49 protein-coding genes (1 of these 49 running past the window's edge) are annotated in these 57,671 nt (G+C 73.6%); 22 read left to right on the top strand and 27 right to left on the bottom strand.

Annotated features, from left to right (window positions below):
- Positions 1-418: ABC transporter ATP-binding protein (locus FH715_RS22895; RefSeq protein WP_139648378.1), on the bottom strand; the 418-nt coding region annotated here is incomplete at its 3' end.
- Positions 419-828: 410 nt separating this feature from the next.
- Between FH715_RS22895 and FH715_RS22900 the strand changes: the two genes are divergently transcribed.
- Both FH715_RS22900 and FH715_RS22905 read left to right on the top strand, forming a co-directional pair.
- Complete coding sequence (locus FH715_RS22900) at positions 829-1,500, top strand: SurA N-terminal domain-containing protein (RefSeq protein ID WP_139648380.1); 672 nt, start codon at positions 829-831, stop codon at positions 1,498-1,500.
- 65 nt (positions 1,501-1,565) lie between these two features.
- On the top strand, positions 1,566-2,546 hold the full coding sequence (locus FH715_RS22905) for a nucleoside triphosphate pyrophosphohydrolase (RefSeq protein ID WP_139648382.1): 981 nt from the start codon (positions 1,566-1,568) through the stop codon (positions 2,544-2,546).
- 185 nt (positions 2,547-2,731) lie between these two features.
- Here FH715_RS22905 and FH715_RS28630 read toward each other — a convergent pair whose 3' ends face one another.
- Positions 2,732-3,721 carry an SUKH-3 domain-containing protein gene (locus FH715_RS28630; protein WP_211367743.1) on the bottom strand — a complete coding sequence of 330 codons (990 nt, stop codon included), beginning with the start codon at positions 3,719-3,721 and terminating at the stop codon, positions 2,732-2,734.
- A gap of 80 nt (positions 3,722-3,801) precedes the next feature.
- On the opposite strand from FH715_RS28630, the gene FH715_RS22915 reads away from it, so the two are divergent.
- The 8 genes from FH715_RS22915 (at position 3,802) to FH715_RS22950 (ending at position 13,076) form a co-directional block, all read left to right on the top strand.
- Entirely contained in the window at positions 3,802-4,776 is a 975-nt protein-coding gene (locus tag FH715_RS22915) for an HNH endonuclease (protein ID WP_139648386.1), read from the top strand.
- 5 nt (positions 4,777-4,781) lie between these two features.
- Complete coding sequence (locus tag FH715_RS22920; RefSeq protein WP_139648388.1) at positions 4,782-7,136, top strand: SUKH-4 family immunity protein; 2,355 nt, start codon at positions 4,782-4,784, stop codon at positions 7,134-7,136.
- Between the two features lie 94 nt (positions 7,137-7,230).
- Positions 7,231-8,358 carry a coiled-coil domain-containing protein gene (locus FH715_RS22925; protein WP_139648390.1) on the top strand — a complete coding sequence of 376 codons (1,128 nt, stop codon included), beginning with the start codon at positions 7,231-7,233 and terminating at the stop codon, positions 8,356-8,358.
- A gap of 142 nt (positions 8,359-8,500) precedes the next feature.
- Positions 8,501-9,967: a bifunctional UDP-N-acetylglucosamine diphosphorylase/glucosamine-1-phosphate N-acetyltransferase GlmU gene (glmU, locus tag FH715_RS22930; RefSeq protein ID WP_139648392.1), complete on the top strand. Its 1,467-nt coding sequence runs from the start codon at positions 8,501-8,503 to the stop codon at positions 9,965-9,967.
- Between the two features lie 98 nt (positions 9,968-10,065).
- Positions 10,066-11,043 carry a ribose-phosphate diphosphokinase gene (locus tag FH715_RS22935; protein WP_139648394.1) on the top strand — a complete coding sequence of 326 codons (978 nt, stop codon included), beginning with the start codon at positions 10,066-10,068 and terminating at the stop codon, positions 11,041-11,043.
- 206 nt (positions 11,044-11,249) lie between these two features.
- Positions 11,250-11,834, top strand: coding sequence for a 50S ribosomal protein L25/general stress protein Ctc (locus tag FH715_RS22940; RefSeq protein WP_139648397.1), 585 nt, complete (start codon positions 11,250-11,252; stop codon positions 11,832-11,834).
- Positions 11,835-11,908: 74 nt separating this feature from the next.
- A complete protein-coding gene (gene pth, locus FH715_RS22945) occupies positions 11,909-12,517 on the top strand; it encodes an aminoacyl-tRNA hydrolase (protein ID WP_139648399.1) in 609 nt (202 codons plus the stop codon).
- Between the two features lie 64 nt (positions 12,518-12,581).
- Entirely contained in the window at positions 12,582-13,076 is a 495-nt protein-coding gene (locus tag FH715_RS22950; protein WP_139648401.1) for a hypothetical protein, read from the top strand.
- 117 nt (positions 13,077-13,193) lie between these two features.
- Here the strand turns inward: FH715_RS22950 and ppc are convergent, their stop codons facing one another.
- Positions 13,194-15,989 (bottom strand): phosphoenolpyruvate carboxylase, encoded by a 2,796-nt coding sequence (gene ppc / locus FH715_RS22955; RefSeq protein WP_139648404.1) that lies wholly within the window; start codon positions 15,987-15,989, stop codon positions 13,194-13,196.
- A gap of 266 nt (positions 15,990-16,255) precedes the next feature.
- On the opposite strand from ppc, the gene FH715_RS22960 reads away from it, so the two are divergent.
- Positions 16,256-17,278, top strand: coding sequence for an acyl-CoA desaturase (locus tag FH715_RS22960; RefSeq protein WP_139648406.1), 1,023 nt, complete (start codon positions 16,256-16,258; stop codon positions 17,276-17,278).
- A gap of 7 nt (positions 17,279-17,285) precedes the next feature.
- Complete coding sequence (locus FH715_RS22965) at positions 17,286-17,981, top strand: TetR/AcrR family transcriptional regulator (protein ID WP_246108911.1); 696 nt, start codon at positions 17,286-17,288, stop codon at positions 17,979-17,981.
- A gap of 141 nt (positions 17,982-18,122) precedes the next feature.
- Here FH715_RS22965 and FH715_RS22970 read toward each other — a convergent pair whose 3' ends face one another.
- From FH715_RS22970 to FH715_RS22980, 3 genes are all read right to left on the bottom strand, one after another.
- Complete coding sequence (locus FH715_RS22970; protein ID WP_139648407.1) at positions 18,123-18,527, bottom strand: rodlin; 405 nt, start codon at positions 18,525-18,527, stop codon at positions 18,123-18,125.
- Positions 18,528-18,677: 150 nt separating this feature from the next.
- Positions 18,678-19,103 carry a VOC family protein gene (locus FH715_RS22975; RefSeq protein WP_139648410.1) on the bottom strand — a complete coding sequence of 142 codons (426 nt, stop codon included), beginning with the start codon at positions 19,101-19,103 and terminating at the stop codon, positions 18,678-18,680.
- Positions 19,100-19,918, bottom strand: coding sequence for a trans-aconitate 2-methyltransferase (locus FH715_RS22980; protein ID WP_139648412.1), 819 nt, complete (start codon positions 19,916-19,918; stop codon positions 19,100-19,102). Before FH715_RS22980 ends, FH715_RS22975 begins: the two co-directional genes overlap by 4 nt.
- A 101-nt stretch (positions 19,919-20,019) precedes the next feature.
- Here FH715_RS22980 and FH715_RS22985 point away from each other — a divergent pair, with 101 nt between their 5' ends.
- Positions 20,020-20,511 carry a MarR family winged helix-turn-helix transcriptional regulator gene (locus FH715_RS22985; RefSeq protein ID WP_139648414.1) on the top strand — a complete coding sequence of 164 codons (492 nt, stop codon included), beginning with the start codon at positions 20,020-20,022 and terminating at the stop codon, positions 20,509-20,511.
- 429 nt (positions 20,512-20,940) lie between these two features.
- Here the strand turns inward: FH715_RS22985 and FH715_RS22990 are convergent, their stop codons facing one another.
- The 11 genes from FH715_RS22990 to rsmI all read right to left on the bottom strand — a co-directional run bounded on the left by FH715_RS22990 (position 20,941) and on the right by rsmI (position 33,890).
- On the bottom strand, positions 20,941-21,630 hold the full coding sequence (locus FH715_RS22990) for a response regulator transcription factor (RefSeq protein ID WP_139648416.1): 690 nt from the start codon (positions 21,628-21,630) through the stop codon (positions 20,941-20,943).
- A 225-nt stretch (positions 21,631-21,855) separates the two neighbouring features.
- Positions 21,856-22,992 (bottom strand): galactokinase, encoded by a 1,137-nt coding sequence (galK, locus tag FH715_RS22995; protein ID WP_139648418.1) that lies wholly within the window; start codon positions 22,990-22,992, stop codon positions 21,856-21,858.
- On the bottom strand, positions 22,989-23,951 hold the full coding sequence (galE, locus tag FH715_RS23000) for a UDP-glucose 4-epimerase GalE (RefSeq protein ID WP_139648420.1): 963 nt from the start codon (positions 23,949-23,951) through the stop codon (positions 22,989-22,991). The genes galK and galE overlap by 4 nt, the downstream gene beginning before the upstream one ends.
- A complete protein-coding gene (gene galT / locus FH715_RS23005) occupies positions 23,948-24,991 on the bottom strand; it encodes a galactose-1-phosphate uridylyltransferase (protein ID WP_139648559.1) in 1,044 nt (347 codons plus the stop codon). The genes galE and galT overlap by 4 nt, the downstream gene beginning before the upstream one ends.
- 155 nt (positions 24,992-25,146) lie before the next feature.
- Positions 25,147-25,830, bottom strand: a complete 684-nt coding sequence (locus FH715_RS23010) for a helix-turn-helix transcriptional regulator (RefSeq protein WP_139648422.1) — start codon at positions 25,828-25,830, stop codon at positions 25,147-25,149.
- A 95-nt stretch (positions 25,831-25,925) separates the two neighbouring features.
- Positions 25,926-27,842 (bottom strand): hypothetical protein, encoded by a 1,917-nt coding sequence (locus FH715_RS23015; protein ID WP_139648424.1) that lies wholly within the window; start codon positions 27,840-27,842, stop codon positions 25,926-25,928.
- A gap of 203 nt (positions 27,843-28,045) precedes the next feature.
- Positions 28,046-29,920, bottom strand: a complete 1,875-nt coding sequence (locus tag FH715_RS23020; RefSeq protein WP_139648426.1) for an ABC-F family ATP-binding cassette domain-containing protein — start codon at positions 29,918-29,920, stop codon at positions 28,046-28,048.
- Positions 29,913-30,830, bottom strand: a complete 918-nt coding sequence (locus tag FH715_RS23025) for a 4-(cytidine 5'-diphospho)-2-C-methyl-D-erythritol kinase (RefSeq protein ID WP_139648428.1) — start codon at positions 30,828-30,830, stop codon at positions 29,913-29,915. Before FH715_RS23025 ends, FH715_RS23020 begins: the two co-directional genes overlap by 8 nt.
- Positions 30,831-30,889: 59 nt before the next feature.
- Entirely contained in the window at positions 30,890-31,777 is an 888-nt protein-coding gene (gene rsmA / locus FH715_RS23030) for a 16S rRNA (adenine(1518)-N(6)/adenine(1519)-N(6))-dimethyltransferase RsmA (RefSeq protein ID WP_425472768.1), read from the bottom strand.
- A gap of 59 nt (positions 31,778-31,836) precedes the next feature.
- Positions 31,837-32,688, bottom strand: a complete 852-nt coding sequence (locus tag FH715_RS23035) for a TatD family hydrolase (protein ID WP_139648432.1) — start codon at positions 32,686-32,688, stop codon at positions 31,837-31,839.
- A gap of 335 nt (positions 32,689-33,023) precedes the next feature.
- Positions 33,024-33,890 (bottom strand): 16S rRNA (cytidine(1402)-2'-O)-methyltransferase, encoded by an 867-nt coding sequence (rsmI, locus tag FH715_RS23040; RefSeq protein ID WP_425472769.1) that lies wholly within the window; start codon positions 33,888-33,890, stop codon positions 33,024-33,026.
- A 42-nt stretch (positions 33,891-33,932) separates the two neighbouring features.
- Here rsmI and FH715_RS23045 point away from each other — a divergent pair, with 42 nt between their 5' ends.
- From FH715_RS23045 to FH715_RS23055, 3 genes are all read left to right on the top strand, one after another.
- Positions 33,933-35,666 (top strand): dolichyl-phosphate-mannose--protein mannosyltransferase, encoded by a 1,734-nt coding sequence (locus tag FH715_RS23045; RefSeq protein WP_246108912.1) that lies wholly within the window; start codon positions 33,933-33,935, stop codon positions 35,664-35,666.
- 306 nt (positions 35,667-35,972) lie between these two features.
- Positions 35,973-36,725 (top strand): calcium-binding protein, encoded by a 753-nt coding sequence (locus FH715_RS23050; protein ID WP_139648438.1) that lies wholly within the window; start codon positions 35,973-35,975, stop codon positions 36,723-36,725.
- Between the two features lie 201 nt (positions 36,726-36,926).
- On the top strand, positions 36,927-38,567 hold the full coding sequence (locus tag FH715_RS23055; protein ID WP_139648441.1) for a penicillin-binding transpeptidase domain-containing protein: 1,641 nt from the start codon (positions 36,927-36,929) through the stop codon (positions 38,565-38,567).
- 31 nt (positions 38,568-38,598) lie between these two features.
- On the opposite strand, the gene FH715_RS23060 is transcribed toward FH715_RS23055, so the two are convergent.
- On the bottom strand, positions 38,599-39,393 hold the full coding sequence (locus tag FH715_RS23060) for a hypothetical protein (RefSeq protein WP_139648443.1): 795 nt from the start codon (positions 39,391-39,393) through the stop codon (positions 38,599-38,601).
- Between the two features lie 246 nt (positions 39,394-39,639).
- A complete protein-coding gene (locus FH715_RS23065) occupies positions 39,640-41,883 on the bottom strand; it encodes an MMPL family transporter (RefSeq protein ID WP_139648445.1) in 2,244 nt (747 codons plus the stop codon).
- 251 nt (positions 41,884-42,134) lie between these two features.
- On the opposite strand from FH715_RS23065, the gene FH715_RS23070 reads away from it, so the two are divergent.
- Positions 42,135-45,989 carry a S41 family peptidase gene (locus tag FH715_RS23070; RefSeq protein WP_246108923.1) on the top strand — a complete coding sequence of 1,285 codons (3,855 nt, stop codon included), beginning with the start codon at positions 42,135-42,137 and terminating at the stop codon, positions 45,987-45,989.
- Positions 45,990-46,069: 80 nt separating this feature from the next.
- Entirely contained in the window at positions 46,070-46,267 is a 198-nt protein-coding gene (locus FH715_RS23075) for a hypothetical protein (protein WP_139648447.1), read from the top strand.
- A gap of 130 nt (positions 46,268-46,397) precedes the next feature.
- On the opposite strand, the gene FH715_RS23080 is transcribed toward FH715_RS23075, so the two are convergent.
- Genes FH715_RS23080 through FH715_RS23090 form a run of 3 tightly spaced genes read right to left on the bottom strand, consistent with a single transcriptional unit; the run spans position 46,398 to position 49,601 of the window.
- On the bottom strand, positions 46,398-47,270 hold the full coding sequence (locus tag FH715_RS23080; RefSeq protein WP_139648449.1) for an SDR family oxidoreductase: 873 nt from the start codon (positions 47,268-47,270) through the stop codon (positions 46,398-46,400).
- Complete coding sequence (locus tag FH715_RS23085; RefSeq protein ID WP_139648451.1) at positions 47,267-48,133, bottom strand: alpha/beta fold hydrolase; 867 nt, start codon at positions 48,131-48,133, stop codon at positions 47,267-47,269. The genes FH715_RS23080 and FH715_RS23085 overlap by 4 nt, the downstream gene beginning before the upstream one ends.
- Positions 48,126-49,601 (bottom strand): flavin-containing monooxygenase, encoded by a 1,476-nt coding sequence (locus FH715_RS23090; RefSeq protein ID WP_139648453.1) that lies wholly within the window; start codon positions 49,599-49,601, stop codon positions 48,126-48,128. The genes FH715_RS23085 and FH715_RS23090 overlap by 8 nt, the downstream gene beginning before the upstream one ends.
- 109 nt (positions 49,602-49,710) lie before the next feature.
- Between FH715_RS23090 and FH715_RS23095 the strand changes: the two genes are divergently transcribed.
- Entirely contained in the window at positions 49,711-50,490 is a 780-nt protein-coding gene (locus FH715_RS23095; RefSeq protein WP_246108913.1) for a MerR family transcriptional regulator, read from the top strand.
- Positions 50,491-50,505: 15 nt separating this feature from the next.
- Here FH715_RS23095 and FH715_RS23100 read toward each other — a convergent pair whose 3' ends face one another.
- On the bottom strand, positions 50,506-51,147 hold the full coding sequence (locus tag FH715_RS23100; RefSeq protein ID WP_139648455.1) for a TetR/AcrR family transcriptional regulator: 642 nt from the start codon (positions 51,145-51,147) through the stop codon (positions 50,506-50,508).
- Positions 51,148-51,260: 113 nt separating this feature from the next.
- Here FH715_RS23100 and FH715_RS23105 point away from each other — a divergent pair, with 113 nt between their 5' ends.
- Positions 51,261-52,271, top strand: coding sequence for an ABC transporter permease family protein (locus FH715_RS23105; protein WP_246108914.1), 1,011 nt, complete (start codon positions 51,261-51,263; stop codon positions 52,269-52,271).
- A 75-nt stretch (positions 52,272-52,346) separates the two neighbouring features.
- Here FH715_RS23105 and FH715_RS23110 read toward each other — a convergent pair whose 3' ends face one another.
- The gene (locus tag FH715_RS23110) at positions 52,347-52,859 is read right to left on the bottom strand and encodes a GNAT family N-acetyltransferase (RefSeq protein WP_139648457.1); all 513 of its coding nucleotides are present in this window, start codon (positions 52,857-52,859) and stop codon (positions 52,347-52,349) included.
- 59 nt (positions 52,860-52,918) lie between these two features.
- On the opposite strand from FH715_RS23110, the gene FH715_RS23115 reads away from it, so the two are divergent.
- Positions 52,919-53,398 (top strand): GNAT family N-acetyltransferase, encoded by a 480-nt coding sequence (locus FH715_RS23115; RefSeq protein ID WP_139648459.1) that lies wholly within the window; start codon positions 52,919-52,921, stop codon positions 53,396-53,398.
- A gap of 12 nt (positions 53,399-53,410) precedes the next feature.
- On the opposite strand, the gene FH715_RS23120 is transcribed toward FH715_RS23115, so the two are convergent.
- The 3 genes from FH715_RS23120 to FH715_RS23130 form a co-directional block, all read right to left on the bottom strand.
- Entirely contained in the window at positions 53,411-54,826 is a 1,416-nt protein-coding gene (locus FH715_RS23120) for a GH1 family beta-glucosidase (protein WP_139648461.1), read from the bottom strand.
- Between the two features lie 94 nt (positions 54,827-54,920).
- Positions 54,921-55,880 carry an aldo/keto reductase gene (locus FH715_RS23125; protein ID WP_139648463.1) on the bottom strand — a complete coding sequence of 320 codons (960 nt, stop codon included), beginning with the start codon at positions 55,878-55,880 and terminating at the stop codon, positions 54,921-54,923.
- The gene (locus FH715_RS23130) at positions 55,877-56,662 is read right to left on the bottom strand and encodes a VOC family protein (protein WP_139648465.1); all 786 of its coding nucleotides are present in this window, start codon (positions 56,660-56,662) and stop codon (positions 55,877-55,879) included. Before FH715_RS23130 ends, FH715_RS23125 begins: the two co-directional genes overlap by 4 nt.
- Before the next feature lie 361 nt (positions 56,663-57,023).
- On the opposite strand from FH715_RS23130, the gene FH715_RS23135 reads away from it, so the two are divergent.
- A protein-coding gene (locus FH715_RS23135; protein ID WP_139648466.1) for an alcohol dehydrogenase catalytic domain-containing protein crosses the window boundary here: on the top strand, positions 57,024-57,671 show its 5' portion. Its footprint extends 429 nt past the window's final position; only the first 648 of its 1,077 coding nucleotides appear in the window; its start codon is at positions 57,024-57,026; its stop codon lies off the right edge, out of view.

Genomic DNA, 57,671 nt, shown 5'->3' on the forward strand with positions numbered 1-57,671 from the left:
CGAGCCATTCGGCGTCGGGCTTGCGTCCCGCGATGTCCATCGGGAGCGTGATGTTCTCGATGGCGTTGAGGGTGGGCAGCAGGTTGAAGGCCTGGAAGATGAAGCCGATCTTGTCGCGGCGCAGGCGGGTGAGGTGCTTGTCCTTCAGCCCGGTGATCTCGGTGCCGCCGACCCAGATGCGTCCCGAGGTGACGGTGTCGAGCCCGGCCAGGCAGTGCATCAGCGTCGACTTGCCCGAGCCCGAGGGGCCCATGATCGCGGTGAACACCCCCCGCTCGATGTCCACACTCACCCCGTCCAACGCCGACACCCGCGTCTCGCCCTCTCCATAGGACTTGACGACGGTCTCCGCTCGCGCGGCCACGGCCGAGTGCCCTCCGCTGCCCCCGGTCGTCGGATTGACTACAGCCGTTGTCACGTGCGTTCTCCTTGCGCGTCGGAAACGTGGGGAACCTACTCACGCCCGCGCTCGAACGCACGGCGCCATCCCCGTTGGCCGGTCCTCGCCTGTCGACGTCCGACGGACGACTTCCAGCAAGTACCCCTAAGAGAGTAGGGGCCGCCTGGCGCGTCCTCGTCAGCCCCCGGTAGGAGGTGGAGGTCAGTGAGAAGTAGCAGGTTTCCCCTAAGGGGCCCACACAGAGGTGGAGTACGAGCGTTGACGGGTCCCCCTCCCGGCGAACGACGGACGAACCCCACCCGCCGCCCCACCCGCCCCACCAGCACGGGAACGAACGGTCCGCACGGTGGTCAGAGCCGGTGCCGCCGCCTAGGATCAAGCCGCGTAAGATCGACCAACCCCACTGGCTCGTCCTCGGGAGTACCCCAGTGAAGCGCCGCACCTCAACGCTCGCGGTCACGGCCGCAGCCCTGCTCGTCGCGACCCCTCTGCTCACCGGCTGCTCCACCGACGCCCACCCGGGCGCGGCTGCCGTCGTCGGCGGCGAGAAAATCACCATCGCCAGCGTGCAGGACCGGGTGGAGACCATCCGCGAAGCCCAGCGCGAGCAGCCCGAGGGGGACCAACTACTCCAGGCCAGCGCCGGGTTGACGCGCCAGACGGTGGACTTCCTCGTCTATCTGGAGGTGCTGGAGGCCGCCGCCGAGGAGCACGGCGTCGAGGTGACCCGCGCGCAGATCCAGGAGAGCCGGGCCATCGCCGAGCAGAGTGTGGGCGGCGCCGAGGCGCTGCGGCTCAGCGCGCTGACCACGACCGGCGGGCTGCCGATGGCCGGTGACGAGCAGATCGACCAGGTGCTGCGGAGCCAACTCCTCTTCCAGGGTGTGGCGCAGCGCCTCAACGCCCCCGCCGGCCAGGAGGGCCAGCTGGTGATGCGCGAGGCGCTCGCCGAGACCGCCGAACGGATCGGCGTCGAGGTCAACCCCCGCTATGGCCAGTGGGATTCGGAACAGGTGGTGCTGGCCGAGTCCGACACCCCGTGGCTGCGTTCCGAGCAGCCGGCCGAGGGCCAGGCGGAGCTGCCGGCCCCGCCCGCCTGACGGGCCCCTCTCGCCCCTCCGGGGGCGTCGGCAACCTTCCCGGACGTGCGGTTTAGTCTCGACGGATGACCGTGCGCGAACTCAACGGTGCCCCCGGCCGGATCGTCCTGCTGACCACCAGCCACCGGGTGGCTCCCGGCCTGCTCTCGTGGCCCGCCTGGCAGGTGCTGCACGAGGCCGACCTCGTGGTCTGCCGGGAGGCCGAGCACCCGCACGGTCCCTATCTGCGCGAGGCCGGTGTCACCGTGCGCCAGGGTGTGCCGTCGGCCGCCGAGTTGGTCTCGGCGTGCGCCGGTGGCCGCACGGCGGTGGTGATCGCCGGCGCCGAGGGCGAGCCCCGACTCACGGACGAGCTCGCGAGGTTGGCCGGTTCTGGTCGGTCGGCGGTGCTGCCGGAGCTGGAGTTGCTGCCCGGCTCCTACGACCTGCCGGGCGCCCGGCTGCTCGACCTGGTGCGGGTGATGGACGAGATCCGGGCCCACTGCCCCTGGGCCTCGATCCAGACCAGCGAGGACCTCACGCCCTACGGGGTCGAGGAGGTCTACGAGCTGGTCGAGGCCGTGGAGAACGGCGACCGCACGGAGATCCGCGAGGAGTTGGGCGACGTGCTCCTCCAAGTGGTCTTCCACGCGAGGATCGCCGCCGAAGACCTCGACGAGCCCTTCGACATCGACGATGTCGCCGGCACCATCGTCACCAAGCTGATCCGCCGCCACCCGCACATCTTCGGCGACGCGAAGGCGGAGACGCCCGAGGACGTCAAGGCACTGTGGTTCCAGGTCAAGGCGGAGGAGAAGGCGCGCACCTCGGTGACCGAGGGCGTGCCGCTCGGGCAGCCGGCGCTGGCGCTGGCCGCCAAGCTGGCCGGGCGGGCCCGGCGGACCGGCCTGTCCGTCCCGCTGCCGGAGACCCCGCACGACGGGGGGTTCGGCTACCGGCTGCTGTCCCTGGCCGCCGAGGCCGAGGAAGCCGGCGTCAACCCCGAGACGGCCCTGCGCGCGGCGGCCCGCGCCTACCGCGACACGATCATCTCCTCCGGCGGTTAGCCGCCCACCGGCAGTGAAGGGGCGCGAGGAACCGCGCGAGCAACCCACCACCGGGCCGCGGACGACAACCCACCCCAGCCAGCCAGGACCATCGTCGACCAACCCCCGCCACAAACGCACCGCGCCCGACAACCCACCTGGCCGGTGCGTCGGGGTGGTCGCCCCCGAAAGACCCCAGTGGAACGTCACGGCTCCAGGCGGTGCGGCGCCGCGCCGGTCAGGAGGGTGGCGAGGCCGGTGAGGACGTCGTGGCCCAGATACCAGTCCCCGCTGTGGTCGATCCCGTAGAGCCGCCCCTCCGTGTCCAGCGCCAGCAGCGCTCCGCTGCCCAACTCCTCGCCCAGCGGCGCGAGTCGGTCTCCCAACGCGTACCCCAGGTCGCTGAGCACCCGTGCCCAGTGCAGCCCGGCCAGCGGGTCGATCACGACGGCGCTCGGCGCGAACGCCACCCCGGGGCCGTTGGGTTGCAGCGTGATCTCGCCCAGCTCGGCCCAGGTCTCGAACGCCGCGGGGAACAGCTCGTGCGGATGCCCCTGCGGGGAGCGGTGGCCGCTGAGGACGTCGGCCCACGCCTCCGCCTTGGCGGCGTGCCCGCGCCCCGGGCGCCAGCCGGCGGCGGCCAGCGCCTGGTCGACGGTCCCGACCGACCAGGGCGCGCCCTGCGTCGGCCCGCCGAGGGTGTCGCCGCCGAACGTTCCCCCCTGCGCCGCTGCGGGCGCCGGGGTGAGGCTGGTCACGCCGAGTCTGGCCAGCAGCACGGCGCAGGAACGGCAGTGCGCCGCGTGGGCGCCGTGCCGCGGGTCGCCGTCCTCGCGGATGTGGCGGCAGATGATTCCCGCGCCGCTCAGCGCGTGGCGGGCCTGCTCCAGGCTGCCGGCTCCGGTCTCGAACAGCCAGCGGGAGAGCAGGGCGGGCTCCGGGCAACGTCCCAGGTGGCGTTCCCGTTGAGCGGTGCCGAGTCCGGCGAGGATCTCGGCGACCACCGGATGCGGTTCGGGCGGCTGCGTGCTGCGGCTGGCGGTGCCGGTCAGCGGTTGTGCCCGTTCCGGGAGGGAGAGCGCGGCGGCGGTGGTCGGCAGGATGCCGTCCCTGCGGCGCAGCAGCGCGGGAGGGTCAGGACGGGCGTCCTCCGCTTGCGAGGCGCCCGGCGGCTGGCCGTGGATATCCGATATCACGAGGACGATCGTGCCATCGTCCGCGAACCCCATAGGCTGTGGCGCGACAGCGAGAGGCGACAGCAGGGGGCGTTCACGCCATGACGACAGGTCGGCTCGGCCAGCAGGCCGCGCCACCGAACCGGGCCTATGCCGGTCAGGTGGTGCAGTTCCCCGATCCGGTCCGCGCGGCACGATATCCGCACGGTGTCCGGGTCGACGCGGAGGGTTATCCCGACTTCTCGCCCTACGCCAGAGCGGCGGCCGAGATCGCGGAGCCGCCCACCGGCTTCGGCGTCGACGAGCTGCGGCTGACCGACTATGTCTCCGCCAACGCCGCCCTGCACGCCTCGGGTCACGAGCTGTGGTCCGAGCTGCCGGCCGTCGCCACCCCGCACGGCTGGACCTGGCACCATGTGGCCCGCTCGCGCCGGCTCGAACTAGTGCCGGTCGAGGTGAAGGCCCTGCTGCGGCACCACGGCGGCCTGGCCACGACCGCCGTCGACCAGAGCAAGCGCGGCACCCGGCCGCTCGCCGACCCGCACCCCGCGCACTTCAGGCTGCCGTCGTCGGAGGCCGTTCCCGAGGAACGGCTGCGGGCCGCCGAGGAGAAGCTGGGCTACCGGCTGCCGCCCGCCTACCGCGCGTTCCTGAAGGCCGCCGGCGGCTGCGCGCCGGTCGGGGTGGCGCTCGACGCGGAGCTGGGGCTCCTGGTCGACCAGCCGTTCTTCACCCTCACGGAGGAGGCGGCGGTCAACGACCTCGTCTACGTCAACAAGTGCCTGCGCGACCACCTCACCAAGGACTATCTGGCGGTCGCCTTCGTCCAGGGCGGCATCATGGCCGTGAGGGTGCGCGGCGAGGGCGCGGGTTCGGTCTGGCTCTGCCCGGTGGACGACGCGCGCGACCGGGACGGGCTGACCGTGGCCGACCGGGTCGGCGAGCTGCTGCTGCCCTGCGGCGAGGACTTCGACGGCTTTCTGCTGCGCCTCGCCGGCTCGCCGCCCGAGCTGGAGTCGGTGGCCAATCTGATGGTGGACGGCGGTTTCGCGAACGCCGTTCCGGTGGGGAGGTGAGTGCCGTGGTGACGTTCGCACAGGCACAGGAGCGCGCCGAGCGCTGGGTCAACGGTGCCGGCGCCGAGGGCCCCGAGCACGAGGTGCGGGTCCGCGAGTTCGATCTGGGCTTCGTCGCCTGGGCCGAGGACGCCTCGGGCTCCGAGGTCGGCGGCGGCCGGCTGGTCATCGCGCGGGAGAGCGGCGAGGCCACGTACTGGCCGAGGCTGCCCGTCGGCGAGGTGATCCGCCGCTACGAGGAGGAGTACGGGCCGGCCGAGCCGGCGGCCCCGGCGGCGCCCGAGCCGCCGAAGGTCATGGCGGAGGAGGCGACGTCGTTCATGTTGACGCCGCCGCAGTGGCTTCAGGAGGCGGGCGACAAGGCCGGCGTCCCGGGCGGCGCTCCCGCCGCCCCCGAGGCCGGCGCCCCGAAGACGGACGCGCCGAAGACGGACGCGCCGAAGGCCGACGCCCCGAGCGACGCGGAGCCGGAGGACCAGGGGCCGCCGAGGACGGACGCCCCCGCACCGTTCGGCTCAGGACCGTTCGCTCCCCCGAATCCGGAGCCCGCCGCTCCGCCGGCGCCGCCCCCGTTGCCCGCCCCGCCGGCGCCGCCCGCCCCGTTCACGGCCGGGCCGCCGAAGCCCGAGCAGCCCGAGCCCGTGGCCGACAGCCCCTGGGCGGCGGCCGACGTGACGCCCCGCGCGGGCGAGGGCTCGTCCGGCGGAGCCTCGCCCTGGGCCGGGACCGACACCTCGGGCAGCGCCAACGAGGCCGAGTCGGTGGCCCCGCCGCTCACGGTCTTCTCGCCCCCGGTCCTCGGGGACGACGACAAGCCGAGCCCGGGCGCCGCCGCCGAGGCCAGAACCACCGTGATGCCGCAGGGCAGTTCGCTGCCGCCGACGTCCGTCGTCCCGCCCTCGGGCGCCCCCGTCGGGCCGCCGCCCGGCATCCCCGACGCACCGGCCGGTGCGCCGGTGGGCCCGCCGCCGGCGCCGCCCGGCGCGCCCCCGCGGCCCGCCGCCGCCGGGATCGCGGACGAGGAGACCCACAAGGCGCGGGTCGGCGGCCCCGGCGCGGGAATGCCGGTGCCGCCCCCGCCGTCGCCGCCGGGCGCGCCCGGGGCCGGCCGCGGCCAGGACGACGAGCAGCCGTCCGGCGAGGAGGCCCCCTACGTCGCGACGCGGATGGTCGACCCCGACCTCGTCTCCTCGGTGCGCGGCGGCCAGGGCGGCGGCACGCCCCCGCCCCCCGGCGCCCCCGCCGGCCCGCCGCCCCCGCCGGGCGCCGGTCCCGGCCCGGTGCCGACGCCGCCCGGCGCGCCGCCGCAGGGCACCCCGCCGCCGCCCGTTCCCGGCGCCGGGACCCCGCCGCCGCAGTCCTACGGCTACCCGCAGGAACCCCAACCCGCCGTGGGCTCGGGCTACATGGCCGTGCTGCGCTACCGCGCGCCCGACGGCTCGGAGCAGCAGCTGATCCGCCGCTCCTCCCCGGGGATGCCGCACCCGGAGTGGCAGATCCTGCACGAGCTGATGGCGATGCAGGTGCCGGCGCAGCAGGTGGTGGAGCTGCACACCGAGTTGCAGTCCTGCGAGCTTCCGGGCGGCTACTGCGCGCGGATGATCCGGGAGACCTGGCCGCAGGTGCGGATCACGCACACCGCCGCCTACGGCACCGACTTCGCCTCGCGCCAGGCGGGGGTGCGTCATCTGGTGGAGCACCAGGACGAGTTGCAGCAGTTCGCGGACGGCCCGCAGCGCTCGGCTCCGGTGCGCGCGCCGCTGTCGCAGCAGCCACCGGCGCCGGCGGTGGGGCTCGACATGATCGGCCAGGAGCTGGCCGAGGCGTTCGGCCCGCAGCTGGTCTTCCGCTACGAGCCGCACTTCGCCTCCCGGCAGGGAGTGCCGGAGATCGTCGCCAACACGCTGACGTGGAGCGGCCTTCCCGTCGAGCTGCCCCCGTTCTTCTGGGCCCGCGCCCAGCCGGGGGCGCCGATCCCGACGTTGGCCGAGGTGGCGATGGAACGCGGCGTGCAGCCGGCTCCGGACGCCGGCTCGTACCTGGTGGTCGGCAGTGACTTCGGCAAGCAGCTGTGCGTGCAGTACGGGACGGCGCACATCGTCGCCGTCCCGCTGGAGGCCGGCCCCGGCGGACAGCCGGTGGCGCCGCAGTTCGTCAACGCCTCGCTGCCGCAGTTCGCGCGCTCCATGGCGCTGCTGGGGCGGATGTGGCGGCTGCGGTACGGCCTGACGTCGGAGCAGGCGGGCCGCTGGACCAAGGACTTCCAGGCCCAGCTGGCCTCCCTCGACCCGATGACGGTGGCCGACCCGGAGAGCTGGTGGTCGGTCCTGCTCGAACAGATGTGGGACGGCCTGCTCTGACCCCGCCCCCCAGAAAGCGCGTGCGCACGCCGCTCGGGTGAGACCGTGCCCCGCGTTCCGGATGTCCCCGAGGTGTTTGGGGGATCATCTGCCTATGACAGGTTTCCGGACGGTACGCGGGCGGGGGTACTCGCCGGAGCAGGTCGACCGCGCGCTGGCCGAGTTGGGGCGGGAGCGGGAACGGGCGTCGCGGCGGCTCGTGGAGCTGGGCGAGCTTGTCGAGCGGCTCTCCGAGCAGGCGACGCGGCTGCGTGAGGAGGCCGCCGCGCTGCCCGAGCCGGACTTCGCGGAGCTGGGCGAGCGCGCCGAGCTGCTGCTCGCCGAGGTGGCGGCCGAGGCGGGCGAGGTCAGGGAGTTGGCGGAGGCCGACCGGGCGGCCCTGGTCGGCGAGGCGGAGGAACGCGGCAGGGCATTACGCGAACGGGCGGCGAAGGAGGCCGCCCGGGTCCGGGTGGCCGCCGAGGCGGCGGCCGAGCGGACCGTCGCCGAGGCCACGGAGGCGGCCGAGGCTCGGCTGGCGAAGGAGCGGCAGGCGGCGGAGCGGACGCGTTCCGAGGCGGAGGCCACCTTCGCCGACGTGGTCCGGCACGCCGAGGCGCTGGTCGCCGAGCAGCGCGCCCGGCAGCGGGCCAGCGGCCGGCTCGCCGAGGAACGCGTCGCGGCCCGCACGGAGTCCGTCGACAGCCAGGTCGCGGAGCTGACCCAGCGGGCCGACGCGCTCTGGGAGCGCGCCAGGCGCGACCTGGCCGATGCGGAGGCCGCCGCCAGGGCGCGCAACGAGGCGGCGGAGGCGCGTCGCGCCGAGCTGCTGGCCGAGGCGGCCACGCGCCGGCGGCGGATCGAGCAGGACGCCGAGCGGCTGGCCCGCCTCCAGGAGGAACGGGCGGAGCAGGTCCGCGCCTATCTGGCGCATCTGCGGACGACGCTGGCCACACTGACCGGACGCGCCCCGCGCCGCCTGGACGACGCCGACAACGCCGACGACACCGACAACGCCGCGCACGAGGGCGCGCACGGCGACGCACGAGACGACGCACAAGGCCACGCACACGGCGACGCACAAGGCCACGCACGGGAAGCCGCGCGCACCGCGCGGGAAGCCGCGCACGAGGACGGTCGCGCGCACGACGCCGAGAGCGGGGCGCCTGGCGGGGGGACCACCGGCGGCTTCGGGACGCTGCGCTCCGGCCGTGCCGACGAGAGCGCGGCCGACCGGGGCTGAAGCGGCGGGACGTGCGTGGCGCGTGGGTATCCTGCGGAACATTCCCCGTCGCTCCGGGTTCCCATGTGCACACCCCGGTTTCCCGGCCGGGCCCGGGGCGTGGACGAGCGCACGACCACACCGACCGAAGGACGCGATTTCCGTGAGCCCCAACCGTCCGGCAGCCATCATCGTTCTCGCAGCGGGTGAGGGGACCCGCATGAAGTCGACGACGCCCAAGGTCCTGCACGAGCTGTGCGGCCGTTCCATGGTCGGGCACGTGGTGCTGGCCGCCGGGGAGCTGGAGCCGGAGCGGCTGGTGGTCGTGGTGGGGCACGGCCGGGAGCGGGTCGTCGCGCACCTGGCGGAGCTCGACGCCGGGGTGCGCACCGCCGAGCAGACCGAGCGGCGCGGCACGGCGCACGCGGTGCGGACCGCTCTGGCCGCGCTGGCGAAGGAGGACGGCGCGACGCCGACCGGCACCGTCCTGGTGACCTGCGGCGACACCCCGCTCCAGACCACCGCCACGCTGCGGTCCCTGGCCGAGCGGCACACGAGCGAGGGCAACGCCGTGACGGTGCTGACGATGGAGCTGCCGGACGCCACCGGCTACGGCCGGGTGGTGCGGGAGCCGGACGGCTCGGTCGCGGAGATCGTCGAGCACAAGGACGCCTCGCCGGCGACGCGGGCGATCCGCGAGGTGAACTCGGGCGTCTTCGCCTTCGACGGGGCGCTGCTGGCCGAGGCGTTGGAGAAGGTCGGCACGGACAACAGCCAGGGCGAGGAGTACCTGCCCGACGTGCTGCGCATCCTGCGGGCCGCGGGCCACCGGGTCGGCGCCGAGCTGGCGACCGACCCGACCGAGCTGGTCGGCATCAACAACCGCGTGCAACTCGCGCACGCCAGGCGCCTGTTGAACGACCGGCTGCTGGAGGCCGCGATGCTGGCCGGGGTGACGGTCGTGGACCCGGCGAGCACCTGGGTCGACGCGGGGGTCACCTTCGAGCCGGACTCCGTGGTCGAGCCGAACACCCAGCTGCTGGGCGCCACCCACGTGGGGGCGTTCGCCGAGGTCGGCCCCGGCAGCCGGCTGCGGGACTGCACGGTCGGCGAGGGCGCCTCCGTGGTGCACACGGTGGCGGACACGGCGGTGGTCGGCCCCGGCGCCAAGGTCGGGCCGTACGCCTACCTCCGCCCGGGAACGCTGCTGGGCGAGGCCACCAAGGTCGGCGGCTTTGTCGAGGTGAAGAACTCCACGCTCGGCACGGGCACCAAAGTCCCGCATCTCTCCTATGTCGGCGACGCCACCATCGGTGAGCACACGAACATCGGCGCCTCCAGCGTGGTGGTGAACTACGACGGCGAGGCAAAGCACCGCACCACGATCGGTTCGCACTGTCGAACGGGCGCCGACAATACCTTTGTGGCGCCTGTCACGGTCGCGGACGGAAGTTACACGGCGGCCGGCTCGGTCATCACCGCCGACGTTCCCCCGGGATCACTCGGTGTAGCCCGTGGTCGGCAGCGGAACGTGGAGGGTTGGGTGGGCCGCCGCCGCCCGGGATCGGCGGCGGCGGAGGCGGCCCAGGCGGCTCTAGCTGCGGCGGAGCCCGATCACGATCAGGACTGACGGGTTCGCTCGGGGCCTTCCACGGCGTACCGTAAGGAGGGCCCCTCTGTTCCGGAGTAGGCCGAACGAGCGCATCCTCGGAGCCAAGGAGACTGACTGTGACCGGGATCAAGACGACCGGTGAGAAGAAATTGATGCTCTTCTCCGGCCGCGCCCACCCCGAGCTGGCGAAGGAGGTCGCGGCCGAATTGGGCGTGGGACTGGTCCCGACCAAGGCTCAGGACTTTGCCAACGGCGAGATCTATGTGCGTTTCCAGGAGTCCGTTCGCGGCGCCGACTGTTTTCTGATGCAGAGTCACACGGCGCCGATCAACAAATGGATCATGGAACAGCTGATCATGATCGACGCGTTGAAGCGGGCGTCGGCGCGGAGCATCTCCGTCATCATTCCGTTCTACGGCTACGCCCGCCAGGACAAGAAGCACCGGGGCCGCGAGCCCATCTCGGCGCGGCTGATGGCCGACCTGCTCGGGACGGCCGGCGCGCACCGGATCATCGCGATGGACCTCCACGCCGACCAGGTCCAGGGGTACTTCGACGGTCCCGTCGACCACCTCTTCGCGCTGCCGGTCCTGACCGACTACATCGGCAGCCGCGTCGACCGGGAGCAGCTGACCGTGGTCTCCCCCGACGCCGGCCGGGTGCGGGTCGCCGACCGCTGGGCGGACCGGCTGGGCGCCCCCCTGGCGATCGTCCACAAGCGCCGCGACCCGGACGTGGCCAACCAGGTCACCGTCCACGAGGTGGTGGGCAACGTCCGCGGCCGGGTCTGCGTCCTGGTCGACGACATGATCGACACCGGCGGCACCATCTGCGCCGCCGCGGACGCGCTCTTCAGCAACGGAGCCTCCGACGTGATCGTGGCCGCCACCCACGGCGTGCTCTCCGGGCCGGCCGCCGACCGGCTGAAGAACTCGCGGGTGAGCGAGTTCATCTTCACCAATTCGCTGCCGACGCCCAGCGAGGTCCACCTGGACAAGATCACCGTGCTGTCCATGGCGCCGACCATCGCCCGGGCGGTCCGCGAGGTCTTCGAGGACGGCTCGGTGACCAGCCTCTTCGAGGGCGACGCCTAACGGCCCAGGTGATCCCGTGAAGAGCCCCCGCCGGGGCCCCTTTCGGACCGTGTTCGGGAGAGGCTTCGGCGGCGGGTAGAATCGGGCCCGTTGCTCGGCGAGGGAGGCCCGGAGGGGCTTATCCGTTATCGACGCGCTCTTTGTGCAGGCCCGCCCTGGGCCGGGTGACCGAATTCTTTTCCGGTCACACCACGAGGAGTTCCGCCATGTCGGACGTGAAGATCAGCGCCGAGCCCAGGAACGAGTTCGGCAAGGGCGCCGCCCGCCGCATCCGCCGCGAGGAGCGCGTGCCGGCCGTCGTCTACGGCCACGGCACCGACCCGGTCCACGTGACCCTGCCGGGCCACGACCTGATGATGGCGCTCAAGACCTCGAACGTCCTGATCACCCTGGACATCGAGGGCCGCCAGGAGCTGGTGATCCCGAAGGCCGTGCAGCGCGAGGCCATCCGCGGCTTCCTCGTCCACATCGACCTGCTGGTCGTCAAGCGCGGCGAGAAGGTCACCGTCGAGATCCCCGTCGTCGTGGAGGGCGAGCTGGCCCCCGGCGGCGGTCTGCTGGAGCACGTGCTCAACACCCTGCCCGTCGAGGCCGAGGCCACCAACATCCCCGAGTCGGTGACCGTCTCCGTGGCCGGTCTGACCATCGGCGACTCGGTCCTGGCCAAGGACGTCAAGCTGCCGGCCGGCTCCAGCCTGGCCGTCGAGCCGGAGGACGTCGTGGTGCAGGTCCTCCAGCCGCAGGCCGAGGAGCCCGCCGCCGACGCCGGCACCGAAGAGGAAGCCGGCTGAGCCGACTTTCCGCGAGGGTGGGCCCGACCCGGGCCCACCCGGCCGGCCTGCCTGTCTGAGGGGACGAGAGACACATGAACGACGCCGCGCACGCGCCGGCGCCCGACGGGCCGTGGCTGATCGCCGGCCTCGGCAACCCGGGACCGGGCTACGCCGCCAACCGGCACAACGTCGGCTTCATGGTCGTCGACCTGCTGGCCGAGCGGCTGGGCGGCGGGTTCAAGGCGCACCGGTCCCGGGCCGCCGTGCTGGAGGGCCGCCTCGGCCCGCCCGGCTCGGGCGGGCCCCGGGTGGTGCTGGCCAAGCCGATGACGTTCATGAACGTCTCCGGCGGGCCGACCGGCGCGCTCTGCTCGTTCTACGGCGTCCCCCCGTCCCGACTCGTCGTCGTCCACGACGAGTTGGACATCGACTACGGGGCGCTCCGGCTGAAGCGCGGCGGCGGCGACAACGGCCACAACGGGCTGAAGTCGATCACCTCGGCGCTCGGCAAGGACTACTTCCGCGTCCGGTTCGGCGTGGGCCGCCCGCCCGGCCGGATGGACGTCGCGGCCTTCGTGCTGAAGGACTTCTCGACGACCGAGCGCAAGGACCTCGACTACCACGTGGACCGCGCGGCCGACGCCACCGAGGCGCTGGTCAACGAGGGTCTGGAACGGGCGCAGAGCCGCTACAACAGCTGAACGGCGGGCGCCCCAGCCGCCCCGGACTTGACCAGCACCCTGGCTTTGGCCAAAGATCTGCGCCATGTCAGCGTCCCGGCCCCGCCGCAGCGCGGCGCGCCGCGCCGGCGAGAGCGCCTTCGGCGCGCTGCTGCTCGCCCGCCTGGTGGTCTCCTGGCTGCTGGCCGTCGCGCTGGTGGCCGGCGGCGCGTGGGCGTCCTGGGAGGACGCGCGCTACACCTTCGGTGTCCGCGACATCGAGGAGAGCGAGATCACGCTGCTCCGCTGCGAGCCCGAGGGCTGCGCCGGGGTCTCCACCGTCAGCGGCGACATGGTCGTCCTCGAACAGCGCTTCGGCCGCGCGGAGGGCGAACGCCTCACGGTCGTCCGGCCCCCCGAAGGAGACGTGGTGCTGCGCTCCGACGGCGCCGGCCGCCTCTACTCCCTGGCGCCGCTCGCCGGCGGCCTGCTGCTCGCCTCCGTCGTCATCGCGGGCGGCCTGCGCCGCTACCGCGTCGCCTGGACGGTCGCCGGCGTCGCCCTGGCCCAGCTGCTGCTGACCTACCTCCTCTGGATCTGACCCGCACGCCGGCCGGCTGCGGAGAAGAGGGGGCGCGGGGAACGGCGCGAGCGGCCCGCCGCCGGGGCGAGGACGACACCCCACCCCGGCCGGCATCGCCCCCGCGCCCTCGCGGGATCAGCCCGTGTTGCGCAGACCGGCCGCCACCCCGTTGACCGTCAGCAGCAGCGCGCGCGACAGCAGCTGGTCCGGCTCCTCGCCGCGCTTGGCCGCCGCGCGCTGGCGGTGCAGCAGGGTCACCTGGAGGTAGGAGATCGGGTCCAGATAGGCGTCCCTGATGCGCAGCGTCCGCTGGAGCGCCGGGTTGGCCTCCAGCAGCTCGCTCTCCCCCGTCACCCGCAGCACCTCGGCGACGGTCCGCTCGTGCTCCTCGGTGATCGTGTCGAAGACGTGCCGCAACTCGTCGGGGACCAGCGTCTCCACATAGTGCCTGGCGATCCGCAGATCCGTCTTGGCCAGCGTCATCTCGACGTTGGAGAGGAAGTTGCGGAAGAAGTGCCAGTGCTCGTACGACTCGGCCAGCACCTCGTCGAGGCCGGCCTCGCGCGCCGCGCGCAGCCCGGAGCCCACGCCGAACCAGCCGGGCACGATCTGCCGGGACTGCGTCCAGCCGAAGACCCACGGGATGGCCCGCAGCCCGTCCAGGCCGGCGCCGGTGTCGGGGCGGCGGGAGGGGCGGGAGCCGAGGTGCAGCTCGGCAAGCTGGTCGACGGGGGTCGCGGCGAAGAAGTACGCCGGCAGGTCCGGGTCCTCGACCAGGTCGCGGTAGGCGGCGTGCGCGGCCTCGGAGACCGTGTCCATCGCCGCGTCCCAGCGGGCCAGCGCCTGGCTCGACTGCCGGGGCGAGGTGTGCAGCGCGGAGGCCTGGAGGGTGGCGGAAACCGTCAGCTCCAGGTTCTCCCTGGCCAGGGACGGCACCAGGTACTTGTCGGAGATCACCTCGCCCTGCTCGGTGACCTTGATCTCGCCCTCCAACGTGCCCCAGGGCTGGGCCAGGATCGCGTCGTGGGTGGGCCCGCCGCCCCGGCCGACGGTGCCGCCGCGGCCGTGGAAGAGCCGCAGCCGCACGCCGTGCCGGTGCGCCACGTCGCGCAGCCGGCGCTGGGCGCGGTGGATCTCCCACTGGGAGGTGGTGATGCCCCCGAACTTGGAGGAGTCGCTGTAGCCGAGCATGACCTCCTGCACGTCGTCCCGGAGCGACACCAGCCGCCGGTAGGAGGGGTCGGCCAGCATCGCGTCCAACAGCTCGTCGGCGATGCGGAGTTCGTCCGTGGTCTCCAGCAGCGGCACGATGCCGACGCGGGCCCAGCCGGCGTGCAGGTCGATCAGGCCGGCCTCCCTCGCCAGCACGGTCGCGGCGAACACGTCGTCCGCGCCCTGGCACATGGAGATGATGTACGACTCGATCACCTCGGGCCCGAAGCTGTCCAGCGCCCGGCGGATCGTGCCGAAGACGCCGAGCGTCCTGGCGCCGGCGGCGTCCAGCGGCGCGGGCGTCGGGGCCAGCGGGCGGCGCGAACGCAGCTCGCGCGCCAGCAGCTTGGCCCGGTACTCGCGCGGCATGTCCGCGTACCGCCAGGACTCCTCGCCGAGCCGGTCGAAGAGCTGGCCCAGCGCGTAGTGGTGCGCGTCGGCGTGCTCGCGCACGTCCATGGTGGCCAGCTGGAGCCCGAACGCGGCGATGGTCCGCATCAGCCGCTCCACCCGGCCGTCGGCGATCAGCTCGCCTCGGTGCGCGCGCAGCGAGTCCCGCACGACGGCGAGGTCGGCGAGCAGCCCGCCGGTGCCCAGGTAGTCGCGGCCCGCGGAGTGCGGGGCGTCGGCGGCGAGCCGCTGGCGGGTGTTGAGGAGCTTCTGCCGGATGCAGGTGACCTTCAGCCGGTAGGGCTCCTCGGCGTTGAGCCGCTTGTAGCGCGGGGTGATCTCCGGCAGCAGCTCCAGGTCGCGGGCGAGGGAGTCCAGCAGCTCCTGGCTGGCGCCCGAGTTGCGGATCGAGTTGGAGAGCGCGCTGCGCAGCTCGTCGATGTGGGTCAGCGCGGACTCGATGCCGTGCTCGTGCTGGAGCAGCAGCACGTCCCAGGTGACGGACGGCGTGACGTTCGGGTTGCCGTCGCGGTCGCCGCCGATCCAGGTGCCGAAGGTCAGCGGGCGGGCGTCCGTGGGCAGTTCGGCGCCGGCGCGGTCCAGCTCGGCGGAGAGGTCCTCCAGCACGTCGCCGACGGCGCCGGCGTGCAGCTCGTCCAGGTAGTAGACCGCGTTGCGCGCCTCGTCGGTCGGCTCGGGGCGGGTGACGCGCAGCTCGTCGGTCTGCCAGATCAGGTCGATGGACTCGGCCAGCCGCAGGTCCGTGCGGCGCCGGTCGCCGCCGTCCTCGGTGGAAGCGCGGTCCAACAGCTCGGCGATCTTGCGGAGCTTGGTGAGCACCGAGCGGCGCGCGGCCTCCGTCGGGTGCGCGGTGAAGACGGGGCGCACGCCGAGCGCGGCGACGGTGGCCCGCAGATGCTCCGGGTCGGCGTCCTTCAGCATGTCGGCCGTGCGGGTCAGCAACCCGCCCTCGGCCGCCCGGCGCTCGCGCAGCTCCCGCCCGCGGTGCACCTGCTCGGTGACGTTGGCCAGATGGAAGTAGATGGAGAACGCGCGCACCAGCTTCGCCGCGGTCGCCAGGTCGGTGGAGCCCAGCAGCTCGGCGGCGGCCTCGCCGTCGCTCCTGGTCAGCGCCCGGACGCGCTCGACGAGTTCGAGGAGCTCCGGGCCGTCCTGCCGCACCAGGGTCTCGCCCAGCAGATCGCCCAGTCGGCGGATGTCGGCGCGCAGCGCGCTACTACTTTCCGGGGCCACGTCGGGGTCCCGGATGTCGATGGGGCCAGCGGTCGTGGACTTCGGCTGGCGGCTTGGGCTGTCGGGACTGCTCACGGGTGCGGCTCCTCGCAGCTGACTCGTCTGGCAGGTCTTGGCACATACGGACCGCGCTGTCCGACCGTCCCATGGTAGTGAGCCCCTCTGACGGGTCCCTCACCTCCGGGTGACTTCCCCAACGCGGCCCTTGTCGCACGGGGCGAACTGCGATACTTACGTAGGCGTAGGTTACGGCTCCGTAGGTAGCCGGGGCCCGTACCGCCACGGCGACCGGCCCTCCGCTCACTCCCCATCCCCTCCCCCTCCCCACGAGGTAGCCATCCATGACCACTTCTCCCGATCTGGCGCGCCCCACGCCGGCCGAGGAGGCCGGGCCCCCGCGGCCCTCGGCCACTCTCGGCGGTGAGGAGCGCCGCACCGTCGAGCAGTTGGCGCTGCTCCTCTTCATCGTGGTGCCGTTCCTCGCCCTGCTGGCAGCCGTGCCGCTGGCCTGGGGCTGGGGGGTGAGCTGGCTGGACCTGGCGCTGCTGGTGTTCTTCTACTTCCTCGGCTGCCACGGGATCACCGTCGGCTTCCACCGGCACTTCACGCACGGCGCGTTCAAGGCGCGACGGCCGGTGCGGATCGCGTGGGCGATCGCCGGCTCGATGGCCGTCGAGGGTCCGCTGGTGCGCTGGGTCGCCGACCACCGCAAGCACCACCGGCACTCGGACGCCGAGGGCGACCCGCACTCGCCCTGGCGGTACGGCGAGTCGGTGCCCGCGCTGCTGAAGGGCCTGTGGTGGGCACACATCGGCTGGATGTTCGACACCGAGCAGACCAACCAGCACCGCTACGCGCCCGATCTGATCAACGACCCGACGATGCGCCGGATCTCGCGGCAGTTCGTGCTGTGGACCGTCGTCTCGCTGGCGACGCCGCCGCTGGTCGGCGGGCTGGTGACCTGGTCGTGGCAGGGCGCGTTGACCGCGTTCTTCTGGGGTTCTCTGGTGCGGGTGGCGCTGCTGCACCACGTCACCTGGTCGATCAACTCGATCTGCCACGCGACCGGCAAGCGCCCGTTCCGCTCCCGCGACCGCTCGGGGAACGTCTGGTGGCTCGCGGTGCTCTCCTGCGGTGAGTCGTGGCACAACCTGCACCACGCCGATCCGACCTCCGCCCGGCACGGCGTGGACCGTTGGCAGGTGGACTCCAGCGCGCGGCTGATCCGCTGGATGGAGCGCGCGGGCTGGGTGTACGACGTGCGCTGGCCGAAGGCGTCCCGGCTGGACGCGCGGCGGGTGACCGGCCCCGGCGCGGGCCGGGACGAAGACCGGCGGGAGGGCGCGGCCACCGAGACGGCATGATGGGGGCGTGGCGAGCGAAGACAGCAGCAGCGACAGCGTCGGCAAGGCCAAGACCAAGGAGCAGCGCCCCGCGCGGGCGACCCGGCGGGCCCGCAGACGCATGACCGGCACCGAGCGCCGCGAGCAGCTGCTGGACATCGGTCGCACGCTCTTCGCCGCGCGAGGCTTCGAGGGCACGTCGGTCGAGGAGATCGCCGCCAAGGCGGGGGTCTCCAAGCCGGTGGTCTACGAGCACTTCGGCGGGAAGGAAGGGCTCTACGCCGTCGTGGTGGACCGGGAGATGAGCCGGCTGCTGTCGATGGTGACGGGCGCGCTGACGGCCGGACACCCGAGGGAGCTGCTGGAGCAGGCGGCGTTCGCGCTGCTCGACTACATCGAGCGCTACACGGACGGCTTCCACATCCTGGTCCGGGACTCGCCGGTGGCGCAGTCGACGGGCACCTTCGCCTCGCTGATCGGGGACATCGCGACGCAGGTCGAGGACATCCTGGGCCACGAGTTCAAGAGCCGCGGGTACGACGCCAAGCTGGCGCCGATGTACGCGCAGGCGCTGGTCGGGATGGTGGCGTTGACCGGCCAGTGGTGGCTGAACGTCCGCAAGCCCAAGAAGGCCGAGGTCGCCGCGCACCTGGTGAACCTGGCCTGGCACGGCCTCCAGGGCCTCGAACACAGCCCGAAGCTGGTGGGCCGGCGCCGGGACTGAGCGCCCCTCCCCCGGCCGACCCCGTCCTGGCAAAGGACCGCGGCCCCCCGCCCCGGACTGTCTGGGGTCCGGAACGGAGGGCCGTGGGGGGGAGTGGCGCCGGGAGAACGTGCCCCGGCCGACGCCGCGTGAGGGGCTGCCTCAGTCGTTGATGCCGTTCCGGGAGAGGATCGGGATGTCCGACAGCAGGTTCGCCAGCGGGTCGTCGCCGTCGACCTGGGTGGAGTTCTCCGCACAGGTCTGCGAGTTCTTGCTGCTGAGCAGGTCCTGCACGGTGATCGGGACGAGGCCGACCAGGGAGCCCACGTTGGTGCCGTTCAGGTCGGCGACCGGGAGGCACACGTCGTTCAGCGAGCTGTTCACCAGCGACATGTTGGGGCTCATGTAGCCACCGGTGGTGGTGTTGCCGATCTTGTCCGAGGCGCCGTTGCCGTTGATCGTGGTCAGCTCGGACTCTTCGGCGGCCATCGCGGGGGTGGCGGCGATGCCGGCCATACCGACGGCGGAGGCCGCCACCGCGACCGTGGCAAGCGACTTCTTGATCACTAGCTTGTCCTTCCGAGTTCTGGGATGCCCTGTTTCCGGAGCGCCCTGAACAACGCCGCAGGGGGGATTCCGTTGCCTCCGTTCACCCGAATCGCGCAATTTGATGCCCGGTGGGGGCTCGTTGGCGCACTCAAAGGGGCGCGCGGAGGGTTACCCGCCCCCCTCGTTCGCGCCCTCGGCGGGGGGCGGTCGCTCGGGCGGGAGAGGCCGCTCGGGCGGAACAGGCTGGAGAAACTCCAGGCGGTTCCCCACCGGGTCGTGGGTGTGGAACCTGCGGTACCCCGGCAGCGCCTCGTCCCAGCGCGACGCGACGCCGGCGGCGGCCAGCCGCGCGGCCAGCGCGTCCAGGTCGCTCACCAGCACCCCCGGGTGGGCCTTGGCCGCCGGCCGGAAGCCCTCCTCGACGCCCAGATGCAGCTCGAAGGCGCCGCTCCCGAACCAGCAGCCGCCCCTGGCGGCCAGCTCCGGCGGCTTCGGCAGCTCGGTCATGCCCAGCACCCCGCCGTAGAAGGCGCGCAGCTCCGGCTCGCTTCCGGCCGGGACGGCCAGCTGCACATGGTGGAGACGGACGATCACGGCCGCCGCCGGCCGACGGCGAAGATCCGGCGGAACGGCAGCACCGTGCCGTGCGGGCCCGGCGGATAGGCGGCGCGCAGCGCGTCCCGGTAGGCGTCGACGAACGCGGCCAGCTCCTCCGGCTCGTCGTCGAGCGCGGTGATCACCGGGCGCAGCGCGCTGCCGCGCACCCAGTCCAGCACGGGGTCCTCGCCGCGCAGCCGGTGCAGATAGGTCGTCTCCCAGACGTCCACCTCGGCGCAGAGCGGGGCCAGCTCCTCCAGGTAGCGCGCCGGTTCGAGCACCGGAGAGCCGGTGCGCAGCACCCCCGCCAGCCGGTCGCGCCAGCGGGGGCGCTCGGCGATCTCGTGGAGCAGCGCGTGGCTGGGCGCCGCGAAGTTCCCCGGGACCTGGAAGGCGATGACACCGCCCGGAGCCAGCGCCCCGACCCAGCCGGCGAGGTGGCTCCAGTGCTCTGGCAGCCACTGGAGCGCGGCGTTGGAGACGATCAGGTCGGGCGGCTCGGCGGGGAGCCAGCCGGCGAGGTCGGCCTCGACGAAGTCGAGGGAGCCGCCGGCGGGGGCGGCGACCCGCCGGGCGGCGGCGAGCATCTCCGGCGAGTTGTCGTAGCCGGTGACGCGCGCGTCGGGCCAGCGCGCGAAGAGCGTCAGGGTGGGCGCGCCGGGGCCGCATCCCAGGTCGACGATGCGGGGCGCGGCCGGCAACTCCGGAACGCGGGCGACGAGTTCGGTCAGGGCGCGGGTGCGGTCCGTGCTGTGCCGCTGGTACTGCGCCGGGTCCCAGCGGGGGCCGGGCGCGTCGGCCTTGGTGGTCATGGGGCGATCCTGACCCCGAAGTATCTCGATGTCAAGAAACTTCAAGCCGTGAAACTTGAACCCGTGAGACTTCATGTCGACACAACACCTAGAATGTCCCCATGGAGGACGAGGTAGACCGGCTGGTCGCCGCCTGGCGGCGCGAACGGCCCGACCTGGACGTCGAGCCGCTCGAAGTGCTCAGCCGGGTGAGCAGGCTCGCCCGCCACCTGGACCGGGCCAGGCGGCAGGCGTTCGCCGAGCACCAGCTGGAGCCGTGGGAGTTCGACGTCCTCACCGCGCTGCGCCGCGCCGGCGAGCCCTACCAGCTCTCGCCCGGACAGCTGCTCACCCAGACCCTGGTCACCTCGGGCACCATGACGAACCGCATCGACAGGCTCGCGAAGAAGAAGCTGGTGGAGCGGCAGCCGGACCCGCTGGACCGGCGCGGGGTCCTCGTCCGGCTGACGGAGACGGGCCGCGACCGCGCCGACAGCGCGCTGGCCGGGCTGCTCGCGCAGGAACGCGCGATCCTGGCCGACCTCACGGGCGATCAACGACGCGAGCTGGCGGGGCTGTTGCGGGCCCTGACGGCGCCGTTCGACAACTTCTGACTCCGACGGTGCCGGGGCCGCTCCCGCGCCTGACCGGCGGCGAAGGGGCGCGGGGAACCACTCACCGGGCTCACGCCGGGCCGAGGACGACAACCCACCCAGCCACCAAGCTCCGTAGTCGACCAACCCCCGCCACCCAGCATTCGCGCAGTTCCCCGCGCCCCCAAGACCGCCACCGGCGTGACAGGGGCGCGGGGAACTGCGCGAGCAACCACACACCGGGCTCACGCCGACAACCCACCGCGCCGGTACGGCACCGTGGTCGACTGACCCCCGCCACCCATGCACCGCGCAGTTCCCCGCGCCCCCAAGACCGCCACCGGCGTGACAGGGGCGCGAGGAACTGCGCGAGCAACCACACACCGGGGTGCAGACGACAACCCACCCAGCCACAAAGCTCCGTAGTCGACTAATCCGCGACCGACGGAGTCACTCCGCCGGGGGGATACCCGCCCGGCGGGCCAACGCGACGGCGGCCAGCGTCGAGTGGACGCCGAGCTTGCCGAGGACGTTCTGCATGTGGGTCCTGACCGTGTGCGGCGAGAGATAGAGCCGTTCGGCCACCGCCTTGCGGCCGAGGCCGGCCAACATGCAGCGCAGCACCTCCAGCTCGCGCGGCGTCAGCGACTCGACCAGCCGCGCGCGTTCGCCCCGGTGCCTGCGGTCCGCCTGGAGTTCGCGGAGCACCCCCGTGAGCAGCGCGGGCGGCAGATGGGTCTCGCCGTGCAGCACGCCCCTGATGACCCGCAGCAGCCGGGCCAGCGAGCTGTCCTTGGCGACCCATCCCCTGGCGTCGAGCGTGAGCGCGCTGGCCGCCGCCGCCGGGTCGTCGGATGCCGCGAGCATGACAGTCCGTAGGGCCGGCAGCGCCTCCGCCACCCAGGTCAACAGCGCCGGCCCCTCGGCCGTCGCCTCCAGGGCGCCCTCCAGCCCCGCGTCCAACAGCAGCACGCCGAACGGCCGCCCGCCGCCGGCCCGGGTCCGTTCCAGCAGCGCCCTGGCCGCCGGCACACCGCCGAGCGCCACCGCCTCCACGTCCGCCTCGGCCGCGAGCGCGGTGGCCAGTGACTCGGCGAAGATCCGGTGTTCGTCCACCACCAGCACGCGAATTCGGTCCACCGAAAGCCCCTGGGGTCGAGTCGAAGGGGCGGCTCGGCGGGCACGACGCCACGGTCCACCGGGCGTGGAACCACACGGCCGCCGCCGCGGGGTCCCTCCTCGGACTCGGCGCCGCGCCCACCGTCTCGCCCCCTGAACGCACCGGCCCCCACCGGTGCTGGACTCAGCCTACGGCCGGCGCCTCGCGGTGGAAGGCGTTTCGCCGAACCGTTGCTGTCGGTGCCGTCACACCGGCAGCCGGCGTGCGCCCGGCGCGGGGATCGCCTCGAAGATCCGGGGCGCGGCGAGGCCGGCGCCGGCGAAGGCGTCGGTGACCGCCTTGCCGACCGCCGCGACGGACTCCTCGGGCACCAGGGCGATGGCGGAGCCGCCGAAGCCGCCGCCGGTCATCCGGGAACCGAGCGCGCCGGCCGCGTTGGCCGTGTCCACGGCCAGGTCCAACTCGGGGCAGGAGACCTCGAAGTCGTCCCGCAGCGAGACGTGCCCCTCGGTCAGCAGCGGCCCGATCTCCCGGGCACGGCCGGCGTCCAGCAGCGCGACGACCCGCGCGACCCGGCGGTCCTCGGTGACCACGTGCCGCACCCGGCGGCGCACCGCCTCGTCGTCGATCCGCGCCAGCGCCGCCTCCAGGCCGTCGAACGGCACGTCGCGCAGGAACGGCACGCCGAGCGCCGCCGCGCCCGCCTCGCACTCCGCGCGCCGCCTGCCGTAGGCGCCGTCGGCGTGCGCGTGCTTGACGCGGGTGTCCACGACCAGCAGCCGCAGCCCCTCGGCCGCCATGTCGAACGGCACCTGCCGGCCGCCCAGGTCGCGGGTGTCCAGGTGGAACACGTGGCCCTCGACGCAGCTCGCCGACGCCATCTGGTCGAGGATGCCGCAGGGCATCCCGACGAAGTCGTTCTCCGCGAGCTGACCGATCCGCGCCAGCTCGGGGGCGGTCAGCCCCAGCTCGTTCAGGTCGCTGAACGCGAGGGCGGTGACCACCTCCAGCGCGGCGGACGAGGAGAGCCCGGCGCCGGTCGGCACGTCGGAGGCGAAGTGGATGTCGGCGCCCCGCAGCCGGTGGCCCGCGCCCTCCAACGCCCAGGCGACGCCCGCCGGATAGGCGGCCCAGCCCGGCACCTCGCCGGGGACCAGCCGGTCCAGGCTCAGCTCCACGACGCGGTCGCCCACGTCCCTGGAGCGCAGCCGCAGCGTCCGGTCGGCGCGCGCGGTGACCGTGGCGACCGCCGAGTGCGGCAGCGCCAGCGGCAGCACGAAGCCCTCGTTGTAGTCGGTGTGCTCGCCGATCAGGTTGACCCGGCCGGGGGCGCTCCACGCGCCGTCGGGGGCGACGCCGAACTCCCGCTGGTGATCCGTCATGCGCCCGTCTCCTCTCGCTGGGCGAACGCCCAGGCGTCGGCGATGATTCCGGCGAGGTCGGAGCGGCTGGGACGCCAGCCGAGGCGTTCCCTGGCGCGGTCGGCCGAGGCGACCAGCACGGCCGGGTCGCCGGCCCTGCGGCCGGCCTCGGCCTCGGGGATCGGGTGGCCGGTGACCGCGCGGGCGGCCTCGACGACCTCGCGGACGGAGAAGCCGTTGCCGTTGCCGAGGTTGCAGACCAGGTGCTCGCCGGGGATCGCGGCGCCGAGCGCCAGCAGATGGGCCTCGGCCAGGTCGTCGACGTGGATGTAGTCGCGGACGCAGGTGCCGTCGACCGTCGGGTAGTCGGTGCCGTAGACGGAGATGGCCTCGCGGCGGCCCTGGGCGACCTGGAGCACGATGGGGATCAGATGGCTCTCCGGGTCGTGCCGCTCGCCCTGGGCGCCGTGCGCGCCGGCCACGTTGAAGTAGCGCAGCGAGACGGCGGCCAGCCCGTGGGCGGCGCACTCGCCGGCGAGCATCTGGTCGACGGCGAGTTTGGTGGCGCCGTAGGGGTTGGTGGGCGCGGTGGGCGCGTCCTCGGTGATGGGGGTGGTCGTGGGCTCGCCGTAGACGGCGGCGGTCGAGGAGAAGACGAGGGTGCGCACCCCGGCGGCGCGCATCGCCGACAGCAGCTCGATGGTGCCGCCGACGTTGTTGCGCCAGTACTTCTCCGGGTCCACGACGGACTCGCCGACCTGCGAGCAGGCGGCGAAGTGCAGCACGCCGTCGAAGGAGCCGTCCAACCACTTCGCGGCGTCCTGCACACGGCCCTCGACGAACTCGGCGCCGTCGGGCACGCCCGCGCGGAAGCCCGTCGACAGGTCGTCCAGCACCGTCACCCGGTGGCCGGCGGCCAGCAGGTGCGCGGCCACCACCCCGCCGACATAGCCGGCTCCGCCCGTGACCAGATACCTCACTCGCTTGCCACCTCTCGCAGCCGGGCGGCAGCCGCCTCCGGCAGGACATCGCTGACGAACGCTCCCATGCCGGACTCGGAGCCGGCCAGGAACTTCAACTTGTCGGCGCTCCGCCTGATCGTGAAGATCTCCAGGTGGAGCGCGAAGTCCGACCGGTCGGGCGCCTCGAACGGCGCCTGGTGCCAGCCGGAGATGTACGGGGTCGGCCCGGCGTCGGGGCCGAAGAGCCGGTCGAAGCGGCGCAGCAGCTCCAGATAGGCCCCGGGGAACTCGGCGCGCTCGGCGTCGTCCAGCTCCCGCAGGTCGGCCACCCGGCGGGCCGGGTAGAGGTGGACCTCGTAGGGCCAGCGGGCGGCGTGCGGGACGAACGCGATCCAGTGCGGGGTCTGGAGCACCACGCGGCTGCCGTCGGCGCGTTCGGCGGCGACCTGCTCGTCGAAGAGGTTCCCGCCGGTGCGCCGCTTGTGCTCGGCGACGGCGGCCGTCATCCGCTCGGTGAAGGGGGTGACGAACGGGTAGCCGTAGATCTGGCCGTGCGGGTGGGCGAGGGTGACGCCGATCTCGGCGCCCCGGTTCTCGAAGCAGTAGATCTGCTTGACGCCGGGCAGCCGGGACAGCTCGTCGGTCCTGTCGGTCCAGGCGCTGAGCACCAGCGCGGCCTGCTCCTCGGTGAGGTCGGCGAACGAGGCTCCGTGGTCGGAGGTGAAGCAGACCACCTCGCAACGGCCCTGGTCGCCGCCGAAGGAGGGGAAGCGGTTCTCGAAGACCGCCACCTCGTAGGAGTCGGACGGTATCTCGCTGAGCCGCTCGCCGGCCGAGGGGCAGAGCGGGCACTGGTCGGCCGGCGGGTGGTAGGTGCGGGACTGGCGGTGCGCGGCGTAGCCGACGCGCTCGCCGAGCAGCGCGTTGTAGCGGATCTCCGAGCTGGAGGTGGTCTTGGGCAACGGTCTGCGGTCGACGGCCGAACGGTCGGCGTCCCCGGCGGCGTCGTAGTAGATCAGCTCACGGCCGTCGGCCAGAAGAGTCGACGTCTTCCGCACCTCGGCGTTCGCCCCGGTCCATCGCAGCATCCGCTCTTGCCTCGCCATCCCACGCAGTCAGCGCACTCCCCAACAGAATCCAACATAAGAATGCAGGGGAGCACAGCTTCGCGTCAATGCCGTGACGGCGGACGGAACGGGTCCGCGGACGGGCCTCAGGGCCGCTCGGGGGCGCGGGTCGCGAGCTGGTCGAGCAGACCGGTGCGGACGGCCAGCGCCGCGGCCTCCAGCCGGGAGGCCGTGCCCAACTTGGTGAGCAGACGCTGGACATGGGTGCGCGCCGTGCTGGGGGCGACGCCCAGGCCGGCAGCTATCCGGCGGGTGTCCTCGCCCTCGACGATCCTGGCCAGCACGTCGGCCTCCCGCTCGGTGAGCAGCCCGGCCAGCCGGGCGCCCTCGGCGTGCGTGCCGTCCCGCGGGTCGAGCAGCTCGGCGAACGCGTCCCGCAGCAGCTGCGGCGCCACCGCCGTCTCCCCGGACCGCGCGCGGGCGAGCGCCCGCTCCACGCCCTCGATCCGCTCGTCCTGCCGGACATAGCCCCGCGCCCCCGCCGCGAAGGCGGCGGCCACACCCAGCGGGCTCGGCACCGGGCCGAGCACGACCACGGCACAGCGCGGGAACTCCCGGCCCAACCGCCCCACCGGCGCCAGCGCGTCGGGCGCCTCCGGGTCGGCGCAGCCGAAGAGACAGACCTCGGGCTGCTTGGCGGACACCAGCTCCACCGCCCGCGCCGCCGGGGAAGCGGCCCCCAGCACGCGGTGGCCACGCACCCGCAGCGCCGAGGCCAGCACCTCGGCGACCAGCCTGCGGTCGTCGACCACCACCACCCTGAGCGTCATCCTCGCCCCTCCCCTGGCCGGCTCCGGGTCCCCGGTGTCCGCCCGCGCCGGCGCCTCACGCGCCCGCACGGCCGGACACCGTCACGCGACGCTGCTCACCGATAGGCGAGCACCGAGGGGGGCGAATCCTCATCCTCGTACACCACACGGTCGTTGAGGACCAGGGTGTTCTCGTGCCACATCGGGAGACTGTCGGCGGCGAAGAGACCGCTTCCCATCATCCCGTACTCCTTCGGGAGCGCCGTCCGGTCCAGGGCCATCACCGGCGACAGCTCCTCCGCCGCCGGATCGAGGGCGACCACCATGCCCTCCAGCTCCGAGGTGGCCGGCTGGTAGGCGAGGATCTTGCCGTCCTGCTCGGCGAAGGGACGGACCTGCCCGCCGTTGATCGCCGGCGCCTCGTACTCGGCCTGCCCCGTGGTCAGGTTGAAGGCGACCACCGCGTTGTCCCCGCCGATGTTGCCGGTGGCGAGATAGAGGTAGTCCTCGTGGACGACACCCAGCGGGCAGGACGGGAACGCCTGGCCCTCGCAGGGCTGGAGGTAGCGGTCGATGTCGTAGTCGAGGACGTGCTCTATCTCCGTGCGGTCCTCGTTGATCACGACGATCTTCTCCGAGGAGTCGCTCAGGCTCTCACCGACGTCGACCACCAGGGTCAGCGGCTCGACCGAGAGGACGGAACGCACGTCCATCGGCTCGCCCTCGAAGTCGGTGAACTCCCACTCCCAGCTGGGGTCGCCCTCCTCGTTGGTGGCGCGGACCCTGCCGCCCCCGTCGCCGAACAGGCCGCACTCCACCCGCGAGATGAACTGCTGGTCCACCACCATGTACGCGTTCTCCACGCACTCGTTCCCGCCCTCGGACGAGGAGACGAACAGCTGCTCGCCGGTCGAGATCTGGTAGAGCCCGCCGCCGATGCCCCAGCCCACGGCGACCGTGTCGCCGAGGATCGCCGGGCGCTCGTGACGGCCGGGGGTGATCGAGTTGTTCAACGGGATGCTGGCGATCTCCTCGCCGGCCGCGATGTCCACCACGGAGATGACCTCGCAGTCGCGGCCCTGGAGGATCGCGATGCGGTTCTCGTCGACGTTGGCCGAGGCGTTGCAGTCGCCGCCGGACAGCTCGAAGGGAAGCGTCCAGTTCTCCTGGCCGGTGGCGAGGTCGTAGGAGACCAGGTCGTTCCCCAGGACGCGCACCAGGGCGTCGTCGGTGAACCAGGCGCCGCCGGAGCGGACGAGGTTGTCGCCCTCGCCGACCTCCAGCGGCGGGACCTCCCAGGCCAGGGACGACTCGATGGGCTCGCTCGGAAGCGACCCCCCGCCGCCGTCCCCGTCCTCGCCCTCGCCCTCGCCGTCCTCACCGCCGTCCGCGTCGCGGTTGGCCGTCGTCTCCTTGTCGTCGCCGGCGAAGACGAAGAAGTACGTGCCGCCGCCGGCCAGCAGCACCACCAGCACCACGCCGAGCACCATCATCCAGAGCGGCGGGCGCTTGCCGCCGCCGGCCCCCGGGCCGGCGGACGGCGGCGGGGTGCCGCCGGGGCCGGCGGGGCCGCCGTAGGTCGCGCCCGGCCCGCCGTAGGTGCCGCCGAACCCGGCCTGGCCGCCGGCGGTCGGCGGCGAGCCGTAGGGCCCCTGCGGCGGGGTCGCGGCGCCGAAGCCGCCGCCCAGCGTGGGCTGCTGGCTCGCCGGACCGCCGGGCGGAAAGCCGTACCCCGCGGGCGGGGGCGGCGTCGCCGCTCCGCCCTGCGGGAAGCCGTAGCCGCCGGCGGGGGGCGTCTGCGGGTAGCCGTAACCGGGCTGCCCCGGCTGGCCCTGCGGCGGAACGGCGGGCGAGGACGGCGGGGTACCCGGGTCGCCCCCGGCGCCGGACGGCGTGCCGTAGGAAGGGGTGGCGCCCGGCGGGCCTGGCGGCGGCGCCGGAGGGCCGAAGCCGCCCGGCCCGGCCGGCGGCTGCTCGGGCCGCTCGCCGGGCGGGCCCGGCGGCTGGTTCGGTGGTGGTGGCGGTTGAGACATCGATCCCCCCGGGCCGGACAGTTACGTACGACTTCGGGCGATCCTGCCCGACTTGCGCTGAGAAGACCGCGAACGGAGCGGTCGCGCACGGTTCCTCTTTCTATCACCGGACACCGACAGTCCCCGATGCGGTTGCGGTTCCGCGATACCCGTGACCGGCCCGCAATCAAAAGGAGGCGTCGACGCGACGCGAACGAACCGCTTCAGCCTTCTTCGGCCAACTCCAGCCAACGGGTTTCCAGGCGGTCCCGCTCCTGGGAGATTTCCCTCAGCTTCGCGTCCAGCTCGGCCACCCGGGAGAAGTCGGTCGCGTGCTCCGCCATCTCGCCGTGCAGCGCCGATTCCTGGCCCGACAGCTTGTCGAGTTGGCGCTCGATCCGCTGGATCTCCTTCTGGGTCGCCCGGGACAGCTGGGCCGGCTTCGCCGGCGGGGCGGCCGAGGCGGCGGCGCGGGCCGGCTCAGCCGCCGACTCCCGCTGCCGCGCCCGTCGTTCGAGGTACTCGTCGATCCCACGCGGCAGCATCCGCAGACTGGCGTCCCCGAGCAGCGCCCAGACGCGGTCGGTGGTGCGCTCCACGAAGAAGCGGTCGTGGCTGATCACCACCAGCGTGCCGGGCCAGCCGTCCAGCAGGTCCTCCAGCTGGGTCAGCGTCTCGATGTCCAGGTCGTTGGTCGGCTCGTCGAGGAAGAGCACGTTCGGCTCGTCCATCAGCAGCCGCAGCAGCTGGAGCCGGCGCCGCTCGCCGCCGGAGAGGTCGCCCACGGGCGTCCACTGCTTCTCCTTGCCGAAGCCGAACCGCTCGCACAGCTGGGAGGCGGTCATCTCCCGCCCCTTGCCCAGGTCCACGCGGGAGCGCACGCTCTCCACGGCCTGCAACACCCGCAGCGCCGGGTCGAGTTCGGCGACCTCCTGGGAAAGGTAGGCCAGCCGCACCGTCTTGCCCACCGTGACCCGGCCCCCGGTCAGCAGCGGGGACTCGGCGTCCCGCGCGGTCTCGGCCAGCGCGCGCAGCAGCGAGGTCTTGCCCGCGCCGTTCACGCCCACCAGGCCGACCCGGTCGCCCGGCCCCAGCTGCCAGGTGAGCCGGGACAGCAGGGTGCGCCCGCCGTCGCCCTCGGCGCCCACCCGGACGGTGACGTCCTCCAGGTCGAAGACCGTCTTGCCGAGCCGCGCGCTGGCGAAGCCCATCAGCTCAGCGCTGTCCCTCGGCGGCGGCACGTCGGCGATCAGGTCGTTGGCCGCCTCCACCCGGAACCTCGGCTTGCTGGTGCGCGCCGGGGCGCCGCGCCGCAGCCAGGCCAGCTCCTTGCGGACCAGGTTCTGCCGCTTGGTCTCCTCGCTCGCCGCGATCCGCTCGCGCTCGGCGCGGGCGAAGACGTAGTCGCTGTAGCCGCCCTCGTAGCCGTGGACCGAGCCGCCCTGCACGTCCCACATCCGGGTGCAGACCCGGTCCAGGAACCAGCGGTCGTGGGTGACCGTCACCAGCGCCGAACGCCGGCGCGAGAGATGGTCGGCGAGCCAGGAGATGCCCTCCACGTCGAGGTGGTTGGTCGGCTCGTCCAGCACGATCAGGTCCTGCTCGGCGATCAGCAGCCTGGCCAGCGCGATCCGCCGCCGTTCCCCGCCGGAGAGCGGACCGATCACCGTCTCCAGCCCCTGCGGGAAGCCCGGCAGGTCCAGCCCCCCGAAGAGCCCGGTGAGCACGTCGCGGACCCGGGCGTCGCCCGCCCACTCGTGGTCGGCCAGCTCGCCGAGCACCTCCTGGCGCACGGTGGCCTTCGGGTCGAGCGAGTCGTGCTGGGTGAGCACCCCGAGCCGCAGCCCGCCGGAGTGCGTGACGCGGCCGTCGTCCGGCGGCTCCTGTCTGGCCAGCAGCCGGATCAGGGTCGTCTTGCCGTCGCCGTTGCGGCCCACGACGCCGACGCGGTCGCCCTCGTTGACCCCGAGGGAGACGCCGTCGAGCAGCGCGCGGGTGCCGTAGACCTTGCTGATGGCTTCGAGGTTGACCAGGTTCCTGGTGCCCCGGGGGGTGCTGCTTGAGGACGCCGAGCGGGCGGTCCTGGACGGTTCAGGCATGGGAGTCGATGGTAGTCGCCCCGGCGGCGGGGCCCGTCGTCGCGCGGGCAGCGCGGCAGTGCCCCGAGGCGGCCAGCGCCTCGGCGACGGCCGCGGCGCCCTCCGCGCTCCCGGTCAGGAACGCGCAGCTGGGGCCCGACCCCGAGACCAGCCCCGCGAGCGCGCCCGCCGCCCTGCCGGTGGCCAGGGTCCCGGCGAGCGCGGGCCGCAGCGAGAGCGCGGCGGGCTGGAGGTCGTTGGCCAGCGCCGGCGCCAAGGCGGCGGCGTCACCGGCGGCCAACGCGGCGAGCAGCGCCGGGTCCGGCTCGGGCGGCGGCACGTGCGCGTCGCCGCGCAGCCGGTCGCACTCGCGGTAGACGGCCGGCGTGGAGAGGCCGCCTTCGGCCAGCGCGAAGACCCAGTGGAAGACGCCGCCCACCGGCAGCTCGGTCAGCTTCTCGCCCCTGCCCCGACCCAACGCGGCGCCCCCGACCAGGCTGAACGGCACGTCGGAACCCAACTCGGCGCAGATCGCCAACAGTTCGTCGCGCGGCGTGGCGGTGCCCCAGAGCCGGTCGCAGGCCAGCAGCGCGCCGGCCGCGTCGGCGCTTCCGCCGGCCATGCCGCCGGCCACCGGGATGTCCTTGACGATGTCCAGCCGGACGCGCGGCGCGAGGCCGTGGTGCTCGGCCAGCAGCCTGGCCGCGCGCACCGCCAGGTTGCGGTCGTCCGTCGGCACCTGGTCGCTGCCGGGGCCGACACAGCCGACCGAGAGCTCCTCGGCCTCGGTCGCGGTGACCAGGTCGTGCAGGGCGACGGCGAGAAAGACGTTGGCCAGGTCGTGGAAGCCGTCCGCGCGCGGCGGGCCCACGGTCAACTGCACGTTGACCTTGGCTGGCACGCGGACGGTGACGGAGGGCGCGGCGGTCATGAGGGTTTCCCTGGGCGTCGGCGGGCGGTACGGGCGACGGCTGCGGTGCCGGCTGCGGGTCAGCCGGCCGGTGGCGGCGGGCGGTGCTCGGCCAGCCTGGCGTAGTCGGCGACGGTCAACGACTCGCCCCGTGCCGCGGGGTCCACGCCGGCGGCGCGGCAGGCGGCCTCGGCGGCGGCCGGCGAGCCGGCCCAGCCGGCGAGCGCGGCGCGCAGCGTCTTGCGGCGCTGCGCGAAGGCCGCGTCCACCACGGCGAAGACCTCCTCGCGGCCGGCGGTGGACGACGGCGGCTCGCGGCGGGCCAGTGCCACAAGCCCCGAGTCCACCCGGGGCGCCGGCCAGAAGACGGTGCGGCCGATCGCGCCGGCCCTGCGGGCCTCCGCGTACCAGGCGGTCTTCACCGACGGCACCCCGTAGACCTTCGACCCCGGCGGCGCGCACAGCCGGTCGGCGACCTCGGACTGCACCATCACCAGCCCGCGCTCCAGGCTCGGGAACGTGGCCAGCAGATGCAGCAGCACGGGAACGGCCACGTTGTACGGCAGGTTGGCCACCAGCGCGGCGGGCGGCGTGCCCGGCAGCTCGGTCACGTCCAACGCGTCGGCGTGGACCAGCTGGAAGCGGTCCACGCGCTCGGGCAGCCGGGCGGCGACCGTGGCGGGCAGGGCGGCGGCCAGGGTGTCGTCGATCTCGACGGCGACCACCCGGTCGGCGACCGACAGCAGCGCCAACGTCAACGAGCCGAGCCCGGGACCGATCTCCAGCACCGTGTCACCCGCGTCCACGGCGGCGGCACGGACGATCCGGCGCACCGTGTTGGCGTCGATCACGAAGTTCTGCCCGCGCTGCTTGCTGGGGCGCACGCCGAGCGCGCCGGCCAGCTCGCGCACCTCCGCCGGGCCGAGCAGCGCCGTCGGCTCGCCGCTCACGCCGCTCGTGCCGCTCACGCCGCTTCGGCCGCTCACGCCGCTCGTGCCGCTCGTGCCGCTCGTGCCGCTTCGGCCGCTCATCCGAAGACCCGCTCGGTGTTGGCGGCGACGTGCCGGCCGAGCTCGGCCTCGTCCATCCCCTTCACCTCGGCCATCGCGCGCAGCGTCACCGGGATCAGATAGGGCGCGTTGGGCCGGCCGCGGAACGGCGCCGGCGTGAGGAACGGGGCGTCCGTCTCGACCAGCAGCAGCTCGGGCGGCGCCACGGCGAGGGCGTCGCGCAGGGGTTGGGCGCTGCGGAAGGTGACGTTGCCGGCGAACGACAGGAAGTACCCCTCGTCGGCGCAGACCTCGGCCATCGCCGCGTCGCCGGAGTAGCAGTGGAAGACGGTGCGCCGGGGCGCGCCCTCCTCCTTCAACAGGCGCAACACGTCGGCGTGCGCCTCCCGGTCGTGGATCACCAGCGCCTTGTCCAGCTCCTTCGCCAGCCGCAGATGGGCGCGGAACGAACGCCGCTGCGCGGCCACCCCCTCCTCGCCGGTCCTGTAGTAGTCGAGACCCGTCTCGCCGATCGCCCTGACATGCGGCGACGCGGCCAGCTCCGCGATCTCGGCGAGCGCGGCGTCCAACGCGGCCGGGCCCTCCTCGGCCTCGATGCGCGGGGCCTCGTTGGGGTGCAGCGCGACGGCGGCCCAGATCGCGTCGGGGTGCTCGGCGGCGACCTTCACCGCCCAGTGGGCGCGGGCCACGTCGCAGCCGATCTGCACCACGCGCGGCACCCCGACGGCGGCGGCCTTCTCCAGCGCCTCCTCGACCGTGCCCGACTGCATGTCGAGATGGGTGTGCGCGTCGGCGACCGGCACGGCCAGCGGCTCGGGAAGCGGCGGCGGCACATGCTCGGCGGCCTTCGCCTTGGCGGACTTGGGCATGGCCCGATCCTACGGGCGCGGGTGCCTCCGGCGGTCCGCGGGCGACAACCCACCCGGACACGACCGGTAAGTGGTCGGCCTCACCCCGGCAGCCGGTTACCCGCGCAGTTCCCCGCGCCCCTGGGTACACCGTGGCGAAGGCCCACGGCCAAGCCACCACGACTCGCGGGCGACAACCCACCCGGACACGACCGGTAAGTGGTCGGCCTCACCCCGGCGGCCGGTCACCCGCGCCCCTGGGCACACCGCGGCGAAGGCCCACGGCCAAGCCACCACGACTCGCGGGCGACAACCCACCGGGACACCGCAGGCGAGTGGTCGGCCCACCCCGGCGGTCAGCCCTTGGCCGCCACCACCGCGTCGAAGACGATCCGCTTCGGTACGCCGGCCTCCCTGGCCACCTCCGCGATGGCCTCCTTGCGGCGCTGCCCCGCCGCCTCCCTCGCGGCGACCCGTTCCGCAAGCTCGGCCGGCTCGGCCGACGGCCGAGCCGGCTCCGCGCCGGCGACCACCACCGTGATCTCGCCGCGCACGCCGGGCTCCGCCCAGCGCGCCAGCTCCTCCAGGGGGCCGCGCCGCACCTCCTCGTATGTCTTGGTCAGCTCGCGGCAGACCGCCGCGTTCCGCTCCGCGCCCAGCGCCTCGGCCATCGCGGTCAGCGAGGCGGCCAGCCGGTGCGGGGACTCGAAGAAGACCAGGGTGCGGCGTTCGTCCGCCAGCTCCCGCAGCCGCGCCGCCCGTTCGCCCGGCTTGCGCGGCGGGAACCCCTCGAAGCAGAAGCGGTCCACCGGCAGCCCCGAGACGGCCAGCGCCGTCAGCACGGCCGAGGGCCCGGGCACCGCCGTCACCCGCACCCCGCGTTCCACGGCGGCGGCGACCAGCCGGTAGCCCGGGTCGGAGACCGACGGCATCCCGGCGTCGGTGACCAGCAGCACCCGTGCGCCGCCGGCGAGTTCGTCGGCCAGTTCGGGGGTGCGCGCGGCCTCGTTGCCCTCGAAGTAGGAGACCACCCGGCCGCCGACCGTCACCCCCAGCGTCGAGGCGAGCCGCCGCAGCCGGCGGGTGTCCTCCGCCGCCACCACGTCGGCCTCCGCCAACTCGGCCGCCAACCGGGGTGGGGCGTCGCCCGCCTCGCCGATCGGGGTGCCGGCCAGTACCAGAACGCCCTCATCCGTGCCCGTCACGCCCCCATCCTCACCCATCCGCCGAGGGCCGCCGGTCACCGGATGCCAAGATGGCCCGTGATGAGCAGCCAGACCGTCACCGACGCACCGCCGGATCGACCGGAGCACCCCACCGGCTGGGCCGGTCGGCTGCGCGCCTTCGGTTATCTGCCGTCCCGCGCTGCCGACCTGCGGGAACGTCTGGTGCCCGGCTATCCGGAGCCGGGCAGCTGGATGTGGCGCTACCTCGGCTTCTCCGCCTCCGCCGCCGCGCGGCTGGCCAGGGCGATGGCCTGGGGCGGCCCGCTGCTGGTCGCGCTTCTCGCGGGCGTGCTGCGCTTCGTGAACCTCGGCTCCCCGGACGCCGTGATATTCGACGAGACGTACTACGCCAAGGACGCCTGGTCGCTGCTCCACCACGGCTACGAGACGGACTGGTCGGACAAGGCGGACGAGCAGATCATCGACGGCGCGACGCCGCTCGGCGACACGGCCTCCTACGTGGTGCACCCGCCGGCCGGGAAGTGGGCCATCGCCGTCGGCGAGTGGTTCTTCGGGCTGACGCCGTTCGGCTGGCGGTTCGTGGTCGCGCTCCTCGGCACGCTCTCCGTGCTGATGGTCTGCCGCATCGGCCGCCGGCTCTTCCGCTCCACGGCGCTCGGCTGCCTGGCCGGGCTGCTGCTGGCCGTCGACGGGCTGCACTTCGTGATGAGCCGCACCGCGCTGCTCGATCTGGTGCTGATGTTCTGGCTGTTGGCGGCGTTCGGCTGTCTGCTGATCGACCGCGACGCGGCCAGGGCGCGGCTGGCCGCCGCGTTGCCCACCGGGTCCGACGGGCTGCTGCGTTCGGATCCGTCGGTCGCCGAACGCCTCGGCCTCGGGCTGCGCCCGTGGCGGCTGGCCGCCGGGGTCTGCCTGGGGCTGGCCTGCGCCACGAAGTGGAACGGGCTCTATGTCCTCGCCGCCTTCGGCCTGATGGCGGTGTTGTGGGACCTGGGCGCGCGCCGCTCGGCCGGCGCGCGCGCCCCCTTCCGCACGGTGCTGCGCAGGGACGCGTTCCCGGCGTTCACCTCGCTGGTGCCGGTGGCGCTGGTGACCTATCTGGTCTCCTGGGTCGGCTGGTTCGCCACCTCGGGCGGCTACTACCGGAACTGGCACAACGAGGCCGGCGCCGACAGCTCCTGGTCCTGGGTTCCGGGGCCGTTGCGCTCGCTCTGGCACTACACCTTCGAGGTCTACGACTTCCATGTGGCGCTGACGTCGAGCCATCCCTACGAGTCCAACCCGTTCAGCTGGCTGGTCGCCGCCCGGCCCGTCACCTACTACTACGTCTCGGCCGACCACGGACAGCCGCTGGTGGAGAGCGACCCGGAGTCCCCGGTCTGCGGCTCAGGGGGCGGCTGCGTCCGCGAGGTGCTGGCGCTGGGGACGCCGCTGCTGTGGTGGACGGCGTGCGTGGCGCTGGCGTACGCGCTCTGGCGCTGGCTGCTGCGCCGCGACTGGCGCGCGGGCGCGCTGCTCTGCGGGGTGGCCGCCGGCTATCTGCCGTGGCTGCTCTACCAGGAGCGCACCATCTTCTACTTCTACGCGGTGGTGCTGAGCCCGTTCCTCTGTCTGGCGGTCGCCCTCCTCGTCGGCGCCCTCCTCGGCCCCCCGGGCAGCTCGGAACGGCGCCGGGTGATCGGCATCGTGACGGTGGGCGTGCTGGTGCTGCTGATCGTGTGGAACTTCATCTACTTCTATCCGATCTACACCGGCGAGGAGATCACCCGCGAGGGCTGGCGCGCGCGGATGTGGCTGCCGACCTGGATATAGCGCCGGGCCCGGGTTCACTCCGCGCAGAGGGCGCGGTCGACGAGGTCGGCCACGGCGGTGACGCCGACGGCGCCGGCCCGGTGGACGGCTTCGGCGGCGCGGTCTCGTGCGGTCAGTCTCGCCGTCCCGGGGCGGCGCCCACCATCCGGCCGTCCGCAGTCGTTCGGTGGGGTTGACCCGAACTGCCCGCCGCCGCATGGGTGTTGGCGCCGGGGGTGTGGACGGAACGAGCCGTGTGCGGGAGAGTGACGGCGGCATTTCGGTAATGCCCACGACAACCCTGGTCCCCGGAGTGAGGAAACGCCCATGCAGCGGTCACGGCTCGTCCCCGTCTCGTCCGCGGCCCTGCTGGCCCTGGTGACCGCCGGGCTCGGCGCGGCCCCCGCGACCGCGAACGCGGGCGCCGACGGAGGCGCGACCGTCGCCGCCGACTGGGAGGGGCACAGCCTCAGGATCGTCTACGAGGGCGGGCCGGGCGCCAACGACCTGCATGTCTTCTCGATGGACACCGGCGACGAGGTGCGCCGCGTCGGCTTCACCGACGCCGTGCCGATCGCGGCGGGCGAGCACTGCACGCACCCGGAGCCGGACAACGACCTGTTCGTGGCCTGCGAGTTGCCGGTGGGCGACGCCCGCGCCGACGACGTCAGGGTGCTGCTCGGGGACGGCGATGACGGGATCGTGGCCAGCGAGCCCGCGGTCACGGTGGTGCGCGGCGGCGCCGGCGACGACGAACTGCACGCGCACACCGCCGAGTTGGTCTTCGGCGACGAGGGCAACGACATGCTGATGGGCGTCGGCGCGCTCTTCGGTGGCGAGGGCGACGACCACCTGATGGGGCAGCCCATCGACGAGGTCTTCCACGGCGGTCCCGGCGACGACATGATCGAGGGCTGGGACGGCGACGACATCGTCTACGGCGGGACGGGCGACGACCACATCTCGGGCGGCGAGGGCGACGATGTGCTCTTCGGCGGCCCGGGGGACGACCACATCACCGGCGACGGCGGCGACGACCTGATCGTCGGCTGGCCCGGCGACGACCACATCGAGCAGTGAGGGCGCGCGGCGCGGCGCGAAGGACACGGCCAGGACACGTCCCCGCATAGGCGTGATCTCACGGGCCTCATCCGGTCGGGCTAACGGCGGGTAGCCGGTAGGCTGCGGGGAGCGGATGACATGGGTGGTGTCCGCGCAGGTGGTACGGCGTGCGGCGCCGTTTGACCCGGGCGTCGAGGCGCGCGAGGGGGCAGGTTCGGGATGGACAGGAAACAACGGTTCGCGGTGCTCGGCGGCGTCTGTGTCACCGTCGCGACACTGGCCGGTTTCGGGGCCTACAGCCTTCTCAACAACGACGAGGGCGACGGCGGTTCGGACACGGTCGCGGAGCGCGACGACGACAAGCCGTCCGAGGAGGTCCCCTCGGGCCCGCCGACCGAGGAGGAGACCACCGAGACCGCGGGCGCCTTCCTGACCGCCTGGGCGGACGGCGACACCGAGGCCGCGGCCGAGCTGACCGACGACCCGGAGGCGGCGCTCGCCGCGTTGGCCGTGCTGACGGAGAACGACGCGGTCGGCGCGCTGGCGCTGGAGCCGGGGGCGGTGGACGACACCGCCGTCGCCTACGAGGTGGCCTACGAGGTCACCCACGACGAGCAGGTCCAGGAGCTGGGCTACGCCTCCGAGTTGGCCGTGGTGCGGGACGAGGAGAGCGGGGAGGTCCTGGTCGACTGGGCCCCGGCCGTGGTGCATCCGCTGTTGACCGAGGGCCAGTCCCTCCAGATCGGCCCGCGCGGCGAGTTGCCGCCGGTCGAGGTGCTGGCCGAGGACGGCAGCGAGTTGACCGCCGAGGAGTACCCCGGCCTGGTCCCGGTGCTCAACGAGATGCGCGAACGGTACGCGGAGGAGTCCGGCGGCGACGCCGGCAGCGCCGTGGTCATCGCCGACGCCGAGGGCGAAGCGGTGGAGACGCTGCTCGAACTGGCCGAACCGGTCGCCGGGCAGGTGCCGACCACGCTGGACCCCGCGCTCCAGCAGGCGGCCGAGGCCGCCGTCGCGGACACCGGTCAGGGCTCCGTGGTCGCGATCCAGCCGAGCACGGGCGCAATCCGCGCGATCGCCAACGCCGAGCCGGACGGCACGGACATAGCGCTGGAGGGCAGCTACGCCCCCGGCTCCACGTTCAAGATCGTGACGGCCTCGCTGCTGCTGGAGCAGGGGCTGGCCGACCCGGGCGCCAAGCACCCGTGTCCGAAGTTCTTCGAGCACGGCGGCTGGGAGTTCCAGAACCTCGACGAGTTCGAGATCGAGAACGGCACCTTCGCCGACAGCTTCGCCCGTTCCTGCAACACCGCGTTCATCAGCCAGGCACCCGAGCTGGCTGACGACGACCTGGGCGCGCACGCGCGGAACCACTTCGGCCTCGGCCTGGAGTGGCAGACCGGCGCCACCACGATGGACGGCCGGGTGCCGGTGGAGCAGCAGGCGCAGATGGCGGCCCAGCTGATCGGCCAGGGCGCGGTGCGGATGAACCCGCTGACCATGGCGTCCGTCTCGGCGACCGTGAAGAACGGCGCGTTCGCCCAGCCGCACCTGGTGCCGGCGGACTTCGCCGAGCTGGAACTGGCTACCACCGACGGCCCGTTGCCCCACGCCGACCAGCTGCGCGCCCTGATGAACCGGACGGCGACCAACGGCACGGCCGCCGAGGCGATGGCCGGGCTGAGCGGCGACATCGGCGGCAAGACCGGCTCGGCCGAGGTGGACGGCCAGGAGAAGCCCAACGCCTGGTTCACCGCCTACCGCGACGACCTGGCGGCGGCGGCCGTGGTGCCGAACTCGGGCCACGGCGGCGAGTTCGCCGGCCCGGTGGTGGCCGAGGTGCTGGCCGCGGCGCCCTGATCCGTAGCCGGAAGCCGCCCCGCCCGCCGGGTCAGGGGCAGACGGTGACCTCGGTCGGCCCGCTCACGGTGAGGGCGCGGTCGACCGGGGCGGTCCACTCGTAGCCGACCCCGGTGGCCGTGACGCTCAGCGCGTCGATGCCGGTGTCGTTCCAGGTGTGGGCGAAGGCGCCGCGCGCGGTGAGCGCGGTGCAGCCCTCGGCCTCGAAGATCAGGGCGGTGCTGCCGAGCGCGACGTTCATGTCCTCGGCGTTCCGCTCCGGGTCGATGAGGAAGCCGACGCCGTTGCCGTTGACGTCGGCGGCGTCCTCGCGGCTGACGTTGGGGAACGCGTCGGTGGCGCCGGAGTGGTGGAGGACCTGGAGGACCGGGCGCACCCGGGCGTCGAACCAGGTGGCGACGGCCTGTTCGCCCCTCATCGGGTGCTCGGGGATGTCGTGCCAGCGCCACTCGGTCAGCGCCAGCCAGCGCTGCCGCCCGTCGACCTCGCCGATCGAGTAGACCTCGGGTGGCGTGACGGCCACCCCGTCCGCCGGGGGAACGCTCTCGCTCTCGCGCGGTGCGCCGACCGGGGTGAGGCAGGCGACCTCGGCCAGCAGCCGGTCGACCTCGGCCTCCCCGCCGCCGGCGACGCGGGTCTCGCGGACCAGGGTCAACAGCCGGTTAACGCCCTCGTCGGTGTCGGGCGCGATCTCGGGCGCGCACTCCGCCGCGCCGCCCCCGGCGGCGGCGCCGGGCGGTGCCCAGGAGCAGAGCGCCAGCGCGGCCAGCGCGACGACCGGCCACGGACGGGAACGGGCGGGTCGCCAGGACGCGTTCGCTCGCACCAGTCGCCTCCCGACATGTCGACACGGCCGCCCCGCACGGAATCCGAAACCCTAGCCCACGCTCCGACCCTGGCAAAGGGTCGACGACACGTCCCGGCCACCCCGGGGGGCGCGGCGGGGGCGCGGCCGGGGGCGCACGACTGAGGGGCCCGGCGCGGGGAACGATGTCCCCGCGCCGGGCCCCTCATGACACCCGGTCGCGGCTCGAAAGCCGGGTTGTGCGACGGCCGTCCCCGGCCGCTTCGATCAGCTGACCCCGGCGGGCTCGCGCTCCTTGCTCAGCGAGGCGCGTCCCTTGCCGTTGGCCTCCAGATAGCGCTCCAGCGACTCGCCCTCCACGTCCACGTTGGGAACGATGCGGTCGAGCCAGCGGGGCAGGACCCAGGCGCGCTCGCCGATCAGGCCGAGCAGGGCCGGGACGATGGTCATCCGGACCACGAAGGCGTCCAGCAGGACGGCCGCGGCGAGGCCGATGCCCATCATCTTGATCATGGCGTCGCCGCCCGTGACGGCGAAGCCGGCGAAGACGCTGATCATGATCGCCGCGGCGGCGGTGACCACCCGGGCGTTGAGGTTGAAGCCGGTGACGACGGCCTGGCGCGGGTCCTCGCCGTGGACGTACGCCTCCCTCATGCGGGTGACCAGGAACACCTCGTAGTCCATGGCGAGTCCGAAGATCACACCCACCATGAAGATCGGCATCATGCTCATGATCGGCCCGGTGGACTCGACACCGACCAGGCTGGCGGCCCAACCCCACTGGAAGATCGCGACCACGATACCCAGGGCGGCGAGCACCGAGAGCAGGAAGCCGAGGGCGGCCTTCAGCGGCACGACCAGCGAACGGAAGACCAGCACCAGCAGCACGAACGCCAGGCCGACCACGAGGATCAGGTAGGGCACCAGCGCGTCCGACATGACCTTGGAGAAGTCGATGTTGGCGGCGGTGGTGCCGGAGACCAGCACGTTGGCGCCGGTGTCCGACTCGATCTGCGGCGCTATGTCGTTCCGCAGGTGGTTGACCAGGACCGTGGTGTCGTGGTCCGAGGGGCCGGTGGTCGGGAAGGCGAGCACCGTGGCGACGGTGCCCTCCGGGTTCACGTTGGGCGGCGCGGTCGCGAGGATCTCCTCCATCCCGCCGATCCGCTCGGAGACGTCGCTGGCGACCTGCTCGGCGTTCTCGCTCTCGATCACCATCATCAGCGGGCCGTTGAAGCCCGCCCCGAAGCCCTCGCTCAGCAGGTCGTAGGACTTGCGCAGCGTGGTGTCCTCGGGCTGGGTGCCGTTGTCCGGGAGGCCCTGCTCCATGCTGGCCACCGGGACGGCCAGCACGCCGAGACCCACCACGGAGGCGGCCAGCACCAGCGCGGGGCGACGGAGCACGGCGCGGGCCCAGCGGGTGCCGCCGTTCTCCCGGCCCGGCTTGTTCAGCGAGTGGGGAACGCCGGTCTCCGGGTTCTGCTTGCGCAGCTTGCGGCCGAAGATCCGCTTCCCGACGATGCCGAGCGCGGCGGGGACCAGCGTCAGGGCCAGCACCACGGCGACGGCGACGGCGCCGGCGGCGGCGAAGCCCATCTTGGTGAGCAGCGGGACGTTGACCACGGCGAGGCCGGCGAGCGCGATGATCACCGTCAGGCCGGCGAAGACGACGGCGGAGCCGGCGGTGCCGACGGCGCGGCCGGCGGCCTCCTCCCGGCTGTGGCCCTCGACCAGCTCGGCTCGGTAACGCGAGGCGATGAAGAGCGCGTAGTCGATGCCGACCGCGAGGCCGATCATCATCGCCAGGATGCCGGTGGTCTCCGACAGGCCGAGCGTGCTGCTCAGCGCGGCGATGCCCATCATCGCGACACCGACGCCGACCAGCGCGGTCAGCAGCGGCAGACCGGCGGCGACCAGCGAACCGAAGGTGATGATCAGCACGATGGCGGCCACCACGATGCCGATGACCTCACCGCCGCCCATCTCCATCTCGCCCATCGCGACCTCGCCGTCGGCCTCGACGGTCAGCCCGGCGTCACGCCCGGTGTCCATCGCGTCGATCAGCTGGTCGCGCATCTCGGGCGTGATGTCGGCCCAGGTCGCGTCGTACGAGACCGACAGGTAGGCGGTGTCGCCCTCCGCGCTGACCGAGCCGGACTCGGGCGCGAACGGGTCGGTCACCGAGGCGACCAGGTCGCCCTGCTCCAGCTCGCCCCGCACGTCGGCGATCGCGGACTGGTACTCCGAGGAATCCAGCAGCGAGGAACCGTCGGGGGTCTGGAAGACCACGCGCGATTCGAGGTTTTCCGCGTTGGCCTGCGGGAACTGCTCCTCCATGACATCGAAGGCCTCCTGGGCCTCCGTGCCGGGGAGCGCGAAGTCGTCTTCCGGCGGTGTCCCCGCCGACGCCGCGACTCCGCTGATACCGAAGAGGAGCGCGAGCCACAGCAGCGCCACCCACCAGCGGCGCCGGAAGCTCAGGCGTCCGAGTTTGTACAAGAACGTAGCCACGGGGCAGGTTCTCCTGTCCGGGTGTCGTGGATCGATTACCAGATGAGTCAGCTCATGTCACGAGACGCAGCACAGCCCGTTGAGGATGAGCCCGGCACGAGCTTGTGATGCGAATCACTTTTCGTGCCGCTTTGTGACTTGCCGCTGCTTTCCGTGACCCGAAGCATGGGAGGGTGAGCGACGAACCGAACTCATCTGACGCACCGCCGCGCCCGCGACCGGAGACCTCGGCTCCGAGTCCCGACGGGTATCTGAGATTTCCGCATCTCCACGGTGACCTGTTGTGCTTTGTCGCCGAAGACGATCTGTGGCTGGCTCCGTTGCCCTCCGCAGGCCCAGGCCACACGGTGAAGGACCGGGCCTGGCGACTCACCGTCGATCGTACCCGGCTGGGGCCGCCGAGGTTCTCCCCGGACGGACGCCACATCGCGTTCACCAGCTGGCGCACGCTCGACCCCGAGATCCACCTCGCCCCGGTCGACGGGGGCCCGGTCAGCCAGCTGACGCACTGGGCCTCCTACGACACCCGCGTCCGCGGGTGGACGCCGCCCGACGACTCGGGGCAGAGCAGGATCCTGGCCGTCGGCTCCCACCAGCAGCCGTTCTCCCACTTCGCCCGCGCCTACACGGTGCCGACGGCCGGCGGGCCCGGCGAGGAGCTGCCCTGGGGGCCGGTCTCGGACCTCGCGGTCCGGGGGCACGGCGGGGAGCGGCAGACCCTGCTGCTGACCGGCGCCGCCTCCCACGACCCGGCGGACTGGAAGCGCTACCGGGGCGGCGGGACGGGACGCCTCTGGCACCACGGCGAACGGCTGTTGGCCGACCTCGGTGGGCAGTTGAACAGCCCGATGTACGTCGGCGACCGGATCGCGTTCCTCTCCGACCACGAGGGCGTCGGCAACCTCTACTCCTGCCTCCCCGACGGCAGCCAGCTGTGGCGCCACACCGACCACGACGCGTTCTACGCACGGCACGCGTCGACGGACGGGCACCGGGTGGTCTACCAGTGCGCTGGCGAGCTGTGGCTCCTGGAGGACCTGGGCCCCGGCTCCGTCCCGCGCCGGCTGCCGCTGCGGCTGGGCGGAGCCCGCACCGGGCGCCGGCCGTACCAGGTGCACACGCCGAGCCACGTGGAGTCGCTGACGGTGGACACCACCGGGCGGGCCAGCGCGATCTGTGTGCGGGGCGGCCTGTACTGGCTGACGCACCGGGACGGGCCGGCGCGCGCGCTGGCCGAGGCTCCCGGCGTGCGGGTGCGGCTGCCGGAGATGCTGGGCGACTCGGGCCGCATCGCCTACCTCACGGACGCCGACGGCGAGGACGCCATCGAGGTCGCCCACCTCCCGCGCGTCAGCGGAGGTCGCGAGCCGGTGCGGCTGGCCACCGGGCCGCTGGGCCGGGTGCGGGAGTTGGTGGCGACCCCGGACGGGACGGGCCTCGCCGTCGCGACCCACGACGGGCGGCTGCTGCTGGTGCGGCTGCCGGACGACGGGGGCGCGGACGCCTCCGGCGAGGGGGGCGGGGTCGGCCTCGCGGCCGAGGCCGACGGGGGCGCGGACGCCTCCGGCGAGGACGGGAGCGGCCTCGCGGCCGAGGGCGAGGTTGGGGCCGGGGTCGACGCCGAGGGCGAGGTTGGGGCCGAGAAGGATGCGGAAGTCGGGGGCGAGGGTGATGCCGATGCCGCCGTCGAGACCCGAACGGAAACCGGAACCCGTTCCGGGCCCGGCGCCGGGCCCGGAACCGCGACCGAGACCAGCAGTGAGACCGAGACCGGGCCTGGGACCGGATCCGGAATCGCGACCGAGACCGGCGGTGAGACCGAGACCGAGACCGGGCCCGGAACCAAGGCCAAAGCCGAGACCTGTCCCGGCACCGGAACCAAGGCCAAGACCGAGGCCGAGGCCAAGGCCGGGCCCGGTGCTGGCGCCGGCACCGAAACCGCGACCGAGACCGAGACCGCGACCGCGACCGGCGGGGACGTCCGGGAGGAGGAGCCTCTCTCGGACCCCGCCGAGGCGGCGGGGCAGGCGTTGCTGCCGCGGGTGACGGAGGTCGCGCGGTCGGTCAACGGGCCCGTCCGCGACCTCGCGTTCTCGCCCGACTCCCGCTGGCTGGCCTGGGCGCACCCGGGCATCGGGCGGTCGTTGAGCCAGATCCGGATCGCCGAGCTGGGCGGTGAGACCCCGACCGTGGTGGAGGTCACCGACGGCCGGTTCGAGGACGAGGAGCCGGTCTTCACCTCCGACGGGCGGTTTCTCGCCTTTCTCTCCTGGCGCGGCTTCGACCCGGTCTACGACGTGCACACCGGCGGGATGTCGTTCCCGTTGGGCTGCCGCCCTTATCTCGTTCCGCTCTCCTCGGCGACCAGGTCCCCGTTCGCCATCACGCCCGAGGGGCGGCCGGCCGCCGGTGGGTTGGACCCGGACGAGACGGCGGGCGACGTCGGGGAGGCAGGGGCCGAGGGGCGGGTGACCGTGGAGGTCGAGGGGCTGGGAAGCCGGGTCACGCCGTTCCCCGTCGCCGCCTCGAAGTACTCCTCGCTGTACCCGGTCAGCGGCGGCGGACTGGTGTGGCTGCGGTGGCCGATCTCCGGGGCGCTCGGCGAGACGTTCCTCAACCCGGACAACACGTCGGGCAAGCCGACGCTGGAGCACTTCGACCTGGCCAAGGCGAAGCGGAGCGAACTCGCCGACGGCGTCGACTGGTTCGCTCCCAGCGGGGACGGGACCCGGCTGGTGGTCAGCGAGGAGCAGGACCTGTCGGTGGTCTCCGCGACGGACTCCACGGACAGCGACTCGGCGGTCAGGATCGACCTGCGGCGGATCGTGCATGTCGCGGAGCCGGCGGCCGAGTGGCGGCAGTCGTTCGACGAGGCGGGCCGGCTGGTGCGGGACTTCTTCTGGGACCCCGGGATGTGCGGCATCGACTGGTCCGCGGTGCTCGACCAGTACCGCCCGCTGGTGGAACGGGTCGCGAGCCCGGACGAGTTCGCGGACCTGCTGACCGAGACGATGGGCGAGCTGGGCACCTCGCACGCCTATGTCAGCGCGGGGCGGCTCAACGAGGGGCCGTGGCAGTACCACAGGCCCCAGGGGCTGCTGGGCGCCAACTTCTGCCGGACGAAGGACGGTTCGGGGTGGCAGCTGGCGCGCGTGCTGCCCGGCGACTCGTCGGACTCCAAGGCGCGTTCCCCGCTGGCCGGCACCGGGGTGCGGGAGGGCGCGGTGCTGACCCATGTCGGGGGGCGGCCGGTGGACGCGGCGGCCGGCCCGTGGCCGCTGCTCGCCGGCACGGGCGGCACCAGCGTGGAGCTGACCTTCGCCGACGGGTCGGGCCGCCGGCGGAGGGTGGCCGTGGTGCCGCTGGTCGACGACCGGCAGCTGCGGTACCAGGACTGGGTGGCCCGGCGGCGTGAGCTGGTGCGGGAGTTGAGCGCCGGCCGCTGCGGCTATGTGCACATCCCGGACATGGGCGGCTCCGGCTGGGCGCAGTTCAACCGGGACCTGCGGCGCGAGTTCGACCGCGAGGCGCTGATCGTGGACGTCCGGGGCAACGCGGGCGGCCACATCAGCGAGCTGGTGGTGGAGAAGCTGAGCCGCACCATCCTCGGCTGGGACCTGACGCGCAACGCCCAGCCCGTCTCGTACACCTCGAACGCGCCGAGGGGCCCGGTCGTCGCGGTCGCGGACGAGGCGACCTCCTCCGACGGGGACATGATCACGGCGGCGTTCCGGCTGCTGGGGATCGGGCCCGTGGTGGGGTCGCGGACCTGGGGCGGGGTCGTCGGGATCACCGGGGAGCACCGGCTCGGGGACGGCACGGACATCACGGTGCCGATGAACGCCGCGTGGTTCGACGCCTACGGCTGGGACGTGGAGAACCACGGCGTCGCGCCGGACATCGAGGCGCTGCGCACGCCGCTGGACTGGGCGGAGGGGCGTTCCGTGGTGCTGGACACGGCGGTGCGGGTCGCGCTCGACCTGTTGGAACGCCATCCGGCGGCCCGGCCGCCCGGCTACCAGCGGGTTCCGGACCGGGGCCGCCCCCCGCTGCCGCCGAGGACGGCGGCGCCGGTGCGGGAGTGCGAGGACGGCGGGTCCGTGTGACGCTGGATGCGGGACGGTGGTTTTGACCCGCTTGTTCCCGTGACAGGCCAATCCGTCTTCTCTGCGAGGAGTGGCAGCACATGGGCATCTCGGACCAGTTCAAGGACAAGGCCCACGAACTCCAGGACCGCGCCAAGGACGCCATGGACAAGGGCAAGGAGCAGTCCAAGGAGCGCAAGGGCGACAAGGGCGGCCAGGGCGACAGCCCGATGGACAAGGCCAAGGACAAGGCCCAGAAGGCCGCCGACCGCGCCAAGCAGTACGGCCAGGACAAGTGAGCCGGGGCGACTGAGCCCGCTCGCTCCGTCCCGGTGAACGCGGGGGGCCGCCGCTCGTCGGCGGCCCCCCGCGCGGCGCCCCGTCCCGGCCCCCTGGCCGGGACGGGGCGCCGCGCCGTGCCGTCCGGCCTCAGCCGGCGGCGCGACCGCCGGGGCCGACCAGGCCGCGGTGGCCGGTCCCGGGGCCGAGCGCCCGCAGCCGCCGCTGCGCGAGGCGCCCGCCCACCACCGCGGGCAGCGCGCCGCGCACCGGCACGGCCGCGCGCAGCCAGCGCTGGGCGTAGATGTGGACCGCGCGGCGTTCGATGCCGGCGGCGAGCCGGGCGACCGCGGGGGCCAGCGGGTGGGTGAGATTGGCGGGGAAGGGCAACTTGCGGCGCATCGCGGCCAGTTGCTTGTCCTCGTCGGCGCCGCGCACCATGTCGGTGTCGGTCCAGCTGAGATAGCCGACGCCGACCCGCACGCCGTCCGCGGCGACCTCGGCTCGCAGACTGTGCGCGAACGCCTCCACACCGGACTTCGAGGCACAGTAGGCGGTCATCAGCGGTGCGGGGGTGATCGCCGCGAACGAGGCGATCTGGAGGTAGTAGCCGCGGCTGTCGCGCAGCGCCGGCAGGAAGGCGCGGCAGGTGGTGGCCGAGCCGAGCAGGTTGACCTCGATCACCCGGCGCCAGACGTCCTCGGGGCTCTCGGCGAACGGCCCCCCGGTGGCGACGCCGGCGTTGGCGACCACGGTGTCCACCCGGCCGTAGTGCGCCCGTATCTCGTCGGCGACCCGGCGCATCGCGTCGGCGTCGGTGACGTCGGCCGCCCAGTGCGCGGCCTCCCCCGGCAGGTTCCGGGCGACCCCGGCGAGCCGGTCGGGTTCGAGTCCGACGAGCGCGAGGCGGGCGCCGCGCCCGGCGAGCATGTCGGCCAGCTCGGCGCCGATGCCGCGCGCGGCGCCGGTGACGACGACCACCTGCCCCGCGAGCGGGCGCCGGCGACGGGGAAATCCACTCACAGGTACTCCTTCGCCAGCTTGCCGAGCGTCTCGGCCACGGTGTCGGGTGCCTCGACGGGTGTCATGTGCCCGACGCCCGGCAGTTCGGTGAAGCCGGCGGGGCGGCTGAGCCGGCCGTGGATGCGGTGGGCGTGCACCGGCGGGGTGAGCCGGTCGGCGGTGCCCTGCAACACGGCGACGGGCAGGTCGAGTCGGGGAACGTGCGCGGAGAGGTCGAGCGAGGCGAGCACGGCCCCCCACTCGGCGCGGGCGCGGCGCGGGCAGGCGTTGACCATCCGCGCGACGCCCTCCAGCTGCCCCGGGGTGGCGCCGGGGCCGAGGGTGATGTGGCGGATGATCCGCCGGGAGAGCGGGGTGAGCGGCCCGTAGGGCAGCCGGGTCCGCAGGAACGCGCGGTGGGCGCGGTCCCGCCAGCCGCCGGGACGCAGTGGCAGCACGGTGGACTCGCCCGCGAGGCGGTCGGTCCCGGTGCTGCACAGCAGCGCGGCGGCGGCGCGTTCCCGCAGCTCGGGGCGGTCGGCGGCGGCGAAGACCGTCATGGCGCCCATCGAGTGGCCGCAGAGCACGGCGCGTCGCCCCTCGTCGAGGGTGGCCTCCAGCACCGCGCACAGGTCGTCGGCGAGCGCCTCGACCGAGCAACTGCCGGGCGTGGGCCGGGAGTCGCCGTGTCCGCGCTGGTCGTAGGCGACGACGCGGTGTCCCTCCGCGCGGAGTTGGCGGGCGACGGGGTGCCAGAAGGTGGTGTCGCAGGTCCAGCCGTGCACCAGGACCACGGTCGGCGCGTCGTCCGGGCCGCTGATCTCGGTGTGGAGGCGGGCGCCGCCCGTGGAGGTGACCTGGAGTCGTCGGACGTCTTCAGCCATGGCGCAGCACCTCGTATTCGGCGAGTTCGACGTGGTCGGTGACCCGGCGGAACTCGCCCGTGGTGCCGGGCCAGACGGTGGTGTTCCGCCCGGAGGCGTCCAGGTACCAGCTGTCGCAGCCGCCGGTGTTCCAGACGGAGCGGGACAGCCGGCGCTGGAGTCGTTCGTTCCAGGTGGCGACGGCGGACCGGCGCGGCACCAGCGCGGCGGGGCCGCGCTCGCGGTCGGCGAGGGCGTCGAGGCGGCCCAGATAGTCCTCCAGATAGGAGAGTTGGGCCTCGATCATCAGGATCATGGAGGAGTTGCCGAGGCCGGTGTTGGGGCCGATGACGGTGAGGAAGTTGGGGAAGCCGGGCGCGGTGGTGCCGCGCAGCGCGGCCATCCCGTCGCGCCACTCCTCGGCGAGCGTGGTGCCGTCGACTCCCTTGACGCGGTGGGCGATCGGCAGGTCGCTGATCTGGAAGCCGGTGCCCATGACGAGCGCGTCGGCCTCCACCCGTCGGCCGTCGCGCGCGATCAGGGTGGAGCCGCGCACCTCGGCCAGCCCGGAGTCGACGACCCTGACGTGCGGCTTGGTCAGCGCGGGATACCAGTCGTTGGAGAGCAGGATGCGCTTGCAGCCGATGCGGTAGTCGGGCGTCAGCCGGCGGCGGAACGCGGGGTCGCGCACGGAACGCCGCAGGTGGAGGCGGGCAAGCTGCTCGACGACCCGCATCCCCTTCGGGTGCCTGGCGAACGCGTCCACCTGCAACTCCCGTATCCCCCACAGCAGTTGCCTGCGGGCCGCGCCGGTGACGGGCAGCCGCTCGTGGAGCCAGCGCTCGGCGCCGCTGGTCCTGCGGTCCATCCGGGGCAGCAGCCAGGGCGGGGTCCGCTGGAAGACGGTGAGCTGGTTGACCTGCCGCTCGATCGCGGGCACGAACTGGATCGCGGAGGCGCCGGTGCCGACGACGGCGACCCGCTTGCCGCGTATCGGGTAGTCGTGGTCCCAGCGCGCGGAGTGGAAGACCCGGCCGGGGAACGTCTCCAGGCCGGGCAGGTCGGGGAGTCTGGGGTCGGAGAGCGGACCGGTCGCCGAGACCAGCACCTGCGCGCGGTAGCTCCCGGCCGTCGTCTCGATCCACCAGCACAGCTCCTCGCTGTCCCAGCGGGCGGCGGTCAGCTCGTTGCCGAACCGCAGGTGCGGGCGGATGCCGTAGGTGTCGGTGACCCACTCCAGATAGGCGCGGATGTCCTCCTGGCCGGAGAAGCTGCGCGGCCAGCGGGGGTTGGGGGCGAAGGAGAACGAGTACAGGTGCGAGGGGACGTCGCAGGCGCAGCCGGGGTAGGTGTTGTCGCGCCAGGTGCCGCCGACCGCTCCGGCGCGCTCCAGCACCACGAAGTCGGTGACGCCCATCCGCCGCAACCGCACCGCCGCGCCCAACCCGCCGAACCCCGCCCCGATCACGGCGACGCGCACGGACTCCATCGTTGAGCCTCCGTTCGTCACGGGAAAGCTGCCAGCATTCACTGGCACGTTCGGAGGGTAGGACAGAAAGGTACCGGCCGGTAGGGGGCGTGCACCTAGACTTCACCGCGTGACGGCAGGGCGGGAAGTGGCGGGCGGCGGGGAGTACCGGGCGGACGAGTTGGCCGAGGCCGCCGGGATCACCCCGCGCACCCTGCGGTTCTACCGGGAGCGCCGGCTGCTGCCGCCACCGCGCCGCGAGGGCCGGGTCGCCTGGTTCAACGACCAGCACCTGGAGCGGCTGCGCACCATCTCCGAGCTGCTGGCGCGCGGCCACACGCTGGGCGGCATCGCCGAGATCCTCGCCGCGTTCGCCTCCGGCCAGGACACCGGCCGCACCGCGCGGCTGCTCGGCGTCCACGAGCCGCTGCCCTGGGCCGAGGAGGAGCAGGTCCCGCTGAGCGCGCGGGAGTTGGCCGACTACTACGCGGGCGAGACCGCGCCGGAGAACGTCACCGAGGCGATGGCGATCGGCTATCTCCTGCCGCGCGGGGAGAGCGTGGTCCATGTCAGCCGCGACCTGCTGGACGCGTCGTCCGCGCTGGTCAAGGAGGGCATCCCGCTCGCCACCCTGCTGACGGCCGGCCGGGAACTGCGGGCGCACGCCGAGGCGTTGGCCGAGGTCTTCACCGAGGTGCTGCGCCGCCAGGTGCTGCCCGAGGTGCTGGGCGAGGGGCGCGCGGAGCGCGGAGCACCGCCCAGCGAGGAGGAGGTCAAACGGCTGACCGAGACGCTGGAACGGCTCCGGCCACTGGTCAAGAAGGCGGTCTACGCCGAGGTCTCCCTCGCGCTCGACCGCCGGCTACGCGCGGAGTTCGCCCCGCCGGGCGCGGGCGGGGACGGCGACTGAGCCGGGCCCACGCGTTCAACCGGCCCGGTCGTGCTCGCCCGCGTCCTCCGCGGGCCGCCCGTCCGCCCCGTGGTCGAAGGACATCAGCCCCCTGATCCCCTCCGTGAAGACCGACGCCTCGATCCCTCCGAAGAGTCCGCGCTGGAGCAGGAACCCCTGCACGCTGGCCGCCAGCGCCCGCGCCACCGCCTCGGGGGCGACGTCGGCGCGCATCCGGCCCTCGCGCTGGTAGGTGACGACGATCCGCGCCCACAGCGTGAGCAGGTGCTCGAACCCGTCCTGGAACACGGCGCGCAGCTCCGGGTTGCGCAGCGTCTCCGCCCACACCTGGATCACCATCGAGGGCGGGAAGCCCAGCTCCTCGCCCACCTTCCGCAGGCCGTGGGCGAGCAACTCGTCGGGCGGCGGCGGATGCGCGGACTCGACCAGGCGCTCGAAGCTGCGGCCGATCGTGGCCAGCACGTTGGCGGCGAGCGCGCCGATGATCGCGTCCTTGCTCGGGAAGTAGCGGTACACCGCGCCGGCCGACAGCCCGGTCTCCCGCAGCACGTCCTGCATCGAGGTGCCGTGGAAGCCGTCACGCGCGAAGCAGCGGGCGGCCCCGTCCAGGATCTGTTGCCGCCGCGCCGCGAGGTGCTCCGGGGAAACGCGTGCCATGGGAGAGAAACCTAAAACGAACATTCCTTCTTGACAAGGGGAAGCCGTCGGGCGCACCGTGGGGCTCGACTAAAACGAACGATCCTTCTTTTTGGCGCCTCACGGAGGTCGGAGTGACCACGCCACCATCCCCTTCCCCCACCCGCACCGCGCCCTCCGAGCCCGGTCAGCCCGCCCCCGGTCGCCCCGCGGCCAGAAAGTTGATCGGGGTGATCGTCGCCGTTCCGTTGCTGATCGGCTTCGTGCTGTGGGCGTTTCTCTGGCCCAACGCGCGGGGCGGGCCGCACGAGCTGCCGGTCGGCGTGGCCGGCCCCGCCCAGGCGACGGCGCAGGTCGCCGAGGCGCTGGAGGAGCGGGGCGACGCCTTCGACGTGCGGGAGTACCCCGACGGCGACGCCGCCCGGCGGGCCATCGAGCAGCGGGAGATCTACGGCGCGTTCGTGGTGGACGGCACGGGGTCGCCGGAGGTGCTGACGGCGGGCGCGGGCGGCGCCGGTGTCGCGCAGCTGCTGGTCACCGTGGCCGAGGCGCAGGCCGGGGCCTCGGTCGAGGTCACCGACGTGGTGCCGCCGCCGCCCGGAGACCCGAGGGGCGCGGCGTTCGGCGCCAGCCTGCTGCCGCTGGTGCTGGCGGGGATCGCCGCCGGCGCCCTGGTCGTCCTGACCGGGCTGCGCGGCGGTCGGGCGCTGCTCGCGCTGACCGGCGCCGCCGCGCTGGGCGGACTGATGGCGACCGTGCTCACCCACGGCTGGCTGGAGGTGTTGGCCGGCGACTGGTGGCAGCTGGCGGGCACGTTGGCGCTCATGGTGTTCACGGGCGGCGCGACGGTGGCGGGCCTCGCCGCGCTGCTGGGCCAGGCGGGGATCGGGGTCGGGGCGCTGCTGCTGATGATGCTGGGCAACCCGTGGTCCGGCGCCGCCTCGGCGCCCGAGATGCTGCCCGAGCCGGTCGGGATGATCGGCCAGTGGCTGCCGACGGGCGCGGGGGCGAGCCTGCTGCGCTCGGTCGCGTTCTTCGAGGGCAACGCGGCGGGCTTCCCGCTGGCCGTGCTTCTCGCCTGGCTGCTGCTCGGCGTCACCGCGATGCTCGCCGGCGCCCGCCTCCGACGGGAGCAGCCGGCATAGGCTCCCCGGTTCCCCGCGCCTCGGTTCCCCGCGCCTCGGTCTCTGGTGTGCCGCGACTCAGCCCCCGGTCCCGTTTCAGGCGCGAGGAGAGTGCTCGCTCAACAGGCTCTTGCTGTAGCAGCGGCTCGTCGGCTCGTGGCGGTAGACCCCGAAGTGGTCGGGGCGCGGCAGCTCCAGATAGCCGCTGGAGGCGTAGAGGTTCATCGCCTCGGGCTGGGCGACGCCGGTCTCCAGGACCATCCTGGTCCTGCCGGCCAGGCGCGCGTCCTCCTCCAGCCGGGCCAGGAGCCGCCGGGCCAGGCCGAGGCCCCTGGCCTCCGGCACCACGTACATCCGCTTGATCTCCGCGTCCCCGTCGCGGTACCCCTCCTCGCCCGCCGCCTCCTGCGCACGCCAGCCGCCGGTGGCGACCGGGCGGCCCAGGGGGTCGTAGGCGATCAGATAGATCCCGCGCGGCGGGTCGAACATCTCGGGCGCCAGCGGTGTGGCGTCGCCCTCGCTCTCGTAGCGCCTCGCGTACTCGGCCTGCACCTCGTCGTTGAGCTTGCGAGCGTCGGGGTGATCAAAACGGGTCACGACCAGGTCCATGCTGCGCATGGTACGAAATGCCGCGACAGAACCGCTCAGCCTCCCTACGCTCGTCGGCCATGGCTCCTCCCTCCTCCCCCGGTGCTGCCCCCGGCGCCTCCCCGACCTACGGCTGGCGCGCCCCGTTCCTGAGCACGGAGGCCGAGGCGCTGCACGCGGAGGGCTTCGGACGGCCGGCGGGCGCGCACGACTGGTGGGCGCGGTTCACCGCGCACAGCCTCGGCTGGGTCTGCGCCAGGGACCGGGAGGGAACGTTGATCGGGCTGGTCAACGTGGCCTGGGACGGCGGGGAGCACGCGTTTCTGCTGGACACCGTGGTGGCGCGGGCGGCGCGGCGGCGCGGCGTGGGGCGGGAGTTGGTGCGCCGGGCGGCCGAGGGGGCGCGGGCGGCCGGCTGCGGTTGGCTGCATGTCGACTACGAGCCGGGCCTCGGCGCCTTCTACGACGCCTCCCTCGGCTTCCGCCCCACCGAGGCCGGGCTGCTCCGACTCGACCGCACCGCACCGCCGGCCCCGGACGCCGGGCGCCCGGGGCCGTGAACCCGCCGGTCCTCAGAGCCCGTTGGCCCGGGTGATCTCGGAGAACCAGCGCCCCGAGTCCTTCAACGTGCGGGCCTGCGTCTCGTAGTCGACATGGACCAGCCCGAACCGCTTGCTGTAGCCGAGCGCCCACTCGAAGTTGTCCAGCAGGCTCCAGACGAAGTAGCCGCGCAGGTCGACCCCCTCGGTCAGCGCCCGGTGCGCCGCCGCGAAGTGGGCCTCCAGATAGGAACGGCGGTCCTCGTCCCGCACCCGGCCGTCGCCGTCCAGCCGGTCGTCGAACGCGGCGCCGTTCTCCGTGACGTAGAGGGGCGGCGGCGCGTACTCCCGCCAGACGCGGATGAGCGTCTCGTACAGCCCTTCCGGGTCGATCTCCCAGCCCATGGCGGTCTCGGGGAAGCCGCGCTTGACGAACTCGACGTGCTCGGAACCGACCCAGTTCGACGGCCCCTCCTTGGCCGTCCCGGCGCGCACCACGTGGCGGGAGTAGTAGTTGACGCCCAGGAAGTCCAACGGCGTGGAGATGGTGGCCAGATCGCCGTCCCGCACATGGTCGAAGTCCGTGACGGGCGCGAGGTCGGCGAGCAGGTCCTCCGGGTAGGAGCCGCGCAGCAGCGGGTCGAGGAAGACCCGGTTCATCAGCGCGTCGATCCGGCGGGCGGCGTCCCGGTCGTCGGCGGAGTCGGTCACCGGGTCGACGGGGTAGAGGTTGACCGTGATGCCCAGCTCGCGCGCGCCCTGTTCCCGCAGCGCGCGCACCGCGAGGCCGTGCCCCAGCAGCAGGTGGTGGGCGGCACGCACGGCGGCCGGCCCCTCGGTGCGGCCGGGCGCGTGGACGCCGCTGGCGTAGCCAAGGAACGCGGAGCACCAGGGTTCGTTGAGCGTGGTCCAGTCGGCCACCCGGTCGCCGAGCCGCTCGTGGATCAGCACCGCGTACTCGGCGAACCGTTCGGCGGTCTCCCGCGCCGGCCAGCCGCCCGCGTCCTCCAGGGGCTGGGGAAGGTCCCAGTGGTAGAGGGTCACCCAGGGCTGGATGCCGCGCTCCAGCAGGCTGTCGACGAGCCGGCTGTAGAAGTCGACGCCGGCCGCGTTGAGCGGGCCCCGGCCCTCGGGCTGGATGCGAGGCCAGGCCAGGGAGAAGCGGTAGTGGCTGATCCCGAGGTCGGCCATCAGCGAGATGTCCTCGGGGTAGCGGTGGTAGTGGTCGTCGGCGATGTCGCCGGTGTCCCCGCCGACCACCTTGCCCGGCGTGTGGGCGAAGGTGTCCCAGATGGAGGGGCCGCGGCCGTCCTCGTGCACGGCCCCCTCCACCTGGTAGCTGGCGGTCGCGGTGCCCCAGACGAAACCGTCGGGGAAGCGCACCCGGGAGAGGTCCCGGCGGGAGGTGGAGGTGGAGGTGAAGGCGGCGGGCTGATGGGCAGAGGTCATGTGCTGGCTTCCCCGGTCGTTCCAGATCGCTCTGGGTTGCTCTTGTTCTTTGTTCTTCGCTCTTGCTCTGTGTGCTTGCGCTTCAGCCTCAGCCTCAGCGCTGCCAGTACTCCGCGGGCGCGGCCAACGGTTCGAGCGTAGGCCAGAGCTCCTCTGGTATGGACCAGCGGCTCAGCTCCAGGGTTTCGGCCACCCGCTCCGGGCGGGTGACGCCGAGGACGGTGGAGGCGATCCGCGGGTCCCGGGTGGAGAACCGCACGGCCGCCGCCGGCAGCGGCACCCCGTGCGCGGCGCAGGCCGCCGCGATCCGCCGCGCCCGGTCCAGCACCACGGGACCGGCCTCGGCATAGGCGTAACGCGCGTGCGCCTCCGGCCCCTTGGCCAGCACGCCGCCGCCGAACGGCGCCGCGTTGACCACCCCGACGCCCGCCGCGTGCGCGTCGTCGATCAGCCGGCCGGCCGAACGGTCGAGCAGCGTCCAGCGGTTGTGCGTGAGCAGCACGTCAAAGGCGCCGGTGGCCACGTAGCGCCCCATCAGGTCCACCGGTCCCCCGGCGACGCCGAGATACCGGGCCAGCCCCTCGTCGCGCAGCCGCGACAGCTCCTCGACCGGCCCGCCCGGCGCCATGGCCTCCTCGAACGAGATGTGCTCCGGGTCGTGCAGATAGAGCAGCGGCACCCGGTCGACCCCGAGCCGCTCCAGGCTTCCCTCCAGCGAACGCCGCACCTGGGCGCCCGAGTAGTCGCCGGTCGCCGGGTCCCGGTCGACCTTGGTGGCCAGCACGAACCCGGGCGGCGGCCCGCCGATCTCGGCCAGCGCCTCGCCGATGATCCGTTCGCCACGGCCGTCCCCGTACCCGGCGGCCGTGTCCAGGAAGCCGACCGGCGAACGCAGCACCGCGCGCACCGTCTCCCGCGCGCGTTCCTCCGGCACCTCGTAGCCGAAGGCCGCCGGCATGTTCGACAGCGCGCCGCCGCCAAAGCAGATCTCCGGCACCCACAGCTCCGTACGCCCCAACCGCCGCGGTGGGAACGGCACCGCCCCGGCGGTCATCCGGCCACCGCGTTCCGCAGCGGGACCCCGTCGGGGTCGACGTCGCGGCCCGGGTCGCCGGCCAGGCCGACGGCCCGCAGGCCGAGCCGGTCGCGCGCCGGGTCGGGGGCGGGCGCGGTCTCGGCGGTGAAGGTGAAGACCTCCAACACCGCGTCGCCCGCCTGGAGGTAGTCGATCACGAAACCGCGCCGGTCCCCCTCGTGCACCAGCCGGCCGATCACCGGATACCCCAGCCGGTCGCGGTAGTACGCCAGGCTCGCCTCCAGGTCGCCCGAGGTGAGCGCCACATGGTCGAAGACCGGCTCCGCCTCGGGCGACCGCGCCTCGGCCAGCCGGCGTTCACGCTCGACCAGGTCAGGGGTGGTCACCTCGTGGTAGGTGAGGTGGCCGTCGATGATCTCCAGCAGCGTGCCGTCCGGGTCGGTGAAGAAGGCGATGTTGACGTCGCCGACCGCGCGCAGCGGCTCCAGCGTGAACGGAACGCCGGCGGCCTTCAGCCGTTCCGCCCGCCGGTACACGTCGCCGACCTTCATCCCGAAGTGCCGCATCCCGCGTTGGAGATCGTCCCGGATCCAGCCGCCGAGCGGGTCGCCCCCCTCTCCCTCACCGACCACCAGCTTGACCAGCGCGCCACCGGCGTCCAGCCAGTGGACGCCCGGGGTCGGCGGCTCGGGCGTCGACTCGGCCGGGCGCAGGCCGAGCTGGCCCCGGTAGAAGTCGAGGGAACGTGCGGCGTCGCTGACGCCTATCTCGACGTAGGCCATTCCTGACGTGTGGGGCATGGTCCGCCTTTCCTGGAATCCGGGTCACGTGCGGCGACGTGGGGCGCGTGCGAGGGAGCGTTCGGTGGAAAACGCCGCCTCATCCGCACATACCCAATGATGATCGTCGGAATGGGTATGAGCCACAGACCACGGACCACGGACTACCGCTCCCGACACCTGCACCGGTACCGGCACCGACAACCACGCGGGGCGAGCCGACCGCCTCCGGGGTCTTGCCGTCCGGCCGCACGGCGGGTTGAGTCGAGAAGGGGCTCAACCCGCCGGCCGAGTCGGGAGGCGAAGGTCGCGGAACGTCCCCCGGGGGACGACGGTCGAGGTCGCGACGGTCGGGAGTCGACGGGCGAGAGGAGCCGGACCCATGCGGGCAGTCCGTTGGCACGGCCGGGACGACGTGCGGTACGAGACCGTGCCCGACGCGCCCCCACCGGGCCCCGGCGAGGTGCGGGTCGCCGTCGCGTGGTGCGGACTGTGCGGCACCGACCTGCTGGAGTACCGCGGCGGCCCCGTCGAGATCCCCACCCGGCCGCATCCGGTCACCGGCGCCCTCGCGCCCGTCGTGCTGGGCCACGAGGTCGCCGGGCGCGTCGACGCCACCGGCCCGGGCGTCACCGGGCTCGTCCCGGGGGCGCTGGTCGCCCTCAACGGGCTGATCCCCTGCGACCGTTGCGCGGTCTGCGCCGACGGCGCCTACCACCTCTGCCCGGACTTCGCCCACATCGGGATGTCGGCGGACGGCGGGCTCGCCGAGCGGGTCACCGTGCCGGCGCGAATGGTCGAGCCCGCCCCTGAGGGCCTGGACGCGGATGTCGCCGCGCTGGCCGAGCCGTTCGCCGTCGCCTGGCACCTCGTCCGCCGGCTGGGCACGCCGGGTGGGCGGAGGGCCCTGGTCGTCGGCGCCGGGACGATCGGCCTGGCCACCGCGCTGATCCTGCGCGCGGGCGGCGACGAGGTGACGGTGGCCGACATCGGCGAACGACGGCTGGCCGTGCCGCGTGCCCTCGCGCTT

The organism is Streptomyces sedi (assembly GCF_006335015.1).
Taxonomy (GTDB): Bacteria; Actinomycetota; Actinomycetes; order Streptomycetales; family Streptomycetaceae; genus Streptomyces; species Streptomyces sedi.

Bases quoted from the DNA above. Each gene is read 5' to 3' on its own strand.
- FH715_RS23085 (WP_139648451.1), bottom strand. From the start codon at position 48,133: ATGGCTGAAGACGTCCGACGACTCCAGGTCACCTCCACGGGCGGCGCC.
- FH715_RS22950 (WP_139648401.1), top strand. From the start codon at position 12,582: ATGTCAGCGTCCCGGCCCCGCCGCAGCGCGGCGCGCCGCGCCGGCGAG.
- FH715_RS23100 (WP_139648455.1), bottom strand. From the start codon at position 51,147: ATGGCACGCGTTTCCCCGGAGCACCTCGCGGCGCGGCGGCAACAGATC.
- FH715_RS23035 (WP_139648432.1), bottom strand. From the start codon at position 32,688: ATGCCCAAGTCCGCCAAGGCGAAGGCCGCCGAGCATGTGCCGCCGCCG.
- pth (WP_139648399.1), top strand. From the start codon at position 11,909: ATGAACGACGCCGCGCACGCGCCGGCGCCCGACGGGCCGTGGCTGATC.
- FH715_RS23055 (WP_139648441.1), top strand. From the start codon at position 36,927: ATGGACAGGAAACAACGGTTCGCGGTGCTCGGCGGCGTCTGTGTCACC.
- FH715_RS23090 (WP_139648453.1), bottom strand. From the start codon at position 49,601: ATGGAGTCCGTGCGCGTCGCCGTGATCGGGGCGGGGTTCGGCGGGTTG.
- FH715_RS23025 (WP_139648428.1), bottom strand. From the start codon at position 30,830: ATGACCGCCGCGCCCTCCGTCACCGTCCGCGTGCCAGCCAAGGTCAAC.
- FH715_RS23015 (WP_139648424.1), bottom strand. From the start codon at position 27,842: ATGTCTCAACCGCCACCACCACCGAACCAGCCGCCGGGCCCGCCCGGC.
- FH715_RS23020 (WP_139648426.1), bottom strand. From the start codon at position 29,920: ATGCCTGAACCGTCCAGGACCGCCCGCTCGGCGTCCTCAAGCAGCACC.
- FH715_RS22985 (WP_139648414.1), top strand. From the start codon at position 20,020: ATGGAGGACGAGGTAGACCGGCTGGTCGCCGCCTGGCGGCGCGAACGG.
- FH715_RS23050 (WP_139648438.1), top strand. From the start codon at position 35,973: ATGCAGCGGTCACGGCTCGTCCCCGTCTCGTCCGCGGCCCTGCTGGCC.
- FH715_RS23045 (WP_246108912.1), top strand. From the start codon at position 33,933: ATGAGCAGCCAGACCGTCACCGACGCACCGCCGGATCGACCGGAGCAC.
- FH715_RS23075 (WP_139648447.1), top strand. From the start codon at position 46,070: ATGGGCATCTCGGACCAGTTCAAGGACAAGGCCCACGAACTCCAGGAC.
- FH715_RS23130 (WP_139648465.1), bottom strand. From the start codon at position 56,662: ATGCCCCACACGTCAGGAATGGCCTACGTCGAGATAGGCGTCAGCGAC.
- FH715_RS23010 (WP_139648422.1), bottom strand. From the start codon at position 25,830: ATGACGCTCAGGGTGGTGGTGGTCGACGACCGCAGGCTGGTCGCCGAG.
- FH715_RS23125 (WP_139648463.1), bottom strand. From the start codon at position 55,880: ATGACCGCCGGGGCGGTGCCGTTCCCACCGCGGCGGTTGGGGCGTACG.
- rsmI (WP_425472769.1), bottom strand. From the start codon at position 33,890: ATGGGTGAGGATGGGGGCGTGACGGGCACGGATGAGGGCGTTCTGGTA.
- FH715_RS23120 (WP_139648461.1), bottom strand. From the start codon at position 54,826: ATGACCTCTGCCCATCAGCCCGCCGCCTTCACCTCCACCTCCACCTCC.
- FH715_RS22960 (WP_139648406.1), top strand. From the start codon at position 16,256: ATGACCACTTCTCCCGATCTGGCGCGCCCCACGCCGGCCGAGGAGGCC.
- FH715_RS22980 (WP_139648412.1), bottom strand. From the start codon at position 19,918: ATGACCACCAAGGCCGACGCGCCCGGCCCCCGCTGGGACCCGGCGCAG.
- FH715_RS22915 (WP_139648386.1), top strand. From the start codon at position 3,802: ATGACGACAGGTCGGCTCGGCCAGCAGGCCGCGCCACCGAACCGGGCC.
- FH715_RS22905 (WP_139648382.1), top strand. From the start codon at position 1,566: ATGACCGTGCGCGAACTCAACGGTGCCCCCGGCCGGATCGTCCTGCTG.
- FH715_RS23110 (WP_139648457.1), bottom strand. From the start codon at position 52,859: ATGGACCTGGTCGTGACCCGTTTTGATCACCCCGACGCTCGCAAGCTC.
- FH715_RS22940 (WP_139648397.1), top strand. From the start codon at position 11,250: ATGTCGGACGTGAAGATCAGCGCCGAGCCCAGGAACGAGTTCGGCAAG.
- FH715_RS23115 (WP_139648459.1), top strand. From the start codon at position 52,919: ATGGCTCCTCCCTCCTCCCCCGGTGCTGCCCCCGGCGCCTCCCCGACC.
- galK (WP_139648418.1), bottom strand. From the start codon at position 22,992: ATGACGGATCACCAGCGGGAGTTCGGCGTCGCCCCCGACGGCGCGTGG.
- FH715_RS22925 (WP_139648390.1), top strand. From the start codon at position 7,231: ATGACAGGTTTCCGGACGGTACGCGGGCGGGGGTACTCGCCGGAGCAG.